Origin of the sequence: Gordonia sp. NPDC003585 (assembly GCF_040610755.1) — a bacterium.
Taxonomy (GTDB): domain Bacteria; phylum Actinomycetota; class Actinomycetes; order Mycobacteriales; family Mycobacteriaceae; genus Gordonia.
The window spans coordinates 1-57189 of the sequence record NZ_JBEXMX010000026.1; the positions used below are offsets into that span (position 1 = coordinate 1).

A 57189-nucleotide genomic window follows, 5' to 3' on the forward strand; every position below is an offset into this window, starting at 1 on the left:
CCGACGAGACCTCGTCACACACGACCAATAGACCAACCACAGGGGGTCAAAATTCAAACGTCGATAAGGGGTCAGATTTCAGCCGCCGTTGACAGGATGAGCCCTGGCAGCAATAAGAATGCATACCTGCGACCTAGTGCTCCCCGCGGACGCGGGGATGAGCCCAGGAAGTGACAGCGTGAACGGGCGACACGGGGGTGCTCCCCGCGGACGCGGGGATGAGCCCTCGGGTTCCCGACGCTGGCGCACGCTGTCGTCGTGCTCCCCGCGGACGCGGGGATGAGCCCGGTGTGGACAAGCTCCTCACGCTGTTCTCGCAGTGCTCCCCGCGGACGCGGGGATGAGCCCTTCGCCTGCCAAATCTGAGGCTTCCCCGGCGAGTGCTCCCCGCGGACGCGGGGATGAGCCCACCTCGATCCACGGGCCGATGTAGCCGCGGATGTGCTCCCCGCGGACGCGGGGATGAGCCCAAGGCTGAGCGCGAGAAGGCCGCACGGATCGAGTGCTCCCCGCGGACGCGGGGATGAGCCCAGCGGCGGCAACGAGGCGTCGGGTCTCTTCCAGTGCTCCCCGCGGACGCGGGGATGAGCCCACCCATCACGTCGGGATCTACTACGGAGTCCAGTGCTCCCCGCGGACGCGGGGATGAGCCCGGGTATACGGTCACCACGATCACGTCGACCACGTGCTCCCCGCGGACGCGGGGATGAGCCCGGTGGTAGGCCCGCCGCCAACCGAGCGAACGCGTGCTCCCCGCGGACGCGGGGATGAGCCCACGCCGAAGCATGTGACGGGAACACTTTCAGGGTGCTCCCCGCGGACGCGGGGATGAGCCCCAGTGGCGGCAGCCTGTGCCGCAGGCCACACAGTGCTCCCCGCGGACGCGGGGATGAGCCCATCGGCGGCGGCAAGTCGTCGTTCGGAAACTCGTGCTCCCGGCGGACGCGGGGATGAGCCCGGCGTTGGCGGGACAGCATGTCGGTGGTGATCGTGCTCCCCGCGGACGCGGGGATGAGCCCACGGGCGGATATGGATCGGGTGGCGCGGGAGTGTGCTCCCCGCGGACGCGGGGATGAGCCCGAGACGTTCCGCAACATCGTGAAAGCCACCTGGTGCTCCCCGCGGACGCGGGGATGAGCCCAAGGCTGGTGCGGGTTCGCAGGACGCGAACAAGTGCTCCCCGCGGACGCGGGGATGAGCCCTCCGGATGCACAATCCTGCGGTACCCCGACACGTGCTCCCCGCGGACGCGGGGATGAGCCCACCTCACCCTCGTACTGCACGACACGCGAGTCGTGCTCCCCGCGGACGCGGGGATGAGCCGCACGCGGCGACGCAGGACATGACTTCGAGTGCGTGCTCCCCGCGGACGCGGGGATGAGCCCCAGTCATCAAGGTCGGTGTCCGTCGAATCCACGTGCTCCCCGCGGACGCGGGGATGACACCAGTTTGTTTGATCGCCGCCGCACCGATGCTCGGTGCTCCCCGCGGACGCGGGGATGAGCCCTCGCGAACGGTGGTGCGTGATGGCCGGATTCAGTGCTCCCCGCGGACGCGGGGATGAGCCCGATGTCGAATGGCCAGTTCGAGGATGTGCAGGGTGCTCCCCGCGGACGCGGGGATGAGCCCAACTTCTGGTGCGACGGGGTGCGCATCTCCCAGTGTTCCCCGCGGACGCGGGGATGAGCCCATGGCCACGACGGGACGGTCCCGTTGTTGCCGTGCTCCCCGCGGACGCGGGGATGAGCCCTTCCCCGCCACCACCGCCGAACTCCACACCAGGTGCTCCCCGCGGACGCGGGGATGAGCCCGACCAGCTCACGGCGACGGGGGATACCGGCAAGTGCTCCCCGCGGACGCGGGGATGAGCCCCTGACACAGTTTCAGCGGCGACACGCCGCAAGGTGCTCCCCGCGGACGCGGGGATGAGCCCTCGGCCATGCGGCCCTCACCGTCGGGTAGCTTGTGCTCCCCGCGGACGCGGGGATGAGCCCAACAACGACTTCACCACGACGACGGAGCAGAAGTGCTCCCCGCGGACGCGGGGATGAGCCCGCTGCTGTAGCCGTGTTCGGCTGCGACCTCAGGTGCTCCCCGCGGACGCGGGGATGAGCCCATACGTTGGCCGCGCCGTTGCCGCCCCACTGCGTGCTCCCCGCGGACGCGGGGATGAGCCCTGGTGTGCGCTGACCACCCTGTTCGTCAACCTGTGCTCCCCGCGGACGCGGGGATGAGCCCCCTCACGTTGATCCGGCTCCTCACTCGAATGCGTGCTCCCCGCGGACGCGGGGATGAGCCCTGCTTGCGAGCGTGGCGGTCCAGGAAACCGTCGTGCTCCCCGCGGACGCGGGGATGAGCCCGCCTGCCCCGCCCCAGCGCCGATCGCCGCCAGGTGCTCCCCGCGGACGCGGGGATGAGCCACAGCCAGACGTGCAGCACGATCCTTTCGCGGAGGTGCTCCCGCGGACGCGGGGATGAGCCCGGTGACAGCGCAGCATCCAGCTGACCGCTGATGTGCTCCCCGCGGACGCGGGGATGAGCCCTGGAAAGAGCCGCCCACGGCCGAGTGAGTTCGGTGCTCGCCGCGGACGCGGGGATGAGCCCTCCAGGTCAGCTGCCGCTGGTCCTGTTCCCCGCGGACGCGGGGATGGGCCCGTCGCGAGCTGCGACAGCCCGTACCGGATGGCGTGCTCCCCGGGGACGCGGGGATGAGCCCGACCGCTTCAACACGTGGGTCGCCGGCCACTAGTTCAACGACCCGGTGAAGGTCACCCGCTCGGCGCTGCAGAACGCTGCGTCGATCGCGGCTCTGTTCCTCACCACCGAGGCCGTCGTCGCCGACAAGCCGGAGAAGAACCCCGCCCCCGCATTGCCGGGTGGCGACGAGATGGGCGGAATGGGCTTCTGATCTCGTCTCCGACGAGGATGGGCTTCTGATCTCGTCTCCGACGAGGATGGGCTTCTGAGTCCAAACCCCGTTTCGTATTGAACAACCGAAGGCCGGTCACCCCACGAGGGTGGCCGGCCTTCGGCCTTCGCATCGGCCGTGGAAGCCCATGCTTTGCCTCGTGCCGTGTCGAGAGCGCGTTTTGTGCCGAATCACGGTTGCTCCGGCGCCACGGCGCGTCGGTCGCGCCGACGCATGGGCAGACTGGAGGGTGTGACGATGACGCCCGCCCCGAGTCCTGTTCCGACACTGCCCAACCTGCGTGATCTCGGTGGCTGGTCCACCTCTCACGGCCGGAATGTGCGCGGTGGCCTGATCTACCGTTCGACCGACTTCTCGTTCATGGCGTCCATTGACCTCCCGCGTTTCGAGTCGCTCGGTGTGAAGACGATCTACGACCTGCGGTCGGCCACCGAACGCAAGGCTCTTCCCGATCCCGACCTGCCCGGCGTCGCCGATCTGCACCTTGACGTGCTCGCCGACGCGGCATAGCCCTCCCGGGCAATCTGCAGCACTTCCTCTCCGATCCCGCCACGGTCGCCACGGTCACCAAGGAGCTGTCGGGCGATGAGGCCAAGAAGATGATCAGGGACACTTATCGCGAGCTGGTGTCGATGCCCAGCGCACGTACGGCGTATCAAGCTTTCTACCGTGGCCTCCTCGGCGAACGACAATCGCCGTCGATGTTCCACTGCACCACTGGCAAGGACCGCACGGGATGGGCTGCGGCGTCCTTGCTCACCTTGCTGGGTGTGGCGAAAGACGATGTGTACGAGGATTATCTCCTCACCAACGATCGGCTCGTGCCCGCACTCAAACCCGTCTTCGACCGCTTCGGTGCCGCGGGAGGCAACCCCGATCTGCTGATTCCGGTGCTGGGAGTCGATGCGAGCTACCTCGACACCGCCTTCGCCGAGGTCGACAAGGCGTTCGGCGGTATCGAGGGTTATTTTGCCGACGCACTCGGCCTCGACTCCCACGAACAGCAGCGTCTACGAGATATCTACCTCGAGGACTGAAACTCTGGGCCGGGCCGAGGATGAGTCCTGCGTCAACGGTGACGGCCGACACGCGCCACAATGGTCACCGTGACCGAGCAGATCGATAGACCAGCGCTGACCGATGTCGCCAACTTTCGCGATGTCGGCGGTTGGGGTACCCGCGACGGACGACGTGTCGTCACCGGACGGCTGTTCCGGTCCGCCGCCCTCGACAAGGCGTCGGATTCCGACCGCACCTACCTCGCTGGTCTGGGTCTGCAGACCATCGCTGATCTGCGTTCGGTCGCCGAGGCCGACGCCGCTCCCGATCCGGTGATCGGCGATGCGCGCGCGGTGCTGCTCGACGTCCTCGCCGACGCCGCCGAGGTCGCCGTCCCGGCGCACCTCGACGTCCTGATCGCCGACCCCGAGGCGGTGGCGAAGGCCAACGAACGTCTCGCCGACGGCAGCGGCGTCGAGCACATGATCAGCTCTTATCGGGGTTTGGTGAACCTCCCGAGCGCCAAGCGTGGCTATCGTGAGTTCTTCACCGGCCTGCTCGACGGCACGCCGACGCTCTTCCACTGCACCGCGGGCAAGGACCGAACCGGTTGGGCGGCAGCATCTTTCCTCACCCTGATGGGTGTCGACCGTGATGATGTGTACCGCGACTATCTGCTGACCAACGACTTGTTCCTGCCGGCAATGTCGTCGGTGTTCGACAGCTTCGAGGCGGCCGGCGGCGACGCCGACCTCCTACGCCCCCTTCTCGGTGTGACGGCCACCTACCTCAACGTCGCATTCGACGAGGTGGCGATTCAATACGGCACCATCGACGACTACTTCGGCGAGGCCCTCGGCATCGACGCCGACGCGCGAGACCAGTTGCGTGAGCACTACGTGGTCAACTGACTCGAAGAGTTGTGCTGTTCCCGACTTGCCGACCCTCGAAGGCGCTGGTGAGAAACCGATCTCGTCTCGCACCAGGGCTACGAGGCTCGCAGGCTCGCATCTCGGCTGGCGGTGGGGCTTCGAGTTCTTGGGCGCTGACTGGATGAACTCTGCGCGCTGCGCGCGGCGCCGGTCTCCGCGTCTGAAATGATCTCCGCATGACCAGAACGCCCGGCCAGTCGATCGCTCTGTCGACCCTCCCGAACCTCCGAGATCTGGGTGGTTGGCGAACAACCGACGGTCGGTGGGTGCGGGAGGGATTGGTGTTTCGGTCGACCGATCTCAACCACCTCAATGACGACGATGTGTCAGCGCTCGAGCAGCTGGGTCTGCGCACCGTCTACGACCTGCGCACGCTGGCCGAGCGCACAGCCGAGCCGGACGTCTGCATCCCGTCGGCGAACGAGGTGGTTCTCGACGTCCTCGCCGACGCGGCGGCGGCGCTGCCGGCCAACCTCGTCACGATCTTCACCGACCCGGCGCAGGTGGCGAAGGCCGGCAAGTACCTCGAAGACGGTGAGGCGCTGGCGATCATCTCCGGCACCTACCGCGAGCTGATCACGCTACCCAGCGCGATGACGTCATATCGGCGCTTCTTCCGTGGTCTGCTCGGCGAGGACGACACGCCGGCGCTGTTCCACTGCACCACCGGCAAAGACCGCACGGGATGGGCCGCGGCATCGTTCCTGACCTTGATGGGCGTACCGAGCGACGATGTGTTCCGCGACTATCTGCTGACCAACGAGCAGCTGATCCCCGCCCTGAAGCCCGTATTCGACGCCTTCGCCGCGGCCGGTGGGAACCCCGACGATCTCCGGCCGGTGCTGGGTGTCGAGCGGAAGTATCTGGAGTCGGCCTTTGATGAGGTCGACAAGCGCTTCGGCAGTATCGACGATTACTTCGCCGAGGGTCTGGGTGTCGGCCTCGAAGAGCAGGATGCGTTGCGGCACAAGTATCTTGACCCAGATTTCAGTACCCGATGACCGGCACACTCGACGAGGGCGACGAGTTCGCCGGCTATCGGGTCGTCCGGCGGCTCGGTGTCGGCGGGATGGGTGAGGTGTACCTGGCCACCCACCCACGCTTGCCGCGCCAGGATGCACTGAAGGTGCTCGCACCCATGTACCACATGACGCACAGTTCCGCGAGCGCTTCGGTCGCGAAGCCGACGTCGCGTCAACTCTGTTGCATCCCAATATTGTTCCGCTGTACGACCGCGGGGAGCATCGCGAGCGGCTGTGGATCTCCATGGCCTATATCGACGGCTCGGACGTCGCAGCGCTCGCGGCCGATGTACCTGGCCGGATTCTGCCCGACGACCTGGTGATCGACGTGGCGGTCTCGGTCGCCGACGCGCTCGACCACGCCCACGAGAACGGACTGCTGCACCGTGACGTGAAACCCGGGAACATCCTTGTCGGTCAGGGCCGACGGCGACGGGTCTATCTAGCCGACTTCGGGATCGCCAAGCCGCAGGACTCTGGTTCGGCACTGACGTCGACCGGCGCGTTTGTCGGGAGCCTGGCCTATTGTGCACCCGAGCAGGCAGCCGCGGAACCGCTCACCGGTGCCGCCGACCAGTATCAGCTGGCGTGCACCATATTCGAGATGCTCGTCGGAGCACCACCCTATTCGGGCCCCAATCTGGTTGCGGTGCTTCACCATCACCTCACTTCGCCGGTTCCGTCGCCCCGGTCTCGTCGGCCGGCGCTGCCGCCGGAGCTCGATGCAGTCTTCTCCCGTGCGTTGGCAAAGACACCGTCGCAGCGCTACCTCCGCTGTGCGGACTTCGCGGACGATCTTGTCGCCGCGCTCACGGGCCGCTGGACGGAAGCCATCGGACCGGCACCCGTCCCGACTGCGCCGACGCCACATCCGCCCGCCGAGGTTTGGCGGCAGTCGACTGTGGTTGGACCAGTCGCGCAGCAGCCACTCGCCTTTGCGTCCACGAACGTGCAGGCGCCGATCCCGCCGGTGATCGGCTCACCGATTGCGTGGACCGGGAACCCGCATCCGCCCGAGCATCTGCGTGGGCTGGCCTGCGGTGCCTACTTTGCGTTGTCATCGACCGACGACCCGGTCGATGAACTGCTCGTCACCGGCAGCAAGTGCAACCTCCGCAAGCAGCTGCGTGAGACCTGGGGCATCATCGACGGCGAATCCGCCGAGGAGACAATCGAACTGTTGATGCTCGGTCTGGATGCGCCGGACTACGATCCGGTGCTGGCTGCCATCCGGTCGCGGGGGAGTTTCGGCCGCGACCGCATCGTGCACGACTTCCCGGCGCTCAATCCGTCCGTGCTCGACACCTGCCTGAGCATCGTCGGCTACACGCAGGGACGACCCGACGTCCTACCCGGAAGCGTTGCTGCGTGGGACATCTCGAGACTGGTGATCCTCGTGCGTTACTCCGCGTACCTGGAATTCCTGCACCCGTACCGGGCGTGGGAGGTCATCCTCGAGGCCGGGCGGAAGGCCGCGCAGGTGTATCCGGATTGGCGCGAGTACGCGGCCGGACTCGAATGGGGACGCGCATTCACCGTCGCGGAGGGGGACGACCGTCCGGTGCGTGCCGCCGAAGCGTCGTTCGCCGAGACCCGGCCGACGATCCTGCAGCTGGTGATGGATCCGACCAGTCCGTGGTGCCGTCTTCCACTGCGCTGACGTGATCATTCGTTGTAGCGCAACCCTTTTGCACGTACTGAAACAAAGGGGTGGTCGAGTCGCCAACTCTCGTGTACTCTCGAACGTGAGTTCGAGTGGTCCGGATTCGGGGGTGAGCATGGATCAGCAGATCGACCAAGCGGCGGGGTCGTCGTTGTCGGAGGTTCCCGGTGTGCTCGCCGAGATCGACGGGTTGCTGGATCGGTTGGCGGCTGCGGATCTGACTCGCTGTTCGGATGCCGAGTTGGTGGCCGTTGCGCAGGCGCAGGAGCGTGCGATCAATCGGATGACGTTTCAAGGTAATCGGCAGGTGCTGGAGCTGTCGGATCGGAATGTGCCCCGCGCGATGGGGTTTCGTAGTCTGACCAACTTCCTGAATGTCGAGTTGCGGGTGTCGGACCCGGCACGACGCAAAGATCAGATGGCCGCGACCGGCCGGTTCCGGGAATTCGATGGGCAGCTCAAGGAGCCGAAGTATCCGACGCTGGCGACCGCATTCGCCGACGGGCTGGTGGGGCCCGGCCACGTGCGTAAGACCGCGGAGATGTTGGATGCCATCCCGCACAAGGTTTCCCATGACAAGCAGGTCGCCGCGGAAGCGACGCTGGCCGGGTTGGCTGCCGAGCACACGCCCGACGAGATCAACGCGTTGGGGCAACGCCTGCTGGCGCACCTGGATCCGGACGGGGAACTGTCCGATGACGCCGACCGTAAACGGCAACGCAATCTGTGGCTGAATCGGCAGAACGCGCAACAGATGTCGAAGCTGACCGCGCACCTTGATCCGGAAACCCGGGCGCTGGTGGACATGTTGTTGGCGGTGTGGGCCAAACCCGGTCTCAACAACCCCACCGATCCCGACTCGCCCAGTGGTGCCGAAGATGACGCCGACCCCGAGAAGTTGAAAGCAGCCGCCGCGCGTGATGGGCGGTCGCAGGCCCAACGCAATCATGATGCGCTCTCGGCGTTGCTGAAAGCAGTGTTCACAGACGGTGTGCTGGGCAAAACCCATCGCGGGTTGCCGGTGCAGCTGATCATCAAGGTGCAACTCGAGGATCTGGTCGCCAAGGCCGGGTTCGGTACGACGGCGACCGGGTCGTTGGTGCCGATGGCCGATGTGGTGCGGTTGGCGGCCGAGGCCGACCAGTATTTGGCGGTGTTCGCCGACAGCATTCCCCTGGCCCTGTATGAGGGCCGGTCCAAGCGGTGCGCGACCCTGGCGCAGCGGTTGATGTCGTTTGCCCGTGAGGACGGGGAGGTGTGTTCGGCGCCGGGCTGTGATCAGCCGGCCACGCACGTGGAAATGCATCATGCGCACCGTGATTGGGCCGAGGGTGGGCGCACCGACATCGTCGACCTCGCACCTGCGTGTCCGAAGCACAATCGGATGGTCAGTGATCGGCTCGGGGATTACACCACCGGGGTGTATCGCAGCGGCGAGTTGGTCGGACGCACCTGGTGGCGGCGTAACCACCGACCCGGGGCGCCACCCAATCCGGCGCGCGTGAACCGGCGCCCCGACATCCGGGCACTGTTCGACCAACAACTCGAGAAGGCGCGCGGCCGAATCCACCACACCGAACCCGACCCGCCAGCGTCGGCCACATACCAACTCACCGAGACCATCCCACCACCGGTCTCGGCGGTAGAAGCACGCCTGGCCCTGAACCTCGTCCAGAACCTCCTCTGAAGAGGGGAGGCGACTAGGCTCCGATCATGAGCGCAGACACCGTCGCAGGCCGCCACGTCACCTCGTTGGTCCGTGCCTTTCTCAACTCGCCGCTGGCCGGACTGGCGCCATGGATCGTCATGTCGGTGTTCACCGGTCCGGGCCGGTACGAGGAAGCGGTCTCGGCGGCGCTCGGCCTTGCGATTCTCGTCGTGTTCGCCAATTGGCGGCTCGGGAACACCATCAAACTTCTCGAGTGGTTCGACACCGCGTTCTTCGCGGTTCTCGCAGCGATCGGGTTGTTCGCTTCGAAGGGGACCATCGAGTGGCTGGAACTGTGGGGCGGCGAGATCGCCAACGTCGCGCTGGTCTGCTTCGCGTTGGGATCGATCGTGATCCGACGCCCGTTCACGCTGGAATACGCACGCGAACAAGTGGATTCGGAGTTCTGGGAGCAGCCGCTGTTCATCCGGACCAACTACGTGATCACCTGGGCGTGGGTTGCGGCGTTCGCTGTTTCCGCGATCGCCGGCGCGATCGGTGACGCGGTGCTCGACGACTCGGGGAACTTCTGGACCGGGTGGATCGTGTAGATCGGAGCCACCGTGTTCGCGATCGCCTTCACCGAGTTCTACCCCGACTACGGCCCCAATCGTGCGCTGGCGAAACAGGGCATCGAGACCGATCCACCGGCTTCGCTGGCGCGTCTGTTCGACTGGGTGCCGGTGTTCGTCCTGATCGTGGGGATCATCGGGTTGGTCACCGATTCGACGTCGACGACCCTCGGCGTCACCTTGATCGTCGTGGGTGCCGTCGGGATCGGCGCGATGCGGCGATTCTTCCCGCCGCAGCGTTCCGCTCCCGCCGACTGACGCTCAGCGGAAGACGATGCACGTCGTCGTGCCGTGCGCGACGAGCTTGCCGTCGTCGGAGAACACCTTGCCCTCCGCCGTGGCGGTCTTGCGGCCGGCGTGGATCACCGTGCCGACCGCGGTCAGTTCGCCGGCGTCGACGGCGACCGACCGGATGTAGTTGATCTTGAGTTCCAGGGTCGTGTAGCCGACCCCGGCCGGGAGAGTGGTGTGCACCGCGCAGCCCATGACCGAATCGAGCAGGGTCGCGCAGACGCCGCCATGCACGGTTCCGAGCGGGTTGGCGAAGTCGGGTTTGGGTGTGACCGCAAAACTCACGTCGCCCTCGTCGATGCGCACCGGCCGCATACCGAGCAGGCGTCCGATGCTCGGGTGATCGTCGCGATGCGGGTTGTCGCGCCACGCCCGGAGTAACTCGAGTCCGGACAGTTGCAGCGGGTCGTTTCTGGTCTCAGCTGTGGTCATGACTATGTATGCTTGCATAGAGACGGCCGATTATGAAGACCTACATAGGAGAGACGGTATGGCGTCACATTCCGCTGCGTCGGTGACGCAGGGCTCCGAGGCGCGCGGACCGCGCGAACGGATGGTGATCCACGCCGCCGATCTGATCGGCCGCGACGGGGTGGCGGCAACATCCATCGGCGACGTCATCGCCGCCAGTTCGGCGCCGCGCGGTTCGATCTACCACCACTTTCCGGGCGGCAAGACCCAGCTCATGACGGAAGCCGTGCGTTACGCAGGCGACTTCATCGCCGACCGACTCGGGACCCTGCGCTCGCATACCGCCGCCGACGCGGTCACCGACATCGGCGACGTGTGGCGGCGCATGCTCATCAACAGCGACTACCAATTCGGTTGCCCGGTGCTCGCCGGAGGCCTGGCCCGCCGCACCGAACCTCAGGTCGCCGACGTGGCCGAGGAAGTCCTCACACAGTGGACCAAGCTGGTGGCATCGCGGCTCGTCGTCGAGGGGGTTGACGTGGACCGGGCGGGCTCGCTCGCGAACCTCATCGTCGCGGCCATCGAGGGGGCGGTCGGCCTCTGTCAGACGCAGCGCAGCGTCGAACCCCTCGACAACGTCATTCGCGAACTGGCACTGCTGACCCAAAGCGTCGCCACCGCCTGATGGCGTCCGCCCCAGCGGATTTCGTTCACGAACCTGCATTTGTGCAGGTCGATTCATGCTTCGGTGTTCAACTGTCGTGCCGGTCGTAGTAGGTTCTTCCCTCAAGTGAGGCGCCCGTCGGGGGTCGGCGTTGCTTCGATGGTGCTTGTGCGGGCAAGTGGCCCGCCCGAACGGTTGGGGAGTGTGAGAGATGACGCCGGTGTTCATGCAGGCACTGGGGTCTGACTTCGACCGCTTGCACCCGAACCTGGCGTGGCGGTACAGCATCGACTCGACATCCGGGGTAGCGCTGATGGCCACCGGAATCATGGAATCGATCTACGTGAGTTCGGCGGTGCCGTCGCCGCTGTTGCGCCACTACGGAAATCGAGCAGCGCTACCGCGTCGGTCGAGCCGGATGGTGCCGTTCCGCGAGTCGCACTACTGCTACCAGGACGAACTGAAGCGTGAGAGTCTGGCGATCCTGCGGACGTTCGACTACTCGTCCGGACCGCACCGATTCAACTCGGTCAAGGTGTTCGCCAAGAATGGCGTCATCCGCGATCACTTCGGCGACGGACCCGAACTGCTGACCGATCTCGAGGTGTCGGTGAACTCCCGGGGCGATCTCCTGTTGGAGAGCGGCCCGCTGCACTGGCTCGGCAAGGGGCCAAAGCTGGGCATGCGCCGCCTGTTCGACGCCCGGATGAAGTACATGGAGGGTTGGGACGAGCGCAACGACCGGTTCCGGTGCGACGCCACCGTGCGCGCGCCGATGTTCGGCGAGATCTTCCATCTCCGTGGATGGTTCACCGCGAGCGACCAACTCTGCTCACTCCAGGAGATCCCCGACGAGGCATGGACCGAACGCCTCGTCGATCGCGATACCTGAGTCGACGCGGTGGTTCCCTGCAACCGCTCGACGGCGCCGAGGTAGGTTCACCTCATGGCTGTCTCCGCGAAAATCGAATTCGACGTCGCCGCACCCCCGTCGGTGGTCATGGAAGTTCTGATGGACATCGAGTCCCTCCCGGACTGGTCCGGGCCGCACCGGGAAGCGGAGATCCTCACCGAGCATGAGGACGGCACACCGGACACCGTCCGGATGGTGGTCACCGCTGCCGGGATCTCCGACGAGCAGCGCTGCAATTACGAGTGGACCGACACCACGTGCGAGTGGCACCTCATCGAGTCGAATCAGCTGAGTCAGCAGCACGGCAAGTACACCGTCACCGAGAACGGCGACGGTGCCCACGTGGAATTCGTCCTCGAAGTGGATCTGAAGATCAAGCTGCCCGGCCTGATCGTGAAGCGCGCGCAGAAGATGGCCGTCGACACCGCCAAGAAGGGGCTGACCGCCGAAGCTCAGCGACGCGCGGCCGACTGACCTTCCGCCACCCAACGGCCACGACGAGACCCCGGTGACGGGTGTGGCGCGGTGTTGCGGATCCGTGACTAGGCTGCGTCCCCGTCGGGTCTTGTCTCCGGCGTACTGGCGGGTACCCTGGCGTCCAACCGCAAAACCCCGACCCCCGCATTGGAGCCAAATAAATTGCGAATCAACAGGATTGCAGCCCGAGTCACTGTCGCCGTCATCGGTGGAGCCGGTCTGGTGTGGCTGGCCGGGATCAGTGGCGGACAGGCTGGAGCGGCCACCTGTAATGCGGCGAACGGGCAGCAGGTCGAGCGGGTCCACGGCACGAGCGGGTGCGGCGCGAAGGCCGGACCTGGGTCGGCGGCAAGTGCCGAGGAGCGTAGTTCGGGCGGCACCGCCGTCGCCGTGGCGGCCAACCGAGGTCATGCGCGGGCACTGAACCTGCAACCCGGGTCGTCGGCCCTCGCCGGTGCCAACACGGGCGGCAACGCCTTCGCCGTGACGACCGGACCCAAGGGGCTGTCGGTGGCGCAGGCGCGTCAGGGCGGCAACGCCATCGCGATCGGCGGGTGGGGCGGCCAGGCCTACGCCGGTCCCGCCGGTGCGGCCTGCTCGGGCGGATTCGCGGCCGCCGCCGACACCACGACCGGCAAGGTGTGCCTGCACGCGGGGTCCATCGACTACCGCAATTGACCTCGTGAGGGGTGAACTCGGTAACGCACGCCGCCGAGTTCACCCCTTCGCAATGTGTCGTTCGATGGCTCGACCTATCGTTGAGTGGTGACCGAGTTACACGACCTGGATCAGATCGGCCCCGACTTCAGCGTGCTCAATGGCAGGGAAGCGCTGCAGCAACTCGTCGACCTCCACGACACGACGCAATTCACCGTCAACGACGATGACGACGACGACCCCGTGCTCCTGACGCTTCCCGAGCGCAACGTCGTCGACACGTGGCGGCAGGACTACCCGTACGACGAGCGGATGAGCCGCCGCGAGTACGAGGTGACCAAGCGGCGCCTGCAGATCGAGCTGCTCAAACTGCAGAAGTGGTCCAAGCAGAACGGCCAGCGGCACCTGCTCGTCTTCGAAGGACGGGACGCCGCCGGCAAGGGCGGCACGATCAAACGCTTCAACGAACACCTCAACCCTCGTGGCGCGCGTGTGGTCGCCCTGGAAAAGCCCAGCGCACGCGAGTCCACCGAGTGGTATTTCCAGCGCTACGTCCAGCACCTTCCGGCCGGCGGCGAGATGGTGTTCTTCGACCGATCCTGGTACAACCGCGCCGGCGTCGAGCGGGTCATGGGTTTCTGTACACCCGAGCAATACGACCAGTTCATGACGCAGGTGCCGGCCTTCGAGAAGATGCTCGTCGACGACGGGATCAACCTGGTCAAGTTCTGGTTCTCGGTGACCCCGCTCGAACAGCGCACCCGATTCGCGATCCGGCAGATCGACCCGGTCCGGCAGTGGAAACTGTCGCCGATGGATCTCGCCTCCCTGGACAAGTGGAACTCCTACAGCGAGGCCAAGGAGGCGATGTTCGCCATCACCGACACCGACCACGCGCCGTGGACGGTGGTCAAGAGCAACGACAAGAAGCGCGCGCGGATCAACGCCATGCGCCACGTGCTCAGTCTGTTCGACTACGAGGGCAAGAACACGGAGCTGGTGGGTGCACCCGACCCCTTGATCGTCGGGCGCGCACGCGACGTCGTCGGGGAGTAACTGCCGGGTGCGATCGGTCCGACGCGCGTCGGTAGCCTCGTGTCGTGCGTAGCTTTCTCAGCGGTTTGCTGACCTTGATCGCGATGGTCGCGTGTGTGTTGGCAGTACCGACGATGTGGATCTCCGAACGACTCGTCGACCAGGACGGGTTCGTGTCGGTGGTGAGTCCGATGTCGACCGACGAGCATGTCAAGGACTTCCTGGCCGACCGGATCACCGAGCAGGCGGTGGCCCGGGCCGATCAGCTCAACACCGACGTCCTGAACGCACCGATAGAGGCATTGGTCCGACCGGTCGCGCAGCGATACACCGACAGCCCCGGTTTCCAGGCTGATTTCGTCAGCCTTGTGCGGCAGCAGCATTCCTGGCTGTTCGACGAACCCGCACCGGGCACCGATACGCAGGTGATGCGCGTCGACATCACGCCGATGGTGAATCGTGTGATCAGCCAAGTCATTCCGGGTGCACAACCACTCGCCGGGCCGATCGAGGTGGAACTGGTCAACCGCGAGAACGGGCTCGAGGCCGGGCAGTATCACCGTGTCGGCCAACAGATCACGACGCTCGGCTGGTCCTCGACCATCGTTGCGGCCGTCGCCGCACTGCTGGCGCTGCTCGTGGCGCGACGACGCGGAACCGTGCTCGCCTGGCTCGGCATCGGACTGATGCTGTCGTGTGCGGCCGCATGGGCGGCGGGAACCTACCTGGCCGACCAGGCCCGCGATCGGGTGTCGACGGCAGCGGAGACGACGCGCGATGTCGCGGAACTTTTCATCGACCGTTGCGCCGACGACCTCACGCAATTTGCGCTGATCGTGGGCGGCGTCGGACTGGGCGTGGTGGTGCTCGGCATCGTCGTGCGACTGGTGCTCCCGGGCGGGCGTTAGGCCTCAGCGCAGAATGCGGGCCAGGAAGGGCGTCGAATCCGGCATCGATGCGAGGACGGCGCTGGAGTGGTCGTCCTCGGGGTACACGTGCAGGGTGACCGGCTGACCGTTGGCCTTCATCTGGGCATACAGCGAGAGTGCCGATGGCGCCGGGACATCCACGTCCCGAAGTCCCTGACCGAGGAAAATGGGACGGTCGTAGCCCTTGTACGGGGTGGCCATGTAGGTGTGTAGAGCCGCCGACAGACCGGGAATCGACAGCAGGGGCCTGGTGAACCACGTACGCACGTCGTCGCCGGCGAGGGACTTCTTCAGGATCGGATAGCAGGTGGACCGACCCTGCGCCAGTCGCTCGATTCCCTTGCGGCTCATGACCGATGCGACGCGGAGGTCCGGCCGGGTCTCGTTGAATCCGGCCAGGATGTACGCGGTGTAGGCGTTGAGCCCGCCGGGCAGCGTCACCGGCGGAACGAGCGGGCCGAGATTCTGATACAGGTACTCGAGATTGGCCGGGATGCCCGTGGCGACCACCCCGCGGTAGTCCAGACCGGTGCCGCGGCTGAAGCTTGTCGCGTACCGGGCGCCGTTGAGCGCGGCGGCCGCTCCTTGCGACTGTCCGATGATCGCCCACCGCTTGGCGAGTGGGAGACGCATCTGATGGCTGGCGACCACGACGTCGACGATCGCGTGCGCCGCGGTCACTCCGTTCAGATAGGCCATCAGGCCCGGCGTGCCCAGCCCGACGTAGTCGGCGGCGACCACCGCGTAGCCCTGCTGCAACCAGTGCCCGAGGTACTTCTGGTCCCGGGCACTTCGTGGAAACGCCGACGGGGTGCACGCGTCGGCCATTCCGACGGTGCCATGTGCCCAGGAGATCACCGGCCAGCCGCCGCGCGGCGGTGTCCCGGGCGGCAGGAACACGGCTCCGGTGGACGAGGCCATGCGGCGATGCTGGTTCAGCGACGAGAACTGGATGCGATAGGCGTTGCCCGCGCCCGGAATCGAGAGTGCGGGGTCCAACGGAACGGACGCCAGGAGGACGCCACCGCGTGCCGGCAGCGGTCCGCGGAAGTCGGTCACGTTCAAGCCCGACCAGTTCGGGGCACCCACCGAGACCTCGTCGTCCGCGCGGGCCACGCCGGGCCCGGCAGCCGGCATGCCGAGGATGAGCAGGGCCGCCACGGCTGGGCACAGGCGGCGGAACAGGGCGCGAGATACCGGCAACATGATCGGTGAGCCTAGATGCGCGTGCCGGTGGATTCGGTCTCGCTTCGACGATCTGGCACTGGACTGTGCGCAACATGTCACGACACCGACCACAGTGGGACACTGACACAAGGTCGTCGACGAGAGGTGTTTGTATGGTTCGCGCGCAGCGCCACGCACTCCGTGCGACGTGGGGTGTGCTCGCGTCGGCGCCGCTGACCTGTGGTTGGCTCGCGATCCTGCTGGTGACCACCATCATCGGGCGCACTGTGAGCCCGGCAGAGCTCGACCGGATTCTCGGTGAGCGGTCCACCAACCTGCACAACCTGACCACCGACCCCGTGCATGTGCTGTTCACCAGTCTGTTCTGGATCGACGGCGCGTTCTGGCTTCCGTACCTGGTGTCGTTCTGCGTCTTTCACATCCCCGCGGAGCGCTGGCTGGGGTCCCTACGGTGGCTGGCGGTCGGACTGAGCGCGCACATCCTGGCGACCTTCGTCAGTGAGGGGTTGCTCGGTCTCGCCATCCACGATGGCGTGGCCGACGAGTCGATGGTCAACGTGCTCGACGTCGGCGTGAGCTATTTCCTCGCGGGCATCGTCGGTGTGTTGACCTACCGCATCGCACGTCCGTGGTGCTGGGTGTATCTCGGCGGCGTACTCGCGGTCTACGGTCTCCCGCTGATCGTGGCCTTCGACTTCACCGCGATCGGTCACTTCACATCGGTGCTCATCGGCCTGGCCTGGTACCCGATGGCACGACGACGTGGCGTGCCGCCGTGGAATCCGAAAGTCACTCTCAGTCGTGTCACCCGATGGTGCGCCACAGGAATTCGTAGGCGAGCGCGGACTTGAACGCCGCCTGCTTGTTGTCCGCCGCGCCGCCGTGCCCGCCCTCGATGTTCTCGTAGTACTGCACGGCGTGCCCGGTCTCCTCGAGGCGTGCCACCAGTTTTCGGGCGTGCCCCGGATGGACGCGATCGTCGCGGGTGGACGTCGTGACCAGGATCGGCGGGTAGGTGACGTCGGCGCTGATGTTCTGATACGGCGAGAACGGCTTCATGAACGCCCACTGCTCGGGATCGTCGGGATCGCCGTACTCGGCCATCCACGATGCTCCCGCGAGCAGTAGGTGATAGCGCCGCATGTCGATCAGCGGCACCTGGCACACCAGCGCTCCGAACAGCTCCGGATATCGGGTCAGCATCACTCCCATGAGAAGCCCACCGTTGGAACCACCTTGCGCGGCAAGCTGCTTCGGCGTCGTGAGACCGGAGTCGACGAGAGCGCGCGCCACCGCCGCAAAGTCCTCGTACACCTTGTGTCGGCCGGCCTTCTGCGCCTGGGTGTGCCACGACGGACCGTACTCGCCGCCACCCCGGATGTTGGCGATGACGTAGATGCCGCCGCGCGCGATCCAGCTCTGCCCGGCGATCGCCAGATAACCTGGCGTCAGGGCGTTCTCGAATCCGCCGTAGCCGTAGAGCAGCGTCGGCCCGCTGCTGGTGCCATTCCTGCGCACCACAAAGTAGGGGACCTGCGTTCCGTCGTCGGAGGTGGCGAAATGCTGTTCGGCACTGATGTTCTCGGCGTCGAAGAACTCCGGACTGTGTTTGATGACGGTTGCGTCCACGCCACTGTCGCCGTGCAGCAGACTCGGCGGATCGGTGAATGACGTTGCCGACCAGAAGACCTCGTCGCTCTCGTCGGGGTCGGTGTCGAGGACCGAGATGGTGGCGAGCTCGGGAAGTCCGGGCTGCGGCACGGTTTCCCAGTCGCCGACGCTGCGCACCTCGACCCGCGTGTGGACGTCGTGCAGCGTCACGATGATGAGATGTGAACGGGTGAAGGAATAGTCGACCAGACTCGTGTGCGCGTCCGGGGTGAACAGGACCGTCGCGTCGCGGCCGCCGGCCTGGTAGCGCGGATAGTCGAAGACGAGCAGCGTTCCCGGTGCATGGGTCACGTCGCCGACGGACCACTCCGACCGGGTCAGCACCAGCAGCCAGTCCCGGTGCACCCCCGCGTGTGCGTCGGTCGGCACATCCACCAATTCTTGCGTGTCGTCCGATAATTGGTACAGCAGCGAGTTGAAGAAGTCGGTGGCCCGGCTCACGAAATGACGCTCGAACCCCGGGGTGTCGTCGTACACCGCCCGGATCGACACGTCACCGGTCTCCCCGGCGAAGACCGTCACGGCGTCCTCGAGCGGGGTGCCGCGGGACCAGCGCTTGACGATGCGTGGGTACCCGGAGTCGGTCAGTGCCTTGCGGCCATCCGGCTGGACCCCGAAATCGGTTCCGACATAGACGGAATCGCGATCAATCCACCCCACGCTGGATTTGTTCTCGGGGAGCCCGAAGCCGTCGGCGACCCAGGTGCGAGTGGTCAGGTCGAATTCTCGGACGACGGTGGCGTCGGCGCCGCCGCGAGACAGTGAGATGAGTGCCCGATCGTAGTGGGGCCGTAATGCCGTGGCGCCGGCCCATACCCAGTTCTCGTCTTCGTCGCGGGCCAACTCGTCGACGTCGATGAGCACGTCCCAGTCCGGTGTGTCGGTGACGTAGGACTCGAGCGTGGTGCGGCGCCAGAGACCGCGCGGGTTGGCGGCGTCCTTCCAGAAGTTGTAGAGGTACTCGCCGCGGCGTCGGACGTAGGGGATTCGGTCGTCGGTGTCGAGGGCCGCGAGGGTCTGCGATTCCATCTCGCGGAACCGGTCGGACGACGTCAGTTCGTCGACCGTCGGCTGGTTGTGTTCACGCACCCAGGCGAGTGCGTCGTCGCCGGTCACGTCCTCGAGCCAGAGGTAGGGGTCGGGCGGCGTCGTGCCGTCGTGCTGCGTCATGGCATTCAACCTACGTGGGCTCGCTCGACCGCGTCATTTGGCCTGTTCAAACCGCATACGTGCAGGTCATGCGTCCGGTAACCTGCCGAGCGAGGGTCGGAGATCTCAGGAGGGCGTCATGTTGGCCGTAATCCGTCCGAGAACCCGACATCGACGGCGCTGGCCGCTGGTCGCGACCAGCGTGCTCGCCGTCGCCGTGCTGGCAGCGGCCTGCGACTCCGGTTCCACGTCGTCGCCCAGCAGTTCCGCGGTCCCGGCGTCGGAGGAGAATCCCAACGCCCAGGTCGAGGGTGCGCTGCCGGACAACGCGGTCGCCGACGCGGTGTCCAAACTCGACGGGCTCGTCGAATCGATGATGCGCGACACCGGGATTCCCGGTATGGCCGTGGCGGTGGTGTCGGGCGGGGAAACCAAATACGCCAAGGGATTCGGGGTCGCCGATGTCACCACGGGTGCCTCCGTCAACGCCGACACCGTCTTCCCGCTCGCCTCGATGTCCAAGTCCATCGGTTCGACGGTGATCGCGTCGCAGGTCACCAACAAGACCGTGTCGTGGGACGACCAGGTGGCGGCCGCGCTGCCCGGTTTCGCGCTCGCCGACCCGTATGTCACTCGCACGGTCACCGTCGCCGACATGTACACGCACCGTTCCGGTTTGCCCGACCACGCCGGCGACAAGATCGAGGATCTCGGTTATCCCCGGGCGGTGGTCCTCAACCGACTGCGATACGCGCCGCTGCAGCCGTTCCGAATCACATACGACTACACCAACTTCGGGATCACCGCCGGCGCCGAGTCGGTGGCCAACCGGTCGGGCCGCGACTGGGAGACGCTCTCGGAGGAGTCGATCTACCGCCCACTCGGCATGACGCGCACGAGTTCGCGCTTCCGGGATTTCACGGCACGCGACAACCGGGTCGTCGGGCACGTGCAGGTCGACGGCAAGTGGGTCGTCACGTTCAAGCAACGCGATCCCGACGCGCAGGCGCCCGCAGGTGGGGTCAGTTCGTCGGTCAACGACCTCACCCACTGGCTCACGATGTTGATGGCTCAGGGAACGTATCAGGGTAAGCAACTCGTCGCGCCCGAGGCGTTGTTGCCCGCGATCACGCCGCAGATCGTGTCGTCACCGTCCTCGGCGCCGGACGCGCGGGCCGGGTTCTACGGCTACGGATTCAACGTCTCGGTCACCGCCGGCGGGCGCACCCAGGTGAGCCATTCGGGTGCCTTCGGGTCGGGAGCGGCAACCAACTTCCTCGTGCTGCCCTCGGCTGACGTGGCGATCGTGGTGTTGTCCAACGCATCTCCCATCGGGGCGGTCGAAGCGATCACCGGCGAGTTCGCCGATCTCGTCCAGTTCGGCGAGGTGCGTCACGACTGGCGCACCCTCTACCGGCAGGCGTTCGACGCGGAGAACCAGCCGTCGGGCAGCCTGGTGGGTAAGCAGCGTCCAGCCAATTCTGCACCGGCGCAGGCGCTCTCGTCCTACGTCGGAACCTATGCGAACTCCATGTACGGACCGGCGGTGGTCCGCGAGCAGGGCGGAAAGCTGGTCCTGGCGATGGGTCCGGGTGGTGTGACGACCCATGAACTCACCCACTGGGACGGCAACACCTTCACCTTCACACTCCGCAACGAGAACGCCGAACTCGGATCGATCTCCAAGGTCACCTTCGACGGGCCGCGCATGCTGATCGAGTACTACGACGACGAGGAGAACGACGGGGTGTTCACCCGGCAGTGAGCGGAATGCCTAGCCCGCGACCACCTCGCCGGTGCGCACCGGGCAGCGGGTGTGCGAGTAGATGGTCGGCATGCAGAGGTTGCAATGCGTGCACTGCGATGTGGTCGCCGGGTCGGACGCGATACGCAAGGGCAGGTCGGGTTCGCGCAGCAATGCACGCCCCATCGCGACGAAGTCGAATCCCTCACCCAGCGCGAGATCCATTGATGCGCGGTCGGTTACGCCACCCAGCAGGATCAGCGGGAGGTCGACGGCCGCGCGCAGCCGGCGGGCGAGTGGCAGGAGGTAGCCGTCGTGGTAGTCGTAGTGCTTGAGGAAGAACGGGCCGGCCGCCTTGAGGCCCCAGTGCATGGCACCGCGGAAGGCGTCGGCGAACGCGGCGCGCGGGGCGTCGCCATGGAAGAGGTACATGGGGTTGAGGAGTGACGACCCAGCGGTCGGTTCGATGGCGTCGAGGTGACCGTCGCGTTCGAGCAGCCGGGCCACCTCACAGGCCTCGTCGATGTTGAATCCCGACCACCGCCGACCGCCACCGCCGGGCTTTCCCACACCGTCGAACATGTTGAGCTTCACCCAGACCGCGGCCTCGTCGCCGACCTCCTCGCGCACCGACTCGGCGACCTCGCGGGCCAGGCGGGCACGGTTGACGAGCGTGCCACCGTAACCGTCATGTCGGTGGTTGAGCAGTGGCGACAAGAAGCAACTGATCAGATAGTTGTGGCCGCAATGGATTTCGAGCCCATCGAATCCGCTGTCGACGGCGATGCGGGCCGCGCGCCGAAACTTCACCCGTAGATCTTTGATGTCCTCGGCGGTCACCTTGTGCGTCACCGACATTCCCATGGGTGCGGGAATGCGCGACGGGCCGAGCGCCTTCGCGCGGTTCGACACCGAGTTCGCGACCGGGCCGGCATGGCCGAGTTGGGCGGCCGCGAGCGCGCCCTCACCATGGATGGCGTCGGTGAGCTTCCGCAGGCCTCCCATGGCCTCCGGGCGCATCCAGATCTGGTGTCGGTCGGTACGGCCCTCCGGAGAGATCGCGCAGTAGGCGACGGTGCTCATCGCGACACCGCCCGCGGCGACCTCGCGGTGGAACTCTATCAGGTCGTCGGTGACGAGGGCGTCGGGCGTCATGCCCTCGAAGGTGGCGCATTTGATGAGGCGGTTGCGCAAGGTCAGCGGGCCGAGCGGCGCCGGGCTGAAGGGGTCGGATCGTTGGGGGTTCGCGTTGGTCATCGAGTCTCTCCGTGAGTGGGCTGGGCTGATGTCGAGAGGTCTGGCGCCGGGGAGGTGAGGCCCGCGGCGACAAATGCCCGCAGCGCGTCGACCGTGCGCGGCGACGGCGTCGACGGCCCGCCGAAGCGCAGCAGGATGAGTTCGAACGCGAGCGACCATCGTCGGCGCGCGTCGTCGGGAGACAAGCCGTCGACCATGCCGATCAGTACGGTTGCCCAGTGGTCGAGCCGGAACCACGGCTTGCTCCACGGCGCGACGGGATGTGTCAGCGCGAACCTGGCGAGCAAGCGCAGGTGAAGATGGCCGACGGGGTCGTCGGCGGTCGCGACCAGCGGGGTGATCACCGCGTCTACCAGGGTGGCTACCGAATCGGTCGCCGGGTCGATCCGGTCGAGCGCGGCGACCCAGATCGGGGCGAGCCGATCCTCGAGGAGTGCGACGGTGAGCTGATCCTTGGAGCCGAAGTGGTAGTGCACCGCGGCCGGATTCGCGCCGGCCGCCGCGCAGATCGATCGCACCGACACGGCGTCGTATCCGTCGGCGAGGAACAGCCGCTCGGCGCAGCGCAGCAGTTGCGCGCGGGTTTCGTCGGCTCGTGTGGGGGCGGTCACACGGTCATCACACCACAGAGTCAATCAACGTTTCAATCACTGATTGAATTCTTGATGCCTGGTTACCGCCGAGTAGCGGGACGCCATGCGCCGACCCCTGGCCCCGACGTAGGCTGGCAGTCGTGGCTGAACACTTTCAAACAGTTGTATTGGGTGCAGGTCCAGGTGGGTACGTCGCCGCGATCCGGTCGGCTCAGCTGGGCATGAAAACCGCCGTCATCGAAGAGAAGTACTGGGGCGGCGTGTGCCTCAACGTCGGGTGCATCCCGTCAAAGGCGCTCCTGCGCAACGCCGAACTCGCGCACATCTTCAACCACCAGGCAAAGACCTTCGGTATGTCCGGCGACGTGTCCTTCGACTTCGGTGCCGCCTTCGACCGCAGCCGCAAGGTGAGCGAGGGCATCGTCAAGGGTGTTCACTTCCTGATGAAGAAGAACAAGATCACCGAGATCGACGGATACGGCAAGTTCAAGGACGCGAAGACGATCGTCGTGGATGACCGGGAGATCACCTTCGACAACGTCATCATCGACACCGGCTCGACGGTGAAGCTGCTGCCGGGCGTCGAACTGTCCGACAACGTGGTCACCTACGAGACCCAGATCCTCACCCGTGAACTGCCCGACTCGATCGTGATCGTCGGCGCCGGTGCCATTGGCATGGAGTTCGGTTACGTCCTCGCCAACTATGGCGTCGACGTGACGATCATCGAGTTCCTCGACCGGGTGCTGCCCAACGAGGACGCCGACGTCTCCAAGGTCATCGCCAAGGAGTACAAGAAGCTCGGCGTCAAGGTGCTCACCTCCACCAAGGTGCAGACCGTCACCGACAACGGCGACAACGTGACGGTCACCTACAAGGATCCGAAGGGCAACGACGGCGAGATCACCGTCGACAAGGTGCTCATGTCCGTGGGCTTCGCACCGCGCGTCGAGGGCTTCGGCCTCGACAAGACGGGCGTCGAACTGACCGAGCGCGGCGCCATCGCGATCGACGACTTCATGCGCACCAACGTCGACGGCATCTACGCCATCGGCGACGTCACCGCCAAGCTGCAGCTCGCCCACGTCGCCGAGGCGCAGGGTGTGGTCGCGGCCGAGACGATGGCCGGTGCGGAGACGATGACCCTGGGCGACTACCGGTTCATGCCGCGGGCCACCTTCTGCCAGCCGCAGGTGGCCTCCTTCGGACTCACCGAGGCCCAGGCCAAGGACGAGGGCTACAACGTCAAGGCCACCACCTTCCCGTTCAGTGCCAACGGCAAGGCGCAGGGCCTCGCGGAGACGGCGGGCTTCGTGAAGCTCGTGACCAACGCCGACACCGACGAGCTGCTCGGCGGACATCTGGTGGGCGACAACGTTTCCGAAATGCTTCCGGAGATGACGCTGGCGCACAAGTGGGACCTCACCGCCAAGGAACTGGCCCGCAACGTGCACACCCACCCGACCATGTCGGAGGCGCTCCAAGAAACGTTCCATGGCGCCATCGGGCACATGATCAACCTGTGAGCAGAGAGCCATCCCGCTCCCTGAGGTGCGAGGAGCGCTAGCGACGAGCCTCGAAGGGCAGGTGAGACGACAGTGTCAGCTCGCCACGGCTTCGAGGCTCGCTGCGCTCGCACCTCAGCCATCGGATGATGTACCACCGTGAGTGGAATCCGCCGTGGCCGTTGAACATCCGAGCCACCGTCGGACTGCATCGTCGCGGAAGCGGCGACCCGGCGTTCACGTACGCGCGCGACGGATCGATCTGGCGGTGTGTGCACACTCCTGACGGACCGGGCACGTTGACGGTTCGATCCGATGCGACCTCGGTGATCGGTCGCGCATGGGGGCCGGGAGCGTCGTGGCTGCTCGATCGGATGCCGGATCTTCTCGGGGCGCGTGATACCCCGGAAGCGCTCGCGCCTCGCGATCAGGTTGTGGCGCAACTGGTTGCGCGATCCGAGGGTTTGCGGATGGGCCGCACCGATCGGGTATGGGAGGCGTTGGTGCCGGCGATACTCGAGCAAAAGGTTGTGGGACGCGAGGCGTGGCGGGCCTGGCGATACCTGCTGCGGCGCTACGGTGATCGGGCTCCGGGGCCGGTTCCTGATCGGATGCGGGTCCCGCCTCCGCCGTCGGTCTGGGCGCAGATCCCGAGCTGGGAGTGGCATCGCAGCGGGGCCGAACCGGTGCGGATGCGGACGATTCGCGGTGCGACGTCGATCGACGTCGAACGGCACGCCGACAGACTGACCGTCTTGCGGGGTGTGGGCCCGTGGACCGAGGCGGAGGTACGGATGCGCGCCGTCGGCGACGCCGACGCCGTGCCGGTGGGTGACTATCACATCCCGTCACTGGTGGGCCAGACACTCATCGGTGAACCGGTCGACGACGACGGCATGCTGGAGCTCCTCGAACCCTACGCCGGACAACGTGGTCGGGTGGTTCGACTGTGCGAGCTGCACGGCACCATGCCGGAACGACACGGTCACCGGATGTCGGTGCGCGACTACCGATCTCTCTGACACGCGACTACAGGTCAGCCGATCTCGTCGAGTTGGCGCAGGAGATCGGCCCGCACCGCGGCGGCCACCTCCCGATGGTGTGCGGCCGCGGCGGAGTCGCCGATGAGATCTGCGAGTCGGGCGAGATGGTCGTCCATGTAGCCGAATACGATGCTGCCGGAGTTCAATCCGGCCACGGTCCCACTCCACCGCCGGAGTTCGTCGTAGAGTGCGGCGGCAGGCTCGGCCATCTGCAGACGGACCAGGGTGTCTGCATGGAACGCCTCGAGCGCACTCCAATAGTAATCGCGCACAGTGCGATACCCGATCTCGGCGACCGCACGGGCCTCGGTTTCCCGCCCGGCGTCGATGAGGGCCGCGGCATAAACCCAGGCGACCGACTCTGGCGCGGTGTCGTATATCTGTTGAATACCGTCGACCAGATGGCCGATCGAGCCACGATTGAACCCGACGCAGAGCGCCCCGATCAGTTCGAACTGCTCCTCGGCGGGATTTCCGGCGGCCCGGAGCTGCCAGGCGATCGCCTGATAGGTCTGTTCTGCCTTGTCCAGATTGCCGCGGAGGGTATCAAGGGCGGCGCCGAAGGTGGCCTGCACAATCACCAACTCGGCGACTTTGCCGCTCGTCGCGGTCTGCAGCGCCGTACTCATCTCGGCATGGGCGGCGGCGATCTCGCCCCGACCGGCTCGCGTGATCGCCATGAAGAAGTGGGCGACGGCCGTGTAATCGACGATGCCTGCCGACTCGGCGGTCTCCACGAACTCGATCGCCGCCGGTAACAGCTCCTCGCGATCGTCGGGTCCGGTGGCCGTGTGAACGCGCGCATTCAGTGCTGCACAGAGCAATTCGGGGTCGCCGGAGGCCCGCGCGATCTCGACGGCCTCGCGCGAACAGGCAGCGGCGTAACGTTCCTCGTTGCCTTCGAACTCGGCGACCGCCGTGACGAGAAGGCGGGCGCGGTCGACGCCTTCGGTGTGCGGCAGCATATCTCGCACGGCCTGACTGATGATCGGGTCGAGCAGTCGGTCGGGACGTGTGGTCCAGATCGACGGTGTCCGCCAGGAGATGAGCACGGCCAGTTCCAGCGATCTGTCACCGACCGTGCGAGCCAGCGTCAGTGCCTGTTCTCGTCGCGCGCGTGCCTCGCCGATCTCGCCGGCATGGGCGAGTGCGGTCACCAGTTCGCACAGTGCGTGTACCGTCGCGGTGCGATCCGGGTCGGCGGCCTCGACGCTGCCGTGGCCGGCCATGGTGTGCAGGTCGACGGCATCGCGCCACAACCCGACAGCATCGGCAGACAGGGTGAACCGTTCCCGGGCAGCCGATTCCACGATCTCCAGTGCCCGGGGCACGGTCGTGGGGCCGGCGCCGAGCGCGGCGTGATAGGCCAACTCGTCAGCTCCGGTTCGGGGGATCGTCTCGAGGATTTCAAAGACCCGCCAATGTAGCCTGCGCCGCCGCAAGGACGGGATGCTGTCGTGGATCGCGTCGTGCATGAGCACGTGGTTGAACCGCACCCGGTCACCGGCGGCGGTCAGCAGTCCGGCCACCACCGCGGAGTCGATGGCGTCGAGCACGGCGTCCTCGGAATCGTCGGGCCACAGCGCGACGAGGGTGTCGATCTCGGACTCGCGTCCGCACACGGCGGCCAGCCGCATCACCGAGACCGCGTCCTCGGGCAGACGTTCGACCCGACTCAGCAGCACCTCGCGCACCCCACTGGGAATTGCTCGCTGCGCCTCCCGCGGTCCACGGGAGGCAACCAGCTTGGCCAATTCCTTGACGAACAACGGATTTCCGTCGGTGCGTGAGCGCAACAGTGCCACCGTGGTGTCGTCGATGGGATCGAGGCCGGCGTCGGCGGCCAGCTGACGGATGCCTATGTCGGAGAGCCCGGCAAGCGTGAGCTGATCGGCGGTGATGGCGATGAGTGCCGCACCGGTGGCGAGCAATTCGACTCCGGCCTCGGATGCCCGATAGGTCGCCACCACCAGGATCGGATGTTCGGCCAGCCAGGTCATCGTCTGACGGAGGATCTGAAGTGTGGCGCTGTCGGCACGGTGCACATTGTCGAGGACGAGGAGCGCTCCGGTGTCGGTGAGTGCTTCGGTCGCCGCGGTCACCTGGCGTGCGATGGCGAAGGGGTCATCGGCGGCCGGACCCTGGCCCAGCGCCTCCACGATCTCGCGCCATGCCCACGCGGTGGGCGCACCGTCGACCTCGGGGCAGTGTCCGATGGCGGTCGTCCATCCCTGGGCGCCAAGCCGATTGACCAGTCCACGAGCCAGCGTCGACTTCCCGCCCCCGGCCTCGGCGGTGATCCACACCATGCGTAAACCGGTGCGACGCGCGGTATCTGCGTGCGTCGTGAGCTTCTCCAACTCGGCTTCGCGTCCAGCGAACTCGGTGTATGAAGCGGTCGGTGCGGGCAGGAGAGTGGGTGCACTCGGCGGTGCCGCCGAAGCGAGCGTCGTGGTACCCCCGAGGTTCGGATCATGTTGCAGGATAGCGCTTTCCAGATCGCGCAGCGCCGGCGTCGGGTCGACGCCGAGTTCCTCGGAGAGGTAGCGCCGGACCGTCCGCAGCGTCTCCAGTGCATCGGCCTGACGGCCCAACCGATATTGGGCGAGCGCCAGCAGGCGAAAGAGCTCTTCACGGGTGGGGTGGGTGCCACACAGAGAGGGAAGCGTCGCTGCAACGTCCGCGGCGCGGCCGAGTTCGAGTGCGGCGGAGGCACGTTGCTCGATGGCGGCCAGGTGGAGCTCGCCGAGACGAGCGACTTCACCGCGGGCCCAGTCATCGGCGGCGTGCGCGCCGTATGGTTCGCCCTGCCAGAGGGCGAGCGCGGCGTCGAGCTGCGCCAATCGCTCGCGTGCGTCGTCGTTCTGACTGGCGACGACATCGTCGAACTGCCACAGATCCACCGCCGACCGGGACAGCCGCAGCGCGTATCCCGGTGCTTCGCTGATCAGGATGCGCGCGGGCGTCCGCGGTGCTCGGTCGGGTTCCAGGATGCGACGGAGATTGGAAATGTGCACCTGCAGCCCGGCGAGCGCTTTCGGCGGCGGCTCGCCGTTCCAGAGGTCGTCGATGAGGCGATCGGTGGACACCACATGTCCGTTCGCGGCGACGAGTCGCGCAAGCACCGCTCGTTCGCGACGTGACTTGATCTCCGCGCGCTCGCCGTCGACCTCCACGCGGACCGTACCCGACATCCTCACCGAGACGGCGCGAGGCGAGGTCCCGGCGTCCGCCGACATCGCTCACCCTCCTCGCTGCGGCGTCGATCTGAGTTGGGCCGCTTCCGTACAGTATCGCCGTGTCGAGGGTGGCGTGTGTCGTTCAGGTGTGCGAATGGACGTTGCGTCAGCGCCGACGCAGCGTGAGCACGCCGCATCCGAGGACGAAGACGGCCGTGGCAATCGCCGCGACGTATGCCAGTGCGCCGTCGACGCCCCACGGCGGGAGGAACGCGAGTTCCTGTCCGGTGGCGTAGACGCCGTTGAGGAAGGGCATGTACGACTGCAGGGTGTAGCCGTTCGTGATGAGGCTGATCGCATTCTCGATGATGTAGGTCCAGCCGAGGAGAATCGCGACCGCGGTGGCCGGGTGGCCGACGATCGCGGCGAGTCCCACCCCGATGCCGACGGCGAGCACGCCGTAGATCGGCACGGTCACGATGAATCGGACGCCGGCCGCGGATGCGATGTCGACGCCCCCGTAGACGCGTGGAAAGACGTTGGGCAGCAAGATCATCACCACACACGCCAGTACCGCGGAGCAGAGCGCAGCCCACGCTCCGTAGACGATCCACCGGGCCAGCGCAGCCGTGGCCGACCGCGGATACAGGTAGCGCGACATCTCGCCGACCGCGCCGCGCTCGCCGGTGGCCTGTGCGAACGTCGCGATCACGGCCCAGGCGATCACGGTGAAGGTGATGACCCAGTACACCGAGTTGGTGGTCGCCACCGACGTGACCTGGATGGTGCTCGAGATCGACGCGAAGCGCTCGCTCACCATCGCCACTCCCAGCGTGACGATCAGCGGGAGCAGCACGGCAGCCGGGATGGCGCCGAAGAGCAGGATGCTTCGGCGGCCGCCGGATCGGGTGATCTCCGCACGTACTGCGCGTCCGAGTTGGCCAGTGGCGCAGCGCAAACGATCAGTGGCCATGCGTCGTACCGCCGACCGCCGCGACATACGCGTCTTCGAGAGAGGCGTGCCCGACGACGAAGTCGTCGACACCTGCGTCGGCGATGATCCGTCCACGGTCGAGGACGATCACCCGATCGCCGGTCCGGGCCACTTCGTCCATGAGGTGCGATGCGGTGAGCAGGCAGCGGCCCTCGGCGGTGAGCTCGCGCAAAAGATTGCGCAGCCAACGGATTCCGTCGATGTCGAGGCCGTTGACCGGCTCGTCGAGCAGGATCGTCGGTGCGTCGCCGAGGAGTGCGGCCGCCAACCCGAGACGCTGCGTCATGCCGAGAGAGAAGTCGGAGACGCGTCGCGTCGCGGACTCTGCCAGCCCCACCTTGTCGAGGAGTTCGTCGGCCCGGCGCCGATCGACTCCGCCCGCGTCGGCGAGCCCGTGCAGATGGCGTCGCGCGGTGTGGCCGGGATGATGGGCATCGGCGCCGAGGTGGATGCCGACCTCCGTGAGCGGACGACACTGCCGCGCAAGGTATCTGCCGTTGACCCTGGCCGTGCCGCCGTCGGGCCGGGTGATGCCGGAGACGGTGCGCAGCAGGGTGGACTTTCCGGCGCCGTTGCGGCCCAGGAGATACACGAGTTCTCCCGGGCGCACGGTTGCCGACACCTCGTCGAGGACGGTCTGCCCACCGAGGCGGACCGTCAGGCGATCGATCTCGATCATTCTCGTGGCCGAGCGCCTCAGCGGTTGCAGTAGATGTTGAGGCCCACTGTCTTGACGCCCTGGCACAGGGAGTTCGCCGACAGCTTCCAGTTGCCGTCGAGCTTCTTGAACTCGACGGTCATCATGATGGTGGGGCGGCCGACGGAGCCGCTGTTCAGGGTCGCGGTGACGCTGTTGCCGCGCTGGACGAGCGGTCCGGTGACCTCGTTCCAGCCGCGGGGCGCTCGGAACAAGCCGAGGCTGTAGACGGTCTTGGGAACGACGACGGCGTTCATCCCGCCTTCCACGTTGGCGGCCTTGGCCTGGTCGGACGCCGGTGTTTCGACCAGGAATTCGACGATGTCGTTGAGGTCGGCCAGGGTGGGGCGGTCGGTGGTGACCTTGAAGTTCGGCGGGAAGGTCTTGGCTTGTGCGGGTCCGCCGGCGACCAGGACTCCGGTGATGGCGAGCATCAGGGCGACGACGGCGATCAGGGCGGTGCGGAATGTGGACATAAAAAGGAATCTAATCCTCTAAATATGAGGCAACCCTTATCGCTGTGTGGCATCCGTCGCCGCGGGTTCTGTCGCGCGCACCCGCGACAGCCGAAGGGTGATCTCGCAGTCGCCCGCGGGATCGGGTACGACGTCGACCAGGTACTGCGACGCCAAGGCGGCAGAACTCGACGCCAGGGTCTGTTCGATGACGCCGCGGGCCACCCCGCGCGCGACTTCGGGATGATGGCGCCCGATGTCCTTGAGGGGGCAGGAGCAGATGCGGAGTTCGTGGGTGCCGAACGCGCTCATGACGATGGACACGCGGAATCCGAGAGCGGTCAGGGTCTCGACCGCGACCGTGATCGGATCCGGCAGTGCCACATCGGCATGCGACGGTGGGTTGAGGCGAGACAGCGCGTTGACGTCGGCCCACACGCGGCCGGCGTCGGCGGCGGCGTGTTCTCGTGCGGCCGAGGTGGAACCGAGTTGTGCCAGCAAGTGTCCGATGAGGTCGTCGACCGGTGGCGCGGACACGGCCCGATAGCCGATCCGGGGTCGGCCGGCGGTCGTCGAGCGTAGTTCGACGGTCGACGCGGCGTCGTCGGACACGAGTTTGTTCAGATGGAAACGCGCGGTGGTCACGTGGATGTCGAGGGCGTCGGCGACCTCGCGCGCATCCACCGGCGCGCCGCGATCGGCAAGGATGGCGAGCACCTTGTCGCGTTGCGCGTTGTCGCGCGAACGGGATGCGGGCATGGGCTGCTCCTGGGGTGAATCTGGGCTGTGTCCAGGACTTTACGGGCTTGCGCTCATCCGGTCTCGGCTACGTCTTCGAGGATGAGCAGGGTGACGACGGCGTCGGTGACAGCGGTGAGCGCATGGGTGACGCCGGTCTCGACGTGGACGGCCGAGCCCGGGCGCACTGTCACGTTCTCGTCGCCGATCGTGAACTGCACCTCGCCGACTTGTCCGAGCACCAGGATGGGGCGTCCGGCCCGATGATCGGCCATCGACTGCCCCGCCCGAAACGACAGGCGGAGGATGTTCACGCCGGTGGCGCGGGCCATCGCGGTGATGTCGGGTCGCGGGCCGGTGCCGTCGCCGGTCAGGTCGGCGAGACCTGTCACGGTGGTCGACGTGCGGGTGTGTGCGGGGCTCATGACTGGTTCGGTTTCACGGCAATGACCTCGATGGCCGCGAGTTGGTCCCGATACTTGGTGAACGTGGCGCGCATGCCGAGGACGCGGCTGCGTGCGTCCTTGTCGCGCAGCACGTTGCGACGAACTTGAGCGTTCGCAGCGGCCCCTCGTCGGCGAGCACGCGCCGCGGCTGCAACAGCGCCATCTTGGCGAAGCCTACCTTCGCGATCTCGAAACCGGCGTCGGTCAACAGCTTTCGCCATTCCTGCTCGGTGAGCGGTCGGGCGTTGACCTTGATCGAGCGCGCGAGTTGTTTGCGGATCTCGGTCTTCGCCTCGTCGGGCAGGGTGTCGGGATGGAGTGCGAGTTCGTGGATGGCGTAGCGTCCGCCGGGCCGCAGCACGCGGAAGGCCTCGGCAACGATGTCGGCCTTGGCCCGGTCCGATTGCATCGTCAGCATCGCCTCGCCGATCGCTACGACGACGCTGTCGGCGTCGAGTCCGGTTGCCGCGGCGTCGCCGGGGATGACGCGCCCACGATCGCCGACGACGTCCTCGGTGAGCCCGGCGGCCGCAGAGTCGGATTCGACGCCCACATAGGTTTTCGGGTTTCGATCGATGATGGACCGTGCGGTCTTGCCGAGACCCGGCGCGATCTCGAGGACGTCGGCGTCGCTCAACTCGGCGTCGTCGAGCAGTTGCTCGGTGAGCTCACGACCACCGGGCCGCAGCACCAGCTTGCCCAGTCGTGCCAGCAACCAGTGACCGGGCATGTCCTCGGTCTTGCGTGCGGCAAACGGCAGTTCATCGTGGCTGGCCTGCTGACCGGACATCACTACTCCTCGGGATCGGCTATTTAGAGGATAGCTCTACTCCAAATGGTCGACAATCCTGGCTGTGGTGCGTTCCGCTCGCTGTCGCCGGCTGAGCGTCCAGCTCCGCCGGCTGAGGTGCGAGGAGCGCAAGCGACGAGCCTCGAAGCTCCTGGTGAGAGGACATTGTCGTCTCACCAGGACCCTTCGAGGCTCGCAGGCTCGCACCTCAGGGAGCGGTGGTAGGCCGCTTCTCGCGCGCCTCAGCTCGGGAAGCACGGTAGGGGTAGGAATGGGACTTTCGTCGGATCAGGGTTTGACGCCGATAACGTACTGACCCTGGCCGGTGATGGTCTGCTCGACGTCGTCGAGTCCGGCGTTGCGCAATCCGTCGACGATCTCGTGGCGATCGAAGATCCGGTAGCCGGTCGCGCCGGCCGCTTCGCGGACCCCGGGCAGCGCGCTGACCCTGGTGACCACGGAGGTGAAGATGATGACCTCGCCGCCCGGCTTGGTCACCCGGGCGAGCTCATCGAGCACGGGCAGGGGGTCGGGGATCAGGTAGAGCGCCGCGAGGCAGGTCACCGTGTCGAAGGTGTTGTCGGCGAACGGCATCGCGTGTGCGTCACCACGCACGTACCCGGTCTTCTCGGTGGTGTTGGTGCGTGCTGCCTGCGTGAGCATGGGGGCGGAGTAGTCGATGCCGATGCACCGTCCGTCGCCGGTGAGGCCGTCGGCGATGCGTCGGGTGTAATTTCCTGGGCCGCAGGCGACGTCGAGGACCAGGCGCTCACCGGGACGGCACAGGTAGGCCTGCAGGGCGCGGTCGTAGTCTTCGGTCGCGGTGCCGCCGAAGCTGAACAGCCGGGTGAACGTCGGGCGCCAAAGATGTTCGTAGACTTGGGCAAAGAGTGGGTTCTGCATGAACCGCTGGCTCAAGGACTCCATGTCAGACCCGGGTGTCGCGCTGGATGCGCAACGTGTGGATGGTCGTGGCGAGCGTGTCGTACTGTCCGGCCAGAAGGACGAACGCGATCAGCCGGCGATCATCGAGGTGGCGCGTAAGCGCCGACCACGCGGTGTCGGAGATGTCCTGATTCTCGATCAGCTCGTCGACCGCCCGCAGCATCGCGCGTTCCCGATCTCCCCAGCCCGCGTCGCCGGGCCCGGCGAGGATCTGGGCGAACATCGCGTCGTCGATGCCCGCACGGCGTCCCAGGCGACGGTGATGATCGAGTTCGTAGTCGCACTTGCGCAAGTGTGCGACGCGGATGATGATCATCTCGGATTCCTTGCGCGACAAGGTGCCGAACGGCATCAGGCGTCCCGAGTAGTGCAGCCAGGCACGGAACACACCGCGGGTGCGGCCCAGGGTCGAGAAGATGCGGGCGTTGTCGACGCCGATCACGCGGGCCGCGCCGCGCGCGAAGACCCAGTTGATGGGTCCCAGATCCCAGAATTCTCCCGGAGTGACGCGAGGGGTGCTCATGGACGCAACGGTAGACTACGACGCCGGACATCCACGAGACCCAGATCACGAAACATGGAGAACGCAATGGCGCGCACATTCACATCCGTCGAAGAACTCACCGCCGCGATCGGCGAGGACCTCGGATCGGGCGAATGGCTCGAGATCACGCAGGATCGGGTCAACGCGTTTGCCGACGCGACCGGCGATCACCAGTGGATTCACGTCGACCCCGAGCGCGCGAAGTCGGGTCCGTTCGGCGCTCCGATCGCCCACGGCTACCTCACGCTGTCCTTGTTGCCGATGCTGGCCGGCGGAATCTTCACGGTCGAGGGCCCCAAGTTGGTCATCAACTACGGACTGAACAAGGTGCGCTTCCCCAACCCGGTCGTCGTGGGTTCACGCATCCGCGCCAACGCGGTCATCACCTCGGTCGACGAGACCCCGGCCGGAGTCAACGTCGTGGTGAAGAACGTCGTCGAGATCGAGGGTGCCGACAAGCCGGCGTGCGTCGCCGAGAACGTGCGCGTGCTGGTTTTCTGACTCGACGGGTGGGGTGGCCGATCACTACCCGTCGGAAATGTGTACCTGGGAGATTGACGAAATGCACAGTGCACTTGGTCGGACTCGGGGGTACAGAGATCCGACGGGTGGCGATGTCCGACGCCCCGCTCAGCCCCGGCAGTTCGACTTCGCCGGAACGCCCTGCAACCGCGCGTCGAGCCAGGCCAACGCGTCCCGGAACGCGACGAAAACGGTGGTCATGTGTTCCCCAGGGTACTCGCGGTAGGTGGCGTCGACGCCGAGGCGACACTGTTCGGCGAACAGTGAGCGTGCCTGGCTCGCCGGAATCCACCACTCCTGCGCGCCGTGGTAGATGAAGATCGGCATGGCGGCCTTGTCGCCGGCCATCTCGGTCACCTCGAAGACGTGCTCGGCGGCCGGCGTCCGGAACGGGTCGGGGTCGGTCGACAGCATCTGGGTGGCACCGAAGGTGAAGCCGAAATAGCCCATCGTTCCGGTGCAGAGATTCTTGAGGAGGTCGTTGGTGGCGAGTTGCCGGGCGAGGTTGTTGGCCAGCGTCAGCAACTCGGGCCGCTCACGCGCTATTCCCAGGATCGCCGCGTGGAAGACGCCCGACGCGAGGTTCGCGTTCATCGCACCGGCCAAAGCACGGTAGTCGGCCGGGACACCGCCAATTGCCGCACCCACGAACCGCTTCGCCACATCCGGTGCATACGACGACGCGAGTTTCGCGGTCGCGTTGGTGGCGATCGCGCCCCCGGAGTAGCCGAGCATCACCAGGGGTCCGGACCCGAAGTTGTTCGGGTCGTAGACGCTTGCGGCCCGGACCGCGTCCAGAACCACATGCGCCGCGACATAGGGCTCCGCATACGCCATCCGTGCACCGGTGTGGTCGGGGACGATCACCGCGTACCCGCGTTTGAGCGATTCCTGCGTCGTCTCCGGTCGTAGGTCGGTGCTGTTGGTGTCGTCGGTCTTCCCGTGCGCGAACGTGTATCCGGTGGTACAGCGCGTGCCCAGTGCGACGATCGGTGGGTTGTTCACCATGACCGGACGCTTGCCGCGACCTGTCCACGTGGTCGGCGGCACAAACAGTGTGGCGGTGGCGAACAACGGACGGCCGGCAGCGTCGACGGTGCGGAATTTGATCTGCCGTGCATAGCGCACCCGGACCTCGAGTAGAGGCGCGGCGACGGGTGCGACGTCGCGTGTGGACATGATCGCGCCGGGGCGGTACCTCGCCAGGTCTGCGGGCCAGTCGTCGAAGAACCGGTCGCCGGTGGGCGACGGCATGATTGCTTCTCGCAGCTCCTGGAGTGCGCGGTCGGCGCCGGGCGTCTGCGCGCGCATCGGGATCCGGGCGAGTCGCGGAATGTTCGGCGCCGGCACAGCGTCCTCGATGTCGTGGGACAGTTGACCCGGTGCAGGCATGAGATTCGGCGGGTCGGCCGCCGCGGTGGCGGTGGTCGTCGCCAGTGCGACGATCGTGACCGTCGTGACGATCGTGCGCAGCTTCCAACGACGCGACCAGGGTCGACCCGGCATCGACAACTCCTCCGTGCTCAGCCCCCGCCCGGAGTCTAGAGTGTGCCGAGATCGGGTGCACGACAGCCCTGTCGGACATTCGGCCAAGATGGTTCCTGCCAGCTGCGTTGTTGTCTCACCATGCCCTTCGAGGCTCGCAAGCTCGCACCTCAGGGAGCGGTAAGCGGCAGGGAGGTGGATCAGCAGAAGCTTCGCATCACCGACGACAGGTCGACCTCGCGGGGATGCCGCGCAACCGTGCGTCGAGCCAGGTGATCGCGTCCGGGTAGCCGACCATGATGCCGGTGAGGTGTTCGGCGAAGACCTCGCGGTAGGTAGCGGTGGCGCCGAGGCGGCATTGCTCGCGGAAGAGATTGCGGGCGCCGGCTGCGGGGATCCACCATTCGTAGGTGCCGTTGTAGATATAGAGCGGCACAACGGATTTCCGGTCGGACATCTTGGTGACCCGATAGATGTTCTCGGCCACCGGGGAACGGAACGGGTCGGGGTCGTTGGACATCAGCTGCATGGGCATGAACGTCTGGCCCGCCAGGGCCGCGGGTAGCACGCAGACGTTCTTCAGCGGGGAGCTTGCGATCCATTGCGCCGCATGGTTTGCCATGGTGAGGATCTCCGGTCGCTCGCGGGCGATGCCGAAGGTCGCCGCGTGAAACAGTCCGGTCGCGAGATTGGCGTTCATGCTGCCGACGAGCATCCGGAAGTCGGCGGGCACGCCGCCGAGGGTCGCGCCGACGATCCGGGGCGCGACGTCGGGTGCGTAGCCGGCGGCCAGTTTGGTGGCGCCGTTGGTGGCGATGGCGCCACCCGAGTAGCCGGTGATGCCGATTCTGCTGCGCCCGAACAGCTTCGGATTGTACGCGGCGGCTGCACGCAGGGAGTCGAGAACGATATGGCCGGCGGTGGTGGGTTCGGCGTAGGCCATCCGCGGCCCCTGGTGGTCGGGCACGATCACGGAGTAACCGCGAGCGAGGGCGAGTTGTGAGCTGGGCGGAAAGAAGTCGGTGAAACCCGTTGCGGCACCGAGGCCGTGCGCGAGGGTGGCACCCGGGGTGCAGGCCGCGCCGAGGGAGTCGATGGGCAGGTTGTTGACCAGGATGGGTCGAGGACCGCGACCTCGCCATGCCTGCCTCGGAATCAGAATGGTGGCTGTCCCGAAGGACGGGCGACCGATGGCATCACGGGTGGCGAACTTGATCTGGCGGGCCGACGAAATCGGTGCGGTCACCAGCAATCCGGCCGGCCAGGTCACGTCGCGGGTCGCCAGCAACTCGCCCGGTCGGCGTTGCGCCAGGTCGGGTGCCCACCTGTCGAAGAACGGATCACCGGACGGGGTGGGGAGGACGGCTTCGCGCAGCTCCTGGAGTCGTCGACTCATGCCGGGCGTCACGGCCCGCTGCGGAATGCGACGCAGGTGCGGGTACGGGGGAGCGGGCACCGTGCCGTCGATCGCATGGGGAATCTGTGGCGGAACGCCGATCATGTTGGGCGGGTCGGCTGCCGCGGGCGCGGCGCCGGATACCAACAGGGGAACTGCCAGCACGGCAACAAAGGCCGAGATCAGCGCTCCGGAACGGCGTGCTGAGATGGTGTTCGAAACCCGGTGCACAACCATGAGGAATCCCCTCTGACGTGGGAAATCCCCGCGATTTCCGCACATCTCGGAGGCTAGGACGATCTGTTGGTCAACCGTCCGGGACACGCGACTGAGTCGGGCGACCGTTACGGGATTGTGATGTACGTCACTCCATCTCGGTGTTCATGTACGGCGACACGGTGCTGCGGTGCTCCTGGACCCGCAGGGGTGCGCCCAGCGCAGGAAAGGCGCGCTGCGGACACTTCAGCCGTTCGCACACGCGACAACCGGCACCGATCGGGGTCACCCGAGCCTGCGGCCCGATCTCGAGGCCGTCGGAGTAGACGACGCGTCCGGCATGGCGCAGCTCGCATCCGAGGCCGATGGCGAAGGTCTTGCCGGACTGCCCGTATCGCGCAGCGCGTCGCTCGACGGTGCGCGCCACCCACAGGTAGTTACGACCGTCGGGCATCTCGGCGACCTGCGTGGAGATCTTTCCGGGCGACGCGAAGGTCTCGTACACGTTCCACAGCGGGCAGGTGCCACCGCTCGACGAGAAGTGAAAGCCGGTGGCGGACTGTCGTTTCGACATGTTCCCGGCACGGTCGACGCGGACGAACGACCACGGAATACCGCGAAGGTTCGGCCGCTGAAGGGTCGAGAGTCGATGGCAGATCGTTTCATAGGACACCGCGTAGAAAGCCGAGAGCCGCTCGATGTCGTATCGGAAATCCTCTGCAGCGCCGTGGAATTGGGTATACGGCAGGACGGCTGCGGCGGCGAAGTAGTTGGCCAGACCGAGCATGGCGAGCGATCGGGCGTCGTCGCTGGTGAAGTTCCCCTCGTCGATCAGCTGGTCGAGGAGATCGCGGTACTCGAGCAAACAGAGTTCGGTGGCGAGCTTGAACGTCCGCTGCCCGGCGGACAAGGCGGCGGAGAACTCGAGCCGTCGGGTTTCGGGGTCGTATCGGTGCAGGGTGTAGTCGCCGAGGTCGACGCGGCGCACTATCCGGACGCCGTGGAGCGCCTCGAGCCGGTTGGTGATCTCGCGTCGGATGTCCGCCGAGTGCATGCGCATGCGCGCGGTCATGTCCTCGGCGGCGACGTCGAGTTCGTGAATGTAGTTGCGGCGATGCGAGAAGTAGTCGCGAACCTCCTCGTGGGGCGCGGTGATGGTGCCACGCATACTGCGGTCGCCGCGCTCGTCGGTGGCCGCGGCGAGCTGATCGGTGGCCACGCGGTAACGACGGTGCAGGTTGACCATTGCCTGCGCCATCTCCGGGTGGGCCGTGACGAGCGAACTGATCTCGTGGGCGTCGAGCGTGCCTGATGCTGCTTCGACGTCGTCGTCGAGCAGAACCTCGCGGAGTTCGGCGACGAGCCGAACGTCGTCCTGGGAATCGAAGAAGCCCGCGTCGACGCCGAAGGCGTCGGTGATCTTGGTGAGCACCTTGGCGGTGAGGGGGCGAGCGTCGTGTTCGATCTGATTGAGGTACGACGGTGATATGGACAGCGCCTGGGCGAGGGCGACCTGCGACAGCCCCCGTTCGGAGCGGAGCTGTCGGAGCCGTGATCCGACGTAGGTCCTGGTCATCGTGCCTGCCCTCGAAATACGGGTGTGTTCTCAGGGTACGGTGACGGCGTGCGGGTGCTCAGGGGGACGACGATTGTGCGGATCCTTCTGTGCGTGATTGTTCTCGTCGTCGTTGCCGGCTGCGGCCGGACGGCCGATGTGCCGGACCGGCGATTGGCGCCGGCCGATCTGCTCCTCGCGCCGTCGGATCTTCCTCCGGGTTTTGTGGTCACGCCGCTCTCGGTTGCCGATCTGGCCGCGAGCAATCGCGTTGCCTTCGACGACGCCAAGACGGCGCGATTCGCGCCCGATTTCTGCCGGCCGACGGCCGACGCCACGCTGAACGACCAACTGCGCGCCGACAACTCGGCGGTCCTGGCAGCTCGTCGACTCAACACGGGGCTGGTGGAGCTCGTGACGACGCAGCGGCGCGACCTGGGTGCCGATCTCTTTGCGACCTCGGGGCGATGTGCCCGGACCGAGACGACCATCACCAAGGGCAACCTGGCGGGAACCCGCATAGTCACCGAGTACACCGCGCTGCCCGTGCCGCCGATCGACGGTGGTCTGCGTTCGGGTGAACGTGCCGTGCTTGTCCGCTCCACGGTCACCACCACGTTGCCCGACCGCGGGGTCCGCACCCAGATCGGCTTCGCCGGGTACGCGTTGCTCAACCGTGCGTCCTCCGGAGAGGTGACCGTGCAGTTGACCGTCGCGGGCGAGGCATCCCGCGCAACCAACCCGCCGACGCCGGGCCTCGCGCCCCTCTCCGACGCCGGCTTTGTCGACCTCTTCGGCAAGGCGCTGCAGAAGGTGACCAACTCCGACCGGTGATCGTCGGGAACTCGGGCCGACGGACATACCGTCGCCCTTGTGAAAATGCTCACACCAACCTCCCGATGGACGACGCGGTGTCCAGGTGTCCCGCACGCCGATGGGTACTCGCGGGTAGCTTCGCGATCGCGAAAAACGCAGTACGCGCGTACTTTTTGGCGTCCGGGGCCCATGTCTTCACACCTCAAGATTTGCAAACTTTGCAAACCGGCGTCAAAAACTTGCCCACTTTTGCATCCTAAAGCGATTGGACCTGCAGGTTTGTCCTATGGCACCCTAGGTGCAGGCACCACCGAGGGATGCCGTCGGTTTCGCAAATGTTCGGCTTTGAGTCACCTGAGCCGAAAGGCTCGCGGACCCGAGCGCGCCGTCGGATGTCTGTCAGCCGATACCCGGCGGCCCCGCCGGGTCGTCCCGACCGAACCGGTCGGGAGGAGCAGGACAACGAAAGCGAAGTAGGCAATGAGCAACGTCGGAAAGCCCCGCACCGCCGCGGAGATCCAGCAGGACTGGGACAGCAACCCGCGCTGGGACAACGTCAAGCGTGACTACACCGCCGAGCAGGTGGCGCAGCTCCAGGGTTCGGTCGTCGAGGAGAACACCCTCGCCCGCCGTGGCGCCGAGATCCTGTGGGAAGGCGTGAACCAGAAGGACGGCAGCTACATCAACGCGCTCGGCGCGCTGACCGGTAACCAGGCCGTCCAGCAGGTCCGTGCAGGCCTCAAGGCCGTCTACCTCTCGGGCTGGCAGGTCGCCGGTGACGCCAACCTCTCCGGCCACACCTACCCCGACCAGTCGCTCTACCCGGCCAACTCGGTCCCGAACGTGGTGCGTCGCATCAACAACGCGCTCCTGCGCGCCGACGAGATCTCGCGCGTCGAGGGTGACGACTCCGTCGACAACTGGCTCGTGCCGATCGTCGCCGACGGTGAAGCCGGCTTCGGTGGCGCCCTCAACGTCTACGAACTGCAGAAGGCCATGATCGCCGCGGGTGCCGCCGGTACCCACTGGGAAGATCAGCTCGCGTCGGAGAAGAAGTGCGGCCACCTCGGTGGCAAGGTGCTCATCCCGACCCAGCAGCACGTCCGCACCCTGAACTCGGCCCGCTTGGCCGCCGACGTCGCCGGTGTCCCCACCGTCGTCATCGCGCGCACCGACGCCGAGGCCGCCACCCTCATCACCTCCGATGTGGACGAGCGCGACAAGCCGTTCATCACCGGTGAGCGCACCGCCGAGGGCTACTACAACGTCAAGAACGGCATCGAGCCGTGCATCGCGCGTGCGAAGTCATACGCTCCGTACGCCGACATGATCTGGATGGAGACCGGCACCCCCGATCTCGAGCTCGCCCGCAAGTTCGCCGAGGCCGTCAAGTCCGAGTTCCCGGACCAGCTGCTGTCCTACAACTGCAGCCCGTCCTTCAACTGGAGCAAGCACCTCGACGACAGCACCATCGCCAAGTTCCAGAACGAGCTCGGCGCCATGGGCTTCACCTTCCAGTTCATCACCCTGGCCGGCTTCCACTCGCTCAACTACGGCATGTTCGACCTCGCCTACGGTTACGCACGCGAGCAGATGAGCGCGTTCGTCGACCTGCAGAACCGCGAGTTCAAGGCCGCCGAAGAGCGTGGCTTCACCGCCGTCAAGCACCAGCGTGAGGTCGGCGCCGGCTACTTCGACAGCATCGCCACCACCGTGGACCCCAACACCTCGACTGCAGCTCTGAAGGGCTCCACCGAAGAAGGCCAGTTCCACTAGAACTGGACCGCCTCCATTCCGCCTCTCCGGGATTTTGGCGAACTAGTCAGGCGGCTCGCGGCTTGCGCTGCGGACTAGTCCGCCTCTCCGGGGCTCTTGCGAACCAGTCAGGCGGCCCGCGACTACCGTTGCGGGCCGCCTGTCGGTTTGTTGAGGGCTTTGTTCGTACCCGGGGAGTTACCCATGTACTTGCGAGATCAGTTGTTGCGTTTGGTCTTTGGTTGCTGTTAGGAGTTCCTGGTGGTTAGTCACGGGATCACGCGGGTGGGTGTGGTCGGTGCGGGGCAGATGGGTGCGGGGATCGCCGAGGTCTGCGCGCGTGCGAACACCGACGTGCTGGTCTTCGAATCCACTCGTGAGCTCGCCGCGGCCGGACGGACGCGGGTGCTGCGCTCGCTCGACAGGGGAGTCTCGAGCGGCAAACTCACCGAACGGGAGCGCGAGCAGGCTGCGCTGCGACTCCGATTCACCTCGGATCTCGGCGAGTTCGCCGACCGTCAACTCGTGTGCGAGGCCGTCGTCGAAGACGAGGACGTCAAGGCAGAGCTGTTCGCGCAACTCGACAAGGTCGTCACCGACCCGGAGGCGGTACTCGCCTCCAACACGTCGTCGATCCCGATCATGAAGCTGGGCATGGCAACTCAAGATGCCGGACGCGTCGTCGGGTTGCACTTCTTCAACCCGGTGCCGGTCCTCCCGCTCGTCGAACTGGTCACGACGCTCGCCACCGCCCCCGAGGTCGGCGATCGTGCCGAGGCCTTTGCCCACGACGTGCTGGGCAAACAGGTGGTGCGATCGGCAGACCGATCGGGTTTCGTCGTCAACGCATTGCTCGTGCCATATCTGCTGTCGGCGATTCGCATGGTGGAGAGCGGATTTGCGACAGTCGAGGACATCGACAAGGCGATGGTGCTCGGCTGTGCCCATCCGATGGGGCCGCTCAAGCTCGCCGACCTGGTCGGCCTCGACACGGTGAAGGCGATCGCCGACAAGATGTACGAAGAATTCAAAGAGCCCCTGTACTCGCCGCCGCCGGTATTGCTTCGCATGGTCGAGGCCGGGCGGCTGGGCAAAAAGGCCGGTCGGGGCTTCTACCAGTACTGATACGCCTTCGATGCCGTGAGCTACACCACACTGCTAGCAGATTGCTTGCATTTGCTAGCGCGGCGTGGATACTGGGTAGTGGAAGCACCAATACCGAGAGCGCCGCGGGTTCACCCCCCTGACGATGGCAATCTCCCTTCCCCGGCATTGACGCCGGAGTGTGACGAGACTGCCACTGCCGCAGCGTGATTGGTGACCATAATCAAAGGAGTCCACCAATGACCACCGCAGAGCGTACCTACGCAAACCCCCTCTATGCTGCCGTTGGTGCAGGCGATTACGCCTACCAGCAGGTGACCGAAGCGCTGACCGACCTGCGTGAACGCACCGAGTCGGCCGCCGAGACCGCTCAGGCGCGTCTCGAAGCCCGCTACGAAGAGGCCAAGACCCGTTTCACCGCGCTGCCCGAGACTGCGCAGGCCCGGTTCGAGGAGACCAAGACCCGCGTCGAGGGCCTCCCAGAAGAGGTTCCCGCGACCGTCGAGGAGTTCCGCGCCAAGCTGACCGTCGATGAGCTGCGCAAGTACGCAGATCCCTACGTGGACAAGGCAACCGAGTTCTACAACTCGCTCGCCGAGCGTGGCGAGGCAGCCGTCGAGAAGTTGCGCACCCGCCCCGTGGTGCAGGAGAACCTGACCCGCGCGGAGAAGGCCTACAACGACGCCGTCGACCTCACCGAGGACGCGCTGGGCGTTGTCTCGAGCCAGACTCGTCTCGTCGGTGACCGTGCTGCCAAGATCGCCGGCCGCGTGAGCGGCAAGGTCGAAGACGCCGCAGTCGCCATCGAGGAAGCCGGTGCAACCCTGAAGTCCGAGGCCGACGATGTCGCCGAGGAGATCAGCGGCGCCGCCGGAACCGTCGAGGCCAAGGGCCGTACCGCCAACGCCTCGCCCGCGAAGAAGATCGCGGCTGCGAAGAAGGCACCGGCCAAGAAGGCTCCCGCCAAGAAGGCCCCGGCCAAGTAAGACCCCGGCCAAGTAAGACTCACAACTTCAGAAGCCAACGGCCCCTGCGGTGTTCACCGCGGGGGCCGTTGCCTTTCGGCTTCGGTGCCGACGCACCCTATGCTGACCGCATGACCACATCCACGCCTTCGTCGCTCAGCGAACCCATCGTCGCGGGTGTGGTCACCGCGCTCGTCGGCTTCACCTCATCGTTCGCCGTCGTGGTGGCCGGTCTGCGGGCAGTCGGAGCAGATCCGGTCGAGGCGGCATCCGGGCTGCTCGCCCTCACTGTGACCTTCGGGATCGGGACGGCCCTGCTGTGCGTGGTCTATCGCCGGCCGATCACCCTGGCGTGGTCGACTCCCGGAGCGGCGATGCTCGCGTCGATGGGGGCGTCGTATCACGGCGGCTGGTCGGCGGCAGTGGGAGCGTTCGTCGTCGTCGGATTGCTGATCGTGGCCACTGGCCTGGTTCCGGCGCTCGGCGAGTTGATCGGTCGCATCCCCACGCCGATCGCCCAGGCGATGCTCGCCGGTGTGCTCCTCACGTTGTGCCTCGCTCCGATGAAATCTCTTGTGCTGGAGCCTGTTCTGACCATACCGATACTTCTGGTGTGGCTCGCCGCGACCCGATGGGTGCCGCGGTGGGCGTTGCCGCTGACTCTGGCGACCGCACTCCTCGTGATTGCCGTCTACTTGCTGATTCATGGGTACGACGACGCCGGTCAGACATCGTGGTGGCCCCAACTGGCATGGACCACACCGTCGTTCGATCTTTCGGCGATCGTAGGGATCGCGGTGCCGTTGTACATCGTCACCATGGCGTCCCAGAACGTGCCCGGGGTGGCCGTACTGAAGTCCTTCGGGTACGAAACGCCCTGGCGGGCAGCGATGCTCGTGACCGGAGCAACCACCCTCGTCAGTGCGCCCTTCGGTGGACATGCCAACAACCTCGCCGCCCTGTCGGCCGCGTTGGCCGCCGGGGAGGAAGCGGGCGCCGATCGGTCGAGGCGATGGATCGCGGGCGTGTCGGGCGGAATCAGCTACCTCGTCCTGGCGGTGCTGTCGGGAACGCTGGTCACGATAGCCACCATCGCGCCGGCCGGACTGCTGGAGGCGGTGGCCGGACTGGCGCTGTTGATGACCTTCGCGAACGCACTGCTCGGAGCGCTGGGTCACGTCGAGTACCGGATCCCCGCGGCCCTCACATTTGTCACGGCGGCCGCGGGCGTCACCTTCGGCGGGATCGGTGCCGCGTTCTGGGCGCTGGTGGTCGGGCTGATCGCGCACTTCGGGCTACGACGATCGTGATGTTGCCGGCGTCCACCACCTCTGCGCTGCCACTCAGTCGAGCGCGGCAACCCGCTTGCGTTCGGTCTCGACGTCGAAATCGGCTTTGGGCCAATCGAGATCGAGTCCCTGGAGTGCACCGACGAGGAGTTCGCACACGGCGAGCCGTGCAAACCACTTCTTGTTCGCCGGGATGAGATGCCAAGGGGCGGAGTCGTTGTCGGTCAGGTCGAAAATCGCCTGATACGCCTGCAGGTACTGGTCCCAGAAGCCTCGTTCGTCGATGTCGCCCGGGTTGTACTTCCAGTACTTGTCGGGGCGATTGAGTCTCTCGGTCAGCCGCACCTTCTGTTCGTCCTTGCTCACCACGAGACAGCACTTGATCACGGTGGTGCCCGTCTCCACGAGATCCCGCTCGAACTGGTTGATCATCTCGTAGCGCTTCTCCCATTCCGCTTGCGGCACAAGGTTGTGCACACGCACAGGCAGGACGTCCTCGTAGTGCGAGCGGTCGAAGATGCCGATCCGGCCCGCCGGTGGCAACGCCTTGTGGATCCGCCACAAGAAGTCGTGTTCGAGTTCCTCCGGGGTGGGTTTGCCGAAGCCGCGGATGACCAGACCCTGCGGGTCGAGGAGGCCACCCACGTGGCGCACGATGCCGCCCTTGCCTGCCGTGTCCATGCCCTGCAGAACGAGCAGCACCGACCGATTGTCACCGGATCGTCCATTGGCGTACAACAATTCCTGCAGGTCGGCGAGGACTTCACCACGTTCGACGAGGAGTTGCTCGCCAAGAGTCTTGTCGCCGGTGAAACCCGGCGTCGACTCCGGGTCGAAGGAGGCGATCGGGCCGAGCGAGCTGACCCGCAGCGCCTCCGACGCGGGCGTCGACCAACCGGTCTTGTTGTGGTTCTTGCTCATTGGACCTCTTCTCCAGTGATGTGGTCTCGACTCGCCGCCTCGCCCAGGGGCTCGGTGGCGGCTCCGCCGGATCGAGCCGACACCGAGCGGAGCGAGGAGTCGTGTCGAGATCGACCAGCGTGATGACCAGCGGGTGTTGAGGAAGACGCCGTCGGCGGGAACATCGGCCCACCACCGAACGCCGCGCGATGGGAGTCCGGTGGCGTCCCGTCGTTGTTGACGATGCCGTAGCCGGCTCCGAGTTCGGCGGTCACCAGGGTGTGGCCGTTGTATCCGCACAGTTGCGGATCGCGTGCGAGCGCGGCGATGACGCGGCCGACGAACTCGGGATCCTCGGCACGGTCCAGTGAGAAGCCGGCGAACTCGTCCACCCCGAGCGACAGCAGCAGCTCGGTGCGAATCAGGCCGAGCCACAACGACACTGCGGTGACGCCGGTGCCGGCGAGTTCGGTCCCCATGTCGTAGGCCATCTTGTCCAAGGCGCTCTTGCTCATGCCGTACAGCACCGAGTGCAGGTGTCCGCGGGAACCGAACGACGAGATATTGGCGATGAGGCCGGAACCGGCGGCGGTCATCATCGCCGCCGCGTGCACCGACGCGACGTAGTGCGCGCGCAGGCCGACCCCGATCAGCGTGTCCCAGTCGTTCACCGGGCGCTCCCAGAACCGGTCGGAGAATCCGCCGAAACCGCGCGGGGCCGCCCAGGCGTTGTTCACCAGCAGATCCAGGCGGCCGTGGTCGGCGGCGATCCGGCCGAAGACCTCGGCGACCGCGTCGTCGTCGGTGTGGTCGCAGCCCACGGCGATGGCACCGTCGGGTCCCGCGCCCTTGCGGGAGGTGACGTAGGTGGTCCAACCGTCGGCGATCAGAGCGCGTGCGACTCCGTGGCCGACGCCGCGGCTGGCACCCGTAACCAATGCCACTGGACTCACGCCTGCCTCCTCGCTTCGGTGTCCGGCGTCTCGCCGATCGGTGGGTCGGGCAGCGGCGGGGGAGATGCGACGAACTCTTCCCGCGAACCATTGACCGCCGCGATCCCGACGATTGCGCTCCACGCCATCATCGTCAGGTAGTCGATGACGGCCTCGACGTCCATCGTGCGATCCGCCATCCACCAGTCGACGACGCGCTGGATGCCGCCGACCAGCACATTCGACCAGACCACGGCACCGTCGGTGTCGGCAGCTCGCTCGGTCATCCGCATGACGATGGTCGCCGACAGCAACTGCGCGACCAACTTCTCGGATTCGGCGGGAGCCGGCGACGAGGTCGGTGAACTCGCCAGCGCGAACTTGTACAGGTTCGGTTCGTCGGCGACAGCGTGGACATAGACGGCGATGACGGTGCGGGTCAGCGTGTACTCGTCGACGTCGTCGTGAATGGCCTCGATCAGACGCGGTAGGAGCACGGTCTCGAAGAACCGGACGGTCGTCGCCACGCCCAGATCGCTCTTGTCGGCGAAATAGCGGTACAGGACTGTCTTGGAGACGCCGATGTGGCCGGCGATCTCGTCCATCCCGACGTCCGGCCCGAGCTCACGGACCGCGTCGATGACGCCGTCGGTCAGTTCGGATCGTCGGGCCTGCTTGTGCTTCTCCCAGCGCTGGCGTCGTCCGTCGGGTTTGGTCCCGTTCTCGCTGACGGTGCTCAGCAGCGCTTGCTCGAGGCCCCGGGTGACACTGGCCGCCGCCGTCAGCGCGGCGCGCGCGGCCGCCGCGGGTTTGGGACGGGTGGGCTTCATGGGGCAAGCGTAATTGACGTCGCATTCACCGAGGTACGCGATGAAGGTCTCGAACCGGCCTGTTCGACGGCGTCGGAGCATGTGCAGGCTCGCCGCGACGGGTAAGACTGGATTCATGTCTTCCACAGTGGTCCCGGAAGTGCGGGACGAACCCGGGAGGCCGGCACCGCGATCGGCACCCGGCTTTGCCGGTGATGGTGCCGGCGACGCTCGCCGGCGTCGAGACCTACGCAAGATGAAGGTGGTCGCGACCAGCTTCCTCGTGTTCGCGGCGATCGTCTACCTGTTCGCCCGCTACCTCGAACACCGCGACGGCGCGGACGTGGCCGCGTGGGTCGGGTATGTGCGGGCCGCGGCCGAGGCCGGCATGGTCGGCGCCCTCGCCGACTGGTTTGCGGTGACCGCGCTGTTCCGGCATCCGTTGGGCCTGCCGATTCCGCACACCGCATTGATCCGCAAGAAGAAGGACGACATCGGCGACCAGCTCGGCGAGTTCATCGAAGACAACTTCATGACGCCGGAGGTGGTGGTCCACCGCGCCGAACAGCTGGACCTGCCGCGTCGTCTGTCGACGTGGCTCGCCGATCCGCGCAACGCCCCCCGGGTGTCCGACGAGGCCGCGCGGCTGATCCAGCTGGCGTCGGAGATGCTGCGCGACGAGGACGTCGAACAGCTCATCCAGGCGGCGCTGAAGTGGGCTGCCGAGCCGGAGTGGGCGCCGCCGACCGGTCGCATCCTGGAGCAACTGATCGCCGAGGATCGTCTGGACCCGGTGTTCCAGTTGCTGTGCGACCGCGCGCACGAGTGGGCGCTGGGCAGCCAGGACCTCATCGACCGCGTGGTCGACAAGGACGGTCCGTCGTGGACACCGAAGTTCGTCAACAACTTCGTCGGCGACAAGATCTACCGCGAACTCGTCGACTTCACCTACAAGGTCCGCACCGACCCCAATCACGAGCTTCGTCGGTCGATGCACGAGTTCGTCGAGCAGTTCTCCCAGGATCTGCAGCACGACCCGGACATGATCGCGAAGTTCGAAGGCATCAAGCAGGAGCTCGTGGGGCGCGACGAGGTGACCGGAGCCGCGTCGACCGCGTGGAAGACGGGCAAGGCCGTGATCGAGCAGATGCTGGCCGACCCCAACAGTACGTTGCGAAACACGTTGTCGGACTCCATTATTCGGCTGGCGGTCCGGATTCGCGACGACCGTCCGCTGCAGGAGAAGATGAATGGATGGGTGGCCCGGGTGGCCCATCACGTCGCTGCGAACTATTCGCAGGAGATCATCTCGGTGATCACCGAGACCGTCCGCGGGTGGGATGCCGACGACACGAGCCGCAAGATCGAGTTGCAGGTCGGACGGGATCTGCAGTTCATCCGGATCAACGGCACGGTGGTCGGTTCGTTGGCAGGACTCGCGATCTATACGGTGTCGGTGCTGATCTTCCATTGATCCAAGCATTTCGCGCCGGCCAGGAATCGAGTTGAGTTGGAGAACGCGAGTGCTGCAGCACTCTCGTTCTCCAACTCGGCTCCGGTTGTCGCGGGTGCCATGCGAGCAGGCGTCTCGTCCTCTCCTCGCGGGTTAGCGCTCTGCTTGCTTCTGCTAGCACGCGAGGTCGATACTTGGCAGGACAGGTGATCGACGACGATGGGAACACGATGCACGCGGAGCAGCCCGAGGAGCCTGCACCCCAGCCGGACCCAGCCGGGGTGACTGCAGCCGGGGTGACTGCAGACGGGGTGACTGCAGACGGGGCCGATGCCACCGACGACGACGGCGCGTCGAATGCGGTTGAGGCAGTGGCCAATGCGGCTCAGGACATCGGTGCGTTCATCCGTTCGCAGCGTGTGGCGGCGGAGGTGTCACTGCGTCAGCTCGCCGAACGTGCCGGGGTGAGCAATCCGTATCTGAGTCAGATCGAGCGCGGACTTCGTAAGCCGTCGGCGGACGTGCTCGCTCAAATCGCCAAGGGGCTGCGCGTTTCTGCCGAGGTCCTCTACGTGCGGGCGGGGATTCTCGAGGAACGTCCGGCGAGTCCGGTGCGCGACGCGTTGATCGCCGACGACTCGATCAACGAGCGGCAGAAGCAGATGTTGTTGGAGATCTACGACTCTTTCCGAAAGGAGAACGCAGCAGACGGCAACTCGTGATCTCCTGAACACGAACGTCCTTTCCCTGTCGCAATCTCCACCCTGCAAGGAGCTACCGATATGACCGACAATCCGTTGGCGACCGCCGTCGCCCAGGTGTCCGCTCTGCTCGCGGAAGCGCGCGAGCGTGGTGAGGCGGCCGGCGAGCAAGCCCAGTCGAAGCTTGCTGAGACTGTCGGAAGTACCCAGTCGAAGCTTGCTGAGACTGTTGAGACCACGCAGGCCAAGTTGGTCGAGACAGTGGAGACCACGCAGGCGAAGCTGACCGAGAAGGTTGAAAACACCCAGTCGAAGCTTGCTGAGACTGTCGAAAACACCCAGGCGAAGATCACCGGGTCTCGGGACGATGCTCAGGCCCGGATCGACGATGCGCTCGCGACGGCGTTGGCGTTGTTCGATGAGGCCAAGACCAAGTTGTCGTCGTTGCCGATCGAGGTGCCGCCGGAACTGGAGGAGTTGCGGACGCGGTTTTCGTCGGACGAGTTGCGCAAGGTCGCCGAGGCGTATCTGGCGGTTGCGGCCGGGTTGTTGACGTCGTTGTCGGAGCGCAGCGAAGAGGTTGTCGAGAAGCTGAAGTCGCAGCCGGTGGTCGAGGCGAATCTGCCGAAGCTGGAGAAGGTGTACAGCGACGCCGTCGGGCTCACCGAGGACGCATTGGGAGTGGTGTCGGCGCAGACGCGTCTGGTCGGAGAGCGCGCCGCGAAACTGACGGGTGGGTCGTCGAGCTCTCCCGCACAGAAGAGTCCCGCCAAGAAGGCTCCCGCCAAGAAGGCTCCCGCCAAGAAGGCGGTCGCGAAGAAGACCCCAGCGAAGAAGGCAGCTCCGACGAAGCCGGCGGCGACGAAGGCCGCACCTGCACAGAAGGCGCCTGCGAAGAAGGCGGCAGCAAAGCAAGCTCCGGCAAAGAAGGCGCCTGCAAAGAAAGCTCCGGCAAAGAAGGCCCCCGCCAGGAAGGCAGCTGCGAAGAAGGCCGAGTCGGTGAAGGCGCCCGCGAAGAAGGCTGCAGCGAAGAAGGCTGCCGCGAAGAAGACCGCAGCGAAGAACACCGCAGCCAAGAAAGTGGCAGGGAAGAAGGCGCCGGCCAAGAAAGCGGGCGGGCGCACCGCCGGCTGACATCGTCGCGACCCCGGGGCGGCTTGCCGAGTCACAATCGGCGGTCGATTCGTCGGGGCTACTACAGTGATGGCGTGGATTTCTTCTCAGTCATGTCCGCCGGACAGAACCTGATCCTGTGGGCGTTGACCGTCGTCGCGGGTGTGGCGTCGTTGATCGCCCTCATTCACGCAGCGATCCAGCGCAAAGATGCCTTCCCCGCGGTCGATCGGCAGTCGAAGGTCATCTGGGTGGCATTGCTGGCCGGTGCGACGCTGTTCATCTGGTTCTTCCAGGCGCCGTCGCTGCTGTACCTGGTCGGCGTTGTCGCCATGCTCGTGTACATCGTCGACGTGCGACCGCGAGTCGACGCGATCCAAGGCAAGTCGTGGTTCAAGAAGGCGTGATCACCGCTGCAGAGAGGCGCTGACGTCGTGGCCGAGTATCGGATCAACGAACTGGCCGAGGCGTCGGGCGTGAGCGTCCGCAACATCCGCGTCTACCAGGACCGAGGATTGCTGCCCGCACCGATCATTCGGGGTCGGGTCGGCTGGTACTCCGACGAACACCTCGTCCGGCTCAATCTGATCTCACGGATGCTCGAACGCGGCTACACGTTCGCGACGATCAGCGAACTCCTGCACGCCGCTCACCATGGGATGCGCGTGGAGCAAGTGCTCCGCGGAACCCCGAAGACCGGGCGGTTCCGCAACTTCAAGCGCGCTGCGACGATCACCATCACCGAGTTACGCAAGACCCTCAACGCGAGCGACCGGTCGATCGCACTCAGCCAGAAACTCGGCTTGCTCGCCAAGGACGGCGCGCACTATGCGATCAAGAACCCGGAACTGCTCGAGGGCGCCGAGGTGCTGGTGAAGAGCGGCATCGACATCGACGTACTGCTCGACCGCTGGGTGCGCGTCCAGGGCGACCTCGAAGACGTCGCACAGAGCTTTGTCTCCATCATCACCGACCGGTACTTCGACGAGAACCTGCCCGACCTCGGTGAGGCCGGCGTCAGCAGAATGGCCGAACTGATCCAGACGGTGCGGCCGATGGCCCACGAGATCGTCGAGACCACCTTCCGCAAGGCGCTCGACGAGCAGATCTCGAAGGCGATCGGCGAGGCCGCGACCTACTTCGATGCTGCCCAGGAAACCCCCGCAGAGCCGGACCGGCCTTGAGGTTGCCATCGCGCTCGGAAACCGAGCGCGATGGCAACCTCGTCGACGGACGCCCAGCAGCCCATCGCATACGACAATGAGCATTGGTACATTGGAGGCCGATGCACGTGGGCAGCGACGCCGGACGTGAGTAGGGAGTGTGCGGTGAAGAAGAGTTCAACGGCCGCGGTTGTTGGTGCGGCGCTCGGCGCGGGTGTTGTCGGACTCGGTGTGGGCACCATCTTCGCCGGCATCGCACGCGATGCCTTTCGCGCGGAACCGGCTGTCGACGACGGTCCCGACGACCTGCTCAGGGCGCCCAGCACCTCACCGACGCGTCCGTTGGTGCACACCGCGGACCGCACGCGGCTCAACGTCGAGGTGCATGGCCCGTCGATCGACGATCACGACCACGACGTCCTCGTGATGGTGCACGGCTGGACCTGCAACACCGCGTATTGGTACCCGCAGATCAACGCGTTGGCCGGGGATCGGACCGTGGTTGCCTACGATCAGCGTGGACACGGCACCAGTGAGCGTGGTCGGCGGCGGCCGACCGTCGCGATGCTGGGTGAGGACCTCGACGCGGTGCTCGACGCGGTGGTCCCCGAGGGTCGACGAGCGGTTCTGGTCGGACACAGCATGGGCGGCATGACCATCATGTCGTGGGCGGCCCAGTTCCCCGACCGGGTCGCCGACCGCGTGTCCGGGGTCGCGCTGACCTCGACCGCCGCCAAGGCCGTGCTCCAGAATCACGCGCTCGTCCCGGTGAACCTGCCGCGCTACACACGGCCGTTCGAGGCGACCGTGGGCAAACTGTTCACCTCGACGCCGGTGCCGATTCCGAAGACCCCCTACGGTGGTCGGCTGTCGCACTACATCGCCCTGGGCCCCAACGCACGCAAGTCGCATGTGGACTTCGTGGACGAGATGATCGGCGCCTGCCCTCCGCGGTCCCGGGCCGGATGGGGTGCCGCGATGGGCAAGCTCGACGTGACCGCCGGGTTGGAGGCGCTCTCGGTCCCGACCACGGTCATCGTCGGCACCGACGACCGGCTGACCCCGCCCGCGCATGCCGAACAGATGGCAGAGGTGTTGCGGCGCAACGGAAACCTACGCGACCTCGTGGTCTACGACGGTGTCGGGCACATGTCGAGCATCGAGGCCGCCGAGCGGTTCAACGAGCTGCTGGGTGAGATCCTCGCGGACGTGGGGAAGCAGCGGGTCGAGGTCTGATCTGAAGGGAGCCGGCGGGTAGGTGGCGGCGCTACAGCTCGCAGTTGACCAGCACGGGTTCCGGGCGCAACGTCACGCCGAAGGCGTCGTGGACCCCGTCGCGGACGTCGCGTGCGAGGGCAAGGAGTTCGTCGGTGGTGGCGTCGCCCCGATTGGTCAGTGCCAGAGTGTGTTTCGTGGACAAGCGCACCGGGGAGTCGGGTCCCGGGTAGCCGCGGGCGAAGCCGGCCCGCTCGATGAGCCAGCCGGCCGAGAGCTTGATGCCGACCGAGGAGTCCGCTGCGTCGGCCGGGTACGACGGCACGCTGATGTCGGCGCCGAGCACCTCGGTGATCCGACGCACGGCCTTTGCTGCCTCCTCGGCGTCGAGGATGGGATTGGTGAAAAACGAACCGGCACTCCAGGTGTCGTGGTCGTCGGCGTCGAGGACCATGCCCTTGGCGCGCCGCAGCCCGACCACCTGCTCGCGTGCCGCAGCGGCGTCGACCCGTTCGCCGGGCTCGACCCCGAGCAGCGTCGACAGTTCGCGGTAGCGGATGGGCTGGCTGAGTCGATTCTCGTTGAGCCAGAACGAGACTGCGACGACGACGAAGTCGTCACGATGCTTCAGATTGCTGGTCCGGTAGCCCAGTCCGAGTTCGGCTGGCGCAACCCAGCGGAGTCCGCCCGAGCGGCGGTCGAGCACCTGCACCTCGCGCAACACATCCGACACCTCGACGCCGTAGGCCCCGACATTCTGTACCGGTGTCGCACCAGCCGCGCCGGGGATGCCCGACAGGCATTCCAGCCCGCCGAACCCGGCATCGAGCGTGGCTGCCACAAGGTCGTCCCAGGTCACGCCGGCGTCGGCGGTCACGTGGCTGCGGCCGGATTCACGGCCGGTGCCGAATTCGATCTTCTCGCTGCCGATCACCACGGCGGTGCCGTCGAACCCCTCGTCGGCGATGACGAGGTTGGAGCCGCCGCCGATGATCAGGACGGGTTCGGCCTGCCGGTCGAGGTCGATGACGGTCTCCACGACGCCGCGTGTGTCCGGACAGCGGACCAGGTCGCGGGCGGGACCGCCGAGACGCAGAGTGGTCAGGTCGGCCAGCGGGGCGGCGTGGCGGATGTCGGTCACGCCCCAACGGTAGCTGTCTGCGTCCTCGGTAGTGGTCTGGGTCATCGGTTGCTGTTGGACGTGCTCGGTCACCCGGTCGCGTCCAACCGGGTAGCGTTGCGCCCATGTCGAGCAAGCTGCAGCATTCGGTCTCCTATCCCTTTTCCACGCAGCGGTTGTGGGAGATCGTGTCCACCGAGCAGTACTGGCACGACCTGGTCGCGCGCATCAATTCCAGCCACGGCCGGGTCGACTCCTTCACCCTCGACGGCGACACGGTGGTGGTCGAGATGCATCAGGGTGTGCCGGCCGACAAGCTGCCGTCGAGCGTTACCAAGATCAAGCCCGGCGACATGGAGATCCCGCGTCGCAACACCTATCGGTTGGTGGGTGACAAGGTCGACGGTGAGATCAGTGCGACCGTCGACGGCGCGCCGGTGAAGATCCGCGGGACGGTCGTGACCACGGGCGATCCGGCCCGAACCGACTACACCGCCGACGTCGCCGTGAGCATTCCGCTGCTCGGCGGGAAGATCGAGAAGTCGGTTATCGGTCAATTGATCGACTTGCTTGACGCCGAACACGGGCACACCGTCGATTGGGAGCAGGAGAATCGCCTGACGTAGCCTGGTGCCTATGGCACGACGGCTCAGCTATTCCGCACGTTACAAGCACCCTGCGGAGAAGCTCTATCAGGCGCAGAGCACCCGCCAGTATTGGGACGACATGATGGCGGGGTTCCAGATGATCTCCCCGCACTGCGAGGTCGCATCCTTCACGTCCGACGAGACCGGGCTGCGCGCAACTCTGAAGCAGACGATCGGACGCGACCAGCTCCCGGCGCTGGCGCAGACGGTGTTGATGAAGGACATGGTCATCACCCGTGAGGAGTCCTTCGGTCCGTACGACCCGGACAACACCAAGGGCACCTACAACGCGTCGATCCCGGCCGGACCGGGCAGCCTCAACGGTTGGCAGGAGCTGTTCCCCACCGACACCGGCTGCACGATCCGCAAGACCACCGAGGTCAAGGTCTTCATCCCGTTCGTCAACGCCAAGCTCGAGCAGATGATGCTGGTGAACCTCGTCGACCTGTTCCGGGCCGAGGCGGAGTACGCCAAGGACTGGATCGACAAGAACTTGTGACGTCGGGCGGGTCCCGAACAGGCCCGAACTCGCCGCATCACGGCAGAATCACCCGCGGCACCACCAACATCAATCGCCTGCGGCGCGTCGACCGGTGGATGGCGCACGAACCGCGAGTCCTGGCTGCGCTGTCGAGGTCGACGCCACTCGTCGTCGACCTCGGCTACGGCGCGCGTCCCGACACCACCCTCGAGATGGCTTCCCGTCTGCGGACCGTCGCACCCACGGTTCAGGTCGTGGGGTTGGAGATCGATCCGGAGCGGGTTGTCGAATCCCGCGACGGTGTCCGTTTTGCCGTCGGCGGATTCGAACTGGCCGGTCTGCGGCCCGACGTCGTCCGCGCGTTCAACGTCCTGCGTCAGTACGACGAAGACGAGGTCGCGGCGGCGTGGACGCAGATGCGGGCCGCACTTGCCCCGACCGGTGTCATCGTCGAGGGCACGTGCGACGAGATCGGCCGACGCTGTGCCTGGGTACTGCTCGACGCCGACGGTCCGGTCAGCCTGACGCTGAGCTGGGCGCCCGAGCACACCGACCGCCCGTCGGAGATGGCCGAACGCCTCCCCAAGGCCCTCATTCACCGCAATGTGCCGGGCGAGCCGATCCACCGGCTGCTCACCGTCGCCGACCAGTGCTGGGACATCGCGGCACCGCACGCGCCCTACGGGCCGCGAGCCCGGTGGCGGGCGGCGCTGGGGCTGCTCAGACAGCGTGGCGTCGACTGCGTGGTCCCGCGTGGCCGGTCCGTCGACAACATCCTGTCGGTTCCTTGGAGTCTGGTTGCCCCACTGCGCTCCCGTTAGGGTGGCCGGTATGCGTGTGGCGATGGCCCAGATCAGTTCCGACGACGACCCGGCGGCAAACTTGTCGACGGTGGTTGCCGGGATTCGCGACGCGGCCGCGCAGGGCGCCGACCTGGTGGTCTTCCCCGAAGCCGCGATGTGCCGGTTCGGGGTGCCGCTGAAACCGATCGCCCAGCCGATCGACGGGCCGTGGGCCGACGCCGTGGTGGCAGCCGCCGTCGAGTCCGGGATCACCGCGGTGGCCGGCATGTTCACCCCCGCCGACGACGGTCGGGTCTACAACACGCTGCTGATCGCGCAGCCCGACGGCACCCGGGTCGGCTACGACAAGCTCCATCTCTACGACGCCTTCGGCTTCCAGGAGTCGCGGACGGTCGCACCTGGCACGACACCGGTGACCTTCGACGTCGGCGGCACGACGGTCGGCGTTGCCACCTGCTACGACGTGAGATTTCCGGGGTTGTTCAGCGGGCTCGCGCGTCTGGGCGCCGACGTCATCGTCGTGCCGACATCATGGGGTGCGGGCCCGGGAAAGCGTCACCAATGGGAGGTTCTGGTAACGGCTAGGGCGCTGGATTCGACGTCATTCGT

53 protein-coding genes, 3 pseudogenes and 1 CRISPR repeat array (1 of these 57 only partly in view) are annotated in these 57189 nt (G+C 66.3%); of the genes and pseudogenes, 35 read left to right on the plus strand and 21 right to left on the minus strand.

The window, feature by feature from the left end; all coding sequences use genetic code 11:
- The first annotated feature begins 75 nt into the window (after positions 1–75).
- Positions 76–2716: a CRISPR direct-repeat array (repeat unit 29 nt; unit sequence GTGCTCCCCGCGGACGCGGGGATGAGCCC).
- Between the two features lie 45 nt (positions 2717–2761).
- The 9 genes and pseudogenes from ABZW74_RS09270 to ABZW74_RS09310 all read left to right on the plus strand — a co-directional run bounded on the left by ABZW74_RS09270 (position 2762) and on the right by ABZW74_RS09310 (position 10083).
- Positions 2762–2908, plus strand: a complete 147-nt coding sequence (locus tag ABZW74_RS09270; RefSeq protein ID WP_355275775.1) for a hypothetical protein — start codon at positions 2762–2764, stop codon at positions 2906–2908.
- A gap of 252 nt (positions 2909–3160) precedes the next feature.
- A pseudogene (locus ABZW74_RS09275) lies at positions 3161–3966 on the plus strand (tyrosine-protein phosphatase).
- Positions 3967–4026: 60 nt separating this feature from the next.
- Entirely contained in the window at positions 4027–4839 is an 813-nt protein-coding gene (locus tag ABZW74_RS09280; RefSeq protein WP_355275777.1) for a tyrosine-protein phosphatase, read from the plus strand.
- A 197-nt stretch (positions 4840–5036) separates the two neighbouring features.
- Positions 5037–5861, plus strand: a complete 825-nt coding sequence (locus ABZW74_RS09285; RefSeq protein WP_355275779.1) for a tyrosine-protein phosphatase — start codon at positions 5037–5039, stop codon at positions 5859–5861.
- 163 nt (positions 5862–6024) lie between these two features.
- Positions 6025–6639: pseudogene (locus tag ABZW74_RS09290) on the plus strand (serine/threonine-protein kinase); the annotation flags it as partial.
- Between the two features lie 213 nt (positions 6640–6852).
- Positions 6853–7542, plus strand: a complete 690-nt coding sequence (locus ABZW74_RS09295) for a DUF1266 domain-containing protein (protein ID WP_355275847.1) — start codon at positions 6853–6855, stop codon at positions 7540–7542.
- Between the two features lie 85 nt (positions 7543–7627).
- Positions 7628–9232: a DUF222 domain-containing protein gene (locus ABZW74_RS09300; protein ID WP_355275781.1), complete on the plus strand. Its 1605-nt coding sequence runs from the start codon at positions 7628–7630 to the stop codon at positions 9230–9232.
- A gap of 26 nt (positions 9233–9258) precedes the next feature.
- Positions 9259–9804 (plus strand): hypothetical protein, encoded by a 546-nt coding sequence (locus tag ABZW74_RS09305; protein ID WP_355275783.1) that lies wholly within the window; start codon positions 9259–9261, stop codon positions 9802–9804.
- 12 nt (positions 9805–9816) lie between these two features.
- Positions 9817–10083 carry a hypothetical protein gene (locus tag ABZW74_RS09310; protein WP_355275785.1) on the plus strand — a complete coding sequence of 89 codons (267 nt, stop codon included), beginning with the start codon at positions 9817–9819 and terminating at the stop codon, positions 10081–10083.
- Between the two features lie 3 nt (positions 10084–10086).
- On the opposite strand, the gene ABZW74_RS09315 is transcribed toward ABZW74_RS09310, so the two are convergent.
- Positions 10087–10566 (minus strand): PaaI family thioesterase, encoded by a 480-nt coding sequence (locus tag ABZW74_RS09315; RefSeq protein WP_240859804.1) that lies wholly within the window; start codon positions 10564–10566, stop codon positions 10087–10089.
- 40 nt (positions 10567–10606) lie between these two features.
- Here ABZW74_RS09315 and ABZW74_RS09320 point away from each other — a divergent pair, with 40 nt between their 5' ends.
- From ABZW74_RS09320 to ABZW74_RS09345, 6 genes are all read left to right on the plus strand, one after another.
- Positions 10607–11212, plus strand: a complete 606-nt coding sequence (locus tag ABZW74_RS09320; RefSeq protein WP_240859802.1) for a TetR/AcrR family transcriptional regulator — start codon at positions 10607–10609, stop codon at positions 11210–11212.
- 190 nt (positions 11213–11402) lie between these two features.
- Positions 11403–12083, plus strand: coding sequence for a DUF4166 domain-containing protein (locus tag ABZW74_RS09325; protein WP_355275788.1), 681 nt, complete (start codon positions 11403–11405; stop codon positions 12081–12083).
- Positions 12084–12137: 54 nt separating this feature from the next.
- Complete coding sequence (locus ABZW74_RS09330) at positions 12138–12578, plus strand: SRPBCC family protein (protein WP_355275790.1); 441 nt, start codon at positions 12138–12140, stop codon at positions 12576–12578.
- Positions 12579–12743: 165 nt separating this feature from the next.
- Positions 12744–13259, plus strand: a complete 516-nt coding sequence (locus tag ABZW74_RS09335; RefSeq protein ID WP_355275792.1) for a DUF6764 family protein — start codon at positions 12744–12746, stop codon at positions 13257–13259.
- Positions 13260–13346: 87 nt separating this feature from the next.
- A complete protein-coding gene (gene ppk2 / locus ABZW74_RS09340; RefSeq protein ID WP_240859794.1) occupies positions 13347–14294 on the plus strand; it encodes a polyphosphate kinase 2 in 948 nt (315 codons plus the stop codon).
- Between the two features lie 44 nt (positions 14295–14338).
- Positions 14339–15181: a hypothetical protein gene (locus ABZW74_RS09345; RefSeq protein ID WP_240859789.1), complete on the plus strand. Its 843-nt coding sequence runs from the start codon at positions 14339–14341 to the stop codon at positions 15179–15181.
- Positions 15182–15184: 3 nt separating this feature from the next.
- Here ABZW74_RS09345 and ABZW74_RS09350 read toward each other — a convergent pair whose 3' ends face one another.
- Positions 15185–16339 carry a prolyl oligopeptidase family serine peptidase gene (locus tag ABZW74_RS09350; protein ID WP_355275849.1) on the minus strand — a complete coding sequence of 385 codons (1155 nt, stop codon included), beginning with the start codon at positions 16337–16339 and terminating at the stop codon, positions 15185–15187.
- Between the two features lie 203 nt (positions 16340–16542).
- On the opposite strand from ABZW74_RS09350, the gene ABZW74_RS09355 reads away from it, so the two are divergent.
- Complete coding sequence (locus tag ABZW74_RS09355) at positions 16543–17241, plus strand: rhomboid-like protein (protein WP_355275795.1); 699 nt, start codon at positions 16543–16545, stop codon at positions 17239–17241.
- Here the strand turns inward: ABZW74_RS09355 and ABZW74_RS09360 are convergent.
- On the minus strand, positions 17195–19240 hold the full coding sequence (locus ABZW74_RS09360) for a prolyl oligopeptidase family serine peptidase (protein WP_355275797.1): 2046 nt from the start codon (positions 19238–19240) through the stop codon (positions 17195–17197). The genes ABZW74_RS09355 and ABZW74_RS09360 overlap by 47 nt on opposite strands.
- Positions 19241–19349: 109 nt before the next feature.
- Here ABZW74_RS09360 and ABZW74_RS09365 point away from each other — a divergent pair, with 109 nt between their 5' ends.
- Positions 19350–20975 (plus strand): serine hydrolase, encoded by a 1626-nt coding sequence (locus ABZW74_RS09365; protein ID WP_355275799.1) that lies wholly within the window; start codon positions 19350–19352, stop codon positions 20973–20975.
- 9 nt (positions 20976–20984) lie between these two features.
- Here the strand turns inward: ABZW74_RS09365 and ABZW74_RS09370 are convergent, their stop codons facing one another.
- Together ABZW74_RS09370 and ABZW74_RS09375 are read right to left on the minus strand one after the other, a co-directional pair.
- Positions 20985–22211 (minus strand): NADH:flavin oxidoreductase, encoded by a 1227-nt coding sequence (locus ABZW74_RS09370; protein ID WP_355275801.1) that lies wholly within the window; start codon positions 22209–22211, stop codon positions 20985–20987.
- Entirely contained in the window at positions 22208–22822 is a 615-nt protein-coding gene (locus ABZW74_RS09375) for a TetR/AcrR family transcriptional regulator (RefSeq protein WP_355275803.1), read from the minus strand. The genes ABZW74_RS09370 and ABZW74_RS09375 overlap by 4 nt, the downstream gene beginning before the upstream one ends.
- 122 nt (positions 22823–22944) lie before the next feature.
- On the opposite strand from ABZW74_RS09375, the gene lpdA reads away from it, so the two are divergent.
- Entirely contained in the window at positions 22945–24330 is a 1386-nt protein-coding gene (gene lpdA, locus ABZW74_RS09380) for a dihydrolipoyl dehydrogenase (protein WP_355275805.1), read from the plus strand.
- A gap of 128 nt (positions 24331–24458) precedes the next feature.
- Complete coding sequence (locus ABZW74_RS09385) at positions 24459–25331, plus strand: 3-methyladenine DNA glycosylase (protein WP_240859778.1); 873 nt, start codon at positions 24459–24461, stop codon at positions 25329–25331.
- 14 nt (positions 25332–25345) lie between these two features.
- On the opposite strand, the gene ABZW74_RS09390 is transcribed toward ABZW74_RS09385, so the two are convergent.
- The 9 genes and pseudogenes from ABZW74_RS09390 to ABZW74_RS09430 all read right to left on the minus strand — a co-directional run bounded on the left by ABZW74_RS09390 (position 25346) and on the right by ABZW74_RS09430 (position 34119).
- Complete coding sequence (locus ABZW74_RS09390) at positions 25346–28591, minus strand: BTAD domain-containing putative transcriptional regulator (protein WP_355275807.1); 3246 nt, start codon at positions 28589–28591, stop codon at positions 25346–25348.
- A gap of 106 nt (positions 28592–28697) precedes the next feature.
- Positions 28698–29504: an ABC transporter permease gene (locus ABZW74_RS09395; protein ID WP_355275809.1), complete on the minus strand. Its 807-nt coding sequence runs from the start codon at positions 29502–29504 to the stop codon at positions 28698–28700.
- Positions 29494–30204 carry an ATP-binding cassette domain-containing protein gene (locus tag ABZW74_RS09400; RefSeq protein ID WP_240859772.1) on the minus strand — a complete coding sequence of 237 codons (711 nt, stop codon included), beginning with the start codon at positions 30202–30204 and terminating at the stop codon, positions 29494–29496. The genes ABZW74_RS09395 and ABZW74_RS09400 overlap by 11 nt, the downstream gene beginning before the upstream one ends.
- Positions 30205–30221: 17 nt before the next feature.
- On the minus strand, positions 30222–30698 hold the full coding sequence (locus ABZW74_RS09405) for a hypothetical protein (RefSeq protein WP_240859767.1): 477 nt from the start codon (positions 30696–30698) through the stop codon (positions 30222–30224).
- Positions 30699–30734: 36 nt separating this feature from the next.
- Positions 30735–31436 carry a transcriptional regulator gene (locus tag ABZW74_RS09410; protein WP_355275810.1) on the minus strand — a complete coding sequence of 234 codons (702 nt, stop codon included), beginning with the start codon at positions 31434–31436 and terminating at the stop codon, positions 30735–30737.
- A 53-nt stretch (positions 31437–31489) separates the two neighbouring features.
- Positions 31490–31840 (minus strand): cupin domain-containing protein, encoded by a 351-nt coding sequence (locus ABZW74_RS09415; RefSeq protein ID WP_240859763.1) that lies wholly within the window; start codon positions 31838–31840, stop codon positions 31490–31492.
- A pseudogene (locus ABZW74_RS09420) lies at positions 31837–32651 on the minus strand (methyltransferase domain-containing protein). Before ABZW74_RS09420 ends, ABZW74_RS09415 begins: the two are co-directional and overlap by 4 nt.
- Positions 32652–32939: 288 nt before the next feature.
- Positions 32940–33578 (minus strand): class I SAM-dependent methyltransferase, encoded by a 639-nt coding sequence (locus ABZW74_RS09425; RefSeq protein WP_240859761.1) that lies wholly within the window; start codon positions 33576–33578, stop codon positions 32940–32942.
- A gap of 1 nt (position 33579) precedes the next feature.
- Positions 33580–34119 (minus strand): carboxymuconolactone decarboxylase family protein, encoded by a 540-nt coding sequence (locus tag ABZW74_RS09430; RefSeq protein WP_240859760.1) that lies wholly within the window; start codon positions 34117–34119, stop codon positions 33580–33582.
- Between the two features lie 54 nt (positions 34120–34173).
- On the opposite strand from ABZW74_RS09430, the gene ABZW74_RS09435 reads away from it, so the two are divergent.
- On the plus strand, positions 34174–34641 hold the full coding sequence (locus tag ABZW74_RS09435; RefSeq protein ID WP_240859759.1) for a MaoC family dehydratase: 468 nt from the start codon (positions 34174–34176) through the stop codon (positions 34639–34641).
- A gap of 129 nt (positions 34642–34770) precedes the next feature.
- Here ABZW74_RS09435 and ABZW74_RS09440 read toward each other — a convergent pair whose 3' ends face one another.
- The 3 genes from ABZW74_RS09440 to ramB form a co-directional block, all read right to left on the minus strand.
- Positions 34771–36168: a lipase family protein gene (locus ABZW74_RS09440; RefSeq protein ID WP_355275812.1), complete on the minus strand. Its 1398-nt coding sequence runs from the start codon at positions 36166–36168 to the stop codon at positions 34771–34773.
- A 196-nt stretch (positions 36169–36364) separates the two neighbouring features.
- Entirely contained in the window at positions 36365–37780 is a 1416-nt protein-coding gene (locus ABZW74_RS09445) for a lipase family protein (protein WP_355275814.1), read from the minus strand.
- 127 nt (positions 37781–37907) lie between these two features.
- Positions 37908–39335 (minus strand): acetate metabolism transcriptional regulator RamB, encoded by a 1428-nt coding sequence (ramB, locus tag ABZW74_RS09450; RefSeq protein ID WP_355275816.1) that lies wholly within the window; start codon positions 39333–39335, stop codon positions 37908–37910.
- A gap of 93 nt (positions 39336–39428) precedes the next feature.
- Here ramB and ABZW74_RS09455 point away from each other — a divergent pair, with 93 nt between their 5' ends.
- The 5 genes from ABZW74_RS09455 to ABZW74_RS09475 all read left to right on the plus strand — a co-directional run bounded on the left by ABZW74_RS09455 (position 39429) and on the right by ABZW74_RS09475 (position 45264).
- Complete coding sequence (locus tag ABZW74_RS09455) at positions 39429–40148, plus strand: hypothetical protein (RefSeq protein ID WP_240859751.1); 720 nt, start codon at positions 39429–39431, stop codon at positions 40146–40148.
- 462 nt (positions 40149–40610) lie between these two features.
- A complete protein-coding gene (gene aceA / locus ABZW74_RS09460) occupies positions 40611–41906 on the plus strand; it encodes an isocitrate lyase (protein ID WP_240859749.1) in 1296 nt (431 codons plus the stop codon).
- 240 nt (positions 41907–42146) lie between these two features.
- Complete coding sequence (locus tag ABZW74_RS09465; protein ID WP_355275819.1) at positions 42147–43010, plus strand: 3-hydroxybutyryl-CoA dehydrogenase; 864 nt, start codon at positions 42147–42149, stop codon at positions 43008–43010.
- 218 nt (positions 43011–43228) lie between these two features.
- Positions 43229–43975, plus strand: a complete 747-nt coding sequence (locus ABZW74_RS09470; protein WP_355275821.1) for a heparin-binding hemagglutinin — start codon at positions 43229–43231, stop codon at positions 43973–43975.
- A gap of 110 nt (positions 43976–44085) precedes the next feature.
- The gene (locus tag ABZW74_RS09475) at positions 44086–45264 is read left to right on the plus strand and encodes a benzoate/H(+) symporter BenE family transporter (RefSeq protein WP_355275823.1); all 1179 of its coding nucleotides are present in this window, start codon (positions 44086–44088) and stop codon (positions 45262–45264) included.
- Between the two features lie 33 nt (positions 45265–45297).
- On the opposite strand, the gene ABZW74_RS09480 is transcribed toward ABZW74_RS09475, so the two are convergent.
- Genes ABZW74_RS09480 through ABZW74_RS09490 form a run of 3 tightly spaced genes read right to left on the minus strand, consistent with a single transcriptional unit; the run spans position 45298 to position 47905 of the window.
- Complete coding sequence (locus ABZW74_RS09480; protein ID WP_355275825.1) at positions 45298–46164, minus strand: PPK2 family polyphosphate kinase; 867 nt, start codon at positions 46162–46164, stop codon at positions 45298–45300.
- Positions 46161–47096 (minus strand): SDR family NAD(P)-dependent oxidoreductase, encoded by a 936-nt coding sequence (locus ABZW74_RS09485; RefSeq protein ID WP_355275827.1) that lies wholly within the window; start codon positions 47094–47096, stop codon positions 46161–46163. The genes ABZW74_RS09480 and ABZW74_RS09485 overlap by 4 nt, the downstream gene beginning before the upstream one ends.
- The gene (locus tag ABZW74_RS09490) at positions 47093–47905 is read right to left on the minus strand and encodes a TetR/AcrR family transcriptional regulator (RefSeq protein WP_240859737.1); all 813 of its coding nucleotides are present in this window, start codon (positions 47903–47905) and stop codon (positions 47093–47095) included. The genes ABZW74_RS09485 and ABZW74_RS09490 overlap by 4 nt, the downstream gene beginning before the upstream one ends.
- A gap of 115 nt (positions 47906–48020) precedes the next feature.
- Here ABZW74_RS09490 and ABZW74_RS09495 point away from each other — a divergent pair, with 115 nt between their 5' ends.
- From ABZW74_RS09495 to ABZW74_RS09520, 6 genes are all read left to right on the plus strand, one after another.
- Positions 48021–49358, plus strand: coding sequence for a DUF445 family protein (locus ABZW74_RS09495; protein WP_240859736.1), 1338 nt, complete (start codon positions 48021–48023; stop codon positions 49356–49358).
- A 173-nt stretch (positions 49359–49531) separates the two neighbouring features.
- The gene (locus ABZW74_RS09500; protein ID WP_355275830.1) at positions 49532–50059 is read left to right on the plus strand and encodes a helix-turn-helix transcriptional regulator; all 528 of its coding nucleotides are present in this window, start codon (positions 49532–49534) and stop codon (positions 50057–50059) included.
- Positions 50060–50119: 60 nt separating this feature from the next.
- On the plus strand, positions 50120–51172 hold the full coding sequence (locus ABZW74_RS09505) for a histone H1-like repetitive region-containing protein (protein ID WP_355275832.1): 1053 nt from the start codon (positions 50120–50122) through the stop codon (positions 51170–51172).
- A 74-nt stretch (positions 51173–51246) separates the two neighbouring features.
- Complete coding sequence (locus ABZW74_RS09510; RefSeq protein ID WP_355275834.1) at positions 51247–51558, plus strand: DUF2516 family protein; 312 nt, start codon at positions 51247–51249, stop codon at positions 51556–51558.
- Between the two features lie 27 nt (positions 51559–51585).
- Complete coding sequence (locus ABZW74_RS09515) at positions 51586–52335, plus strand: MerR family transcriptional regulator (RefSeq protein WP_240859732.1); 750 nt, start codon at positions 51586–51588, stop codon at positions 52333–52335.
- A gap of 144 nt (positions 52336–52479) precedes the next feature.
- Positions 52480–53550 (plus strand): alpha/beta hydrolase, encoded by a 1071-nt coding sequence (locus ABZW74_RS09520; RefSeq protein ID WP_355275836.1) that lies wholly within the window; start codon positions 52480–52482, stop codon positions 53548–53550.
- Between the two features lie 31 nt (positions 53551–53581).
- On the opposite strand, the gene ABZW74_RS09525 is transcribed toward ABZW74_RS09520, so the two are convergent.
- The gene (locus ABZW74_RS09525; protein WP_355275851.1) at positions 53582–54670 is read right to left on the minus strand and encodes a UDP-N-acetylmuramate dehydrogenase; all 1089 of its coding nucleotides are present in this window, start codon (positions 54668–54670) and stop codon (positions 53582–53584) included.
- Positions 54671–54774: 104 nt separating this feature from the next.
- Here ABZW74_RS09525 and ABZW74_RS09530 point away from each other — a divergent pair, with 104 nt between their 5' ends.
- The 4 genes from ABZW74_RS09530 to ABZW74_RS09545 form a co-directional block, all read left to right on the plus strand.
- Positions 54775–55275 (plus strand): DUF2505 domain-containing protein, encoded by a 501-nt coding sequence (locus ABZW74_RS09530; RefSeq protein ID WP_240859729.1) that lies wholly within the window; start codon positions 54775–54777, stop codon positions 55273–55275.
- Between the two features lie 10 nt (positions 55276–55285).
- Positions 55286–55795, plus strand: coding sequence for a DUF2505 domain-containing protein (locus tag ABZW74_RS09535; RefSeq protein WP_355275838.1), 510 nt, complete (start codon positions 55286–55288; stop codon positions 55793–55795).
- A 98-nt stretch (positions 55796–55893) separates the two neighbouring features.
- On the plus strand, positions 55894–56598 hold the full coding sequence (locus ABZW74_RS09540; RefSeq protein ID WP_355275840.1) for a class I SAM-dependent methyltransferase: 705 nt from the start codon (positions 55894–55896) through the stop codon (positions 56596–56598).
- A 10-nt stretch (positions 56599–56608) separates the two neighbouring features.
- Positions 56609–57189 carry the 5' portion of a carbon-nitrogen hydrolase family protein gene (locus ABZW74_RS09545; RefSeq protein ID WP_355275842.1) on the plus strand. The gene runs 268 nt beyond the window's last position, so only the first 581 of its 849 coding nucleotides appear in the window; its start codon is at positions 56609–56611; its stop codon lies off the right edge, out of view.

Excerpts from the sequence above, each read along its gene's own strand:
- ABZW74_RS09280 (WP_355275777.1), top strand. The coding sequence starts at position 4,027 with ATGGTCACCGTGACCGAGCAGATCGATAGACCAGCGCTGACCGATGTC.
- ABZW74_RS09285 (WP_355275779.1), top strand. The coding sequence starts at position 5,037 with ATGACCAGAACGCCCGGCCAGTCGATCGCTCTGTCGACCCTCCCGAAC.
- ABZW74_RS09305 (WP_355275783.1), top strand. The coding sequence starts at position 9,259 with ATGAGCGCAGACACCGTCGCAGGCCGCCACGTCACCTCGTTGGTCCGT.
- ABZW74_RS09315 (WP_240859804.1), bottom strand. The coding sequence starts at position 10,566 with ATGCAAGCATACATAGTCATGACCACAGCTGAGACCAGAAACGACCCG.
- ABZW74_RS09320 (WP_240859802.1), top strand. The coding sequence starts at position 10,607 with ATGGCGTCACATTCCGCTGCGTCGGTGACGCAGGGCTCCGAGGCGCGC.
- ABZW74_RS09325 (WP_355275788.1), top strand. The coding sequence starts at position 11,403 with ATGACGCCGGTGTTCATGCAGGCACTGGGGTCTGACTTCGACCGCTTG.
- ABZW74_RS09330 (WP_355275790.1), top strand. The coding sequence starts at position 12,138 with ATGGCTGTCTCCGCGAAAATCGAATTCGACGTCGCCGCACCCCCGTCG.
- ABZW74_RS09350 (WP_355275849.1), bottom strand. The coding sequence starts at position 16,339 with ATGCCGGCTGCCGGGCCCGGCGTGGCCCGCGCGGACGACGAGGTCTCG.
- ABZW74_RS09355 (WP_355275795.1), top strand. The coding sequence starts at position 16,543 with ATGGTTCGCGCGCAGCGCCACGCACTCCGTGCGACGTGGGGTGTGCTC.
- ABZW74_RS09365 (WP_355275799.1), top strand. The coding sequence starts at position 19,350 with ATGTTGGCCGTAATCCGTCCGAGAACCCGACATCGACGGCGCTGGCCG.
- ABZW74_RS09370 (WP_355275801.1), bottom strand. The coding sequence starts at position 22,211 with ATGACCAACGCGAACCCCCAACGATCCGACCCCTTCAGCCCGGCGCCG.
- ABZW74_RS09385 (WP_240859778.1), top strand. The coding sequence starts at position 24,459 with ATGTACCACCGTGAGTGGAATCCGCCGTGGCCGTTGAACATCCGAGCC.
- ABZW74_RS09390 (WP_355275807.1), bottom strand. The coding sequence starts at position 28,591 with ATGTCGGCGGACGCCGGGACCTCGCCTCGCGCCGTCTCGGTGAGGATG.
- ABZW74_RS09395 (WP_355275809.1), bottom strand. The coding sequence starts at position 29,504 with ATGGCCACTGATCGTTTGCGCTGCGCCACTGGCCAACTCGGACGCGCA.
- ABZW74_RS09400 (WP_240859772.1), bottom strand. The coding sequence starts at position 30,204 with ATGATCGAGATCGATCGCCTGACGGTCCGCCTCGGTGGGCAGACCGTC.
- ABZW74_RS09405 (WP_240859767.1), bottom strand. The coding sequence starts at position 30,698 with ATGTCCACATTCCGCACCGCCCTGATCGCCGTCGTCGCCCTGATGCTC.
- ABZW74_RS09410 (WP_355275810.1), bottom strand. The coding sequence starts at position 31,436 with ATGCCCGCATCCCGTTCGCGCGACAACGCGCAACGCGACAAGGTGCTC.
- ABZW74_RS09415 (WP_240859763.1), bottom strand. The coding sequence starts at position 31,840 with ATGAGCCCCGCACACACCCGCACGTCGACCACCGTGACAGGTCTCGCC.
- ABZW74_RS09425 (WP_240859761.1), bottom strand. The coding sequence starts at position 33,578 with ATGGAGTCCTTGAGCCAGCGGTTCATGCAGAACCCACTCTTTGCCCAA.
- ABZW74_RS09430 (WP_240859760.1), bottom strand. The coding sequence starts at position 34,119 with ATGAGCACCCCTCGCGTCACTCCGGGAGAATTCTGGGATCTGGGACCC.
- ABZW74_RS09435 (WP_240859759.1), top strand. The coding sequence starts at position 34,174 with ATGGAGAACGCAATGGCGCGCACATTCACATCCGTCGAAGAACTCACC.
- ABZW74_RS09440 (WP_355275812.1), bottom strand. The coding sequence starts at position 36,168 with ATGCCGGGTCGACCCTGGTCGCGTCGTTGGAAGCTGCGCACGATCGTC.
- ABZW74_RS09445 (WP_355275814.1), bottom strand. The coding sequence starts at position 37,780 with ATGGTTGTGCACCGGGTTTCGAACACCATCTCAGCACGCCGTTCCGGA.
- ramB (WP_355275816.1), bottom strand. The coding sequence starts at position 39,335 with ATGACCAGGACCTACGTCGGATCACGGCTCCGACAGCTCCGCTCCGAA.
- aceA (WP_240859749.1), top strand. The coding sequence starts at position 40,611 with ATGAGCAACGTCGGAAAGCCCCGCACCGCCGCGGAGATCCAGCAGGAC.
- ABZW74_RS09470 (WP_355275821.1), top strand. The coding sequence starts at position 43,229 with ATGACCACCGCAGAGCGTACCTACGCAAACCCCCTCTATGCTGCCGTT.
- ABZW74_RS09475 (WP_355275823.1), top strand. The coding sequence starts at position 44,086 with ATGACCACATCCACGCCTTCGTCGCTCAGCGAACCCATCGTCGCGGGT.
- ABZW74_RS09480 (WP_355275825.1), bottom strand. The coding sequence starts at position 46,164 with ATGAGCAAGAACCACAACAAGACCGGTTGGTCGACGCCCGCGTCGGAG.
- ABZW74_RS09490 (WP_240859737.1), bottom strand. The coding sequence starts at position 47,905 with ATGAAGCCCACCCGTCCCAAACCCGCGGCGGCCGCGCGCGCCGCGCTG.
- ABZW74_RS09495 (WP_240859736.1), top strand. The coding sequence starts at position 48,021 with ATGTCTTCCACAGTGGTCCCGGAAGTGCGGGACGAACCCGGGAGGCCG.
- ABZW74_RS09505 (WP_355275832.1), top strand. The coding sequence starts at position 50,120 with ATGACCGACAATCCGTTGGCGACCGCCGTCGCCCAGGTGTCCGCTCTG.
- ABZW74_RS09530 (WP_240859729.1), top strand. The coding sequence starts at position 54,775 with ATGTCGAGCAAGCTGCAGCATTCGGTCTCCTATCCCTTTTCCACGCAG.
- ABZW74_RS09535 (WP_355275838.1), top strand. The coding sequence starts at position 55,286 with ATGGCACGACGGCTCAGCTATTCCGCACGTTACAAGCACCCTGCGGAG.
- ABZW74_RS09540 (WP_355275840.1), top strand. The coding sequence starts at position 55,894 with ATGGCGCACGAACCGCGAGTCCTGGCTGCGCTGTCGAGGTCGACGCCA.